The following is a 57,289-nucleotide window of genomic DNA, read 5'->3' on the forward strand; positions in this document are numbered from 1 at the left end:
GAGCTGCTCGCGCAGCGCCGCGATCTCTTGCCTCAGTGCGACGATCGAGTCACTGGTCTCGGCGCGCACCGAGGCCCGCAGGTCCCGCTCCACGACGAGCTCGTGCTCCCGGCGGGCGGAGATCTCCCTCTCGAGCTGCAGTTCGTAGACGGTGTGCAGGTCGCGGACCCGGGCGGCCTCGGTGGCGGCCTGCCGCCGGTACCGGGCGACGAGGAACGCGCCGATGAACGCGGCCCACAGTGCGGAGAGTGTCCCGATGCGCATCCAGACCGGGTTGTCGGAGAAGACCATCACGACCGTGGCGATGATCGCCAGGAGGAGCAGCACCCCCAGGGCGATGTTCGCCAGTCCACGATCGTCGCCTCGCGCGGGGCGAGCTGACCGGGGCTTGTCCATCGCGCCGTCGGAACTCATGCCCCGCATGATACGCGGAGAATCACGGGTCACACGGGTAACCAGCGCGTGTCTGCAGTAACGGGGGCGGGCATGAGAGGACCGGTCCGGCTCGGGCCCCTCAGGCGGGGTCGGCGAGGCCGCCGTTCTCGTCGTCGTCGGGGGGCGTCTCACACGCCGATTCGAGGAAGAGTCCCGCCGCCACCAACACCGCGCCGGACACCAGGACAGCGACTGATGCGGGCAGCTCCGCGCCCGCCACCGCGAGGTCGCCGAGCCGTGACAGGAAGTACAGCGTCAGCCCGGCCCCTGCCCCGGCGCCCGCGGCGCCGAGCACGGCGGAGGCCTGTCCGAGGGCGGCGCTGCGGGCGATGGTGAGCGGGTGCATCTGGCTGCGGTCCTGCCCGACGCCGCCGTCGGAGATCGCGGCGCGGATCCGCAGGGACAGCAGCACGTCGACCACCGCGATCGCCACGAGGGTCACCCAGCCGAAGCCGATCGGGGTCACAGCGCCGAGGAAGGACCCGGTGAGAACGTAGGCGGCCACCGCCGCGACGAGCGCCACCAGGACGAGGGTGGACTTCGCGACACGCGTCATGTCACTCCCCCCGGGCCGCCGGGAGCCAACGGATCGGGCAGCCGGCGCACCGCGGCGACGTCCCCGGGATCGAGCGCGTCGAGACACTCCCGGACCGGCACCCCGTCCAGCCGGGCGGCCGGGTCGATCTCCAGCCACGGGACCATCACGAAGGCCCGCTCGGCCGCGCGGGGGTGCGGCAGCGTGAGCCCCGGGTCGTCGGACGCCACCGGCTCACCGTCCAGCTCGGCGGTCACCACGTCCACGTCGAGGGTCCGCGGACCCCAGCGCACCTCGCGGGTCCGGCCCGCGGCCCTCTCGCGGGCGAAACCCCACTCGAGGACGTCCGTCGGGGAACCGGGATGGTCGACGACGAGGACGGCGTTGAGGAAGTCGTCCTGCTCGACGCCGCCCCACGGCGGGGTGGCGTACACCGACGAGACCGCGCGCAGGATGCCGTCCGCGGCCGCGGCGTCGACGACCCCCCGCAGCAGCGAGAGAGCGTCCCCCTGGTTGCCGCCGATCGACAGCACCGCCCGGCAGCTCACCGCTCTCCCCCCGCGGCGGCGCTCCCGCCCGCGCGCGAGCGGTGGGCCACGACGGCGACGTCGGCGAACTCCGCCGGGATCGGCGCCTGGGGCTTGTGCAGGGTCACCTCCACCGCGTCCGCACCGGGGGCCATCTCCATGATCCCGTCGGCGATCCGCGAGGCGACGGTCTCGATGAGGTCGAGCGATGGTCCGGCCACCACATCACGGGCGAACAGGGCCAGCGCCCCGTAGTCGACGGTGTCGGCCAGGTCGTCGGACGCGGCGGCGGCCGTGAAGTCGGTCCACAGGACGAGGTCGACCAGGAAGTCCTGGCCGTCCCGCTTCTCGTGCTCGAAGACCCCGTGCGTGCCGCGCACCTTCAGGCCCCGCAGTTCGATCCGGTCGAGTTCGCTGCGATCCGCCATCAGTTCACCCCCGCCCGTCCGGCGGCCCACGCGGCGGCCACCCGCACCGCGTCCGCACTGGGGGCCACGTCATGGACCCGGACCGCCCACGCGCCGGCGGCGGCGGAGAGCGACGTGATCGCGGCCGTCGCCGGATCGCGGCCCGCCACCTCGCGCGGCCGGGCGTCCGATCCGGGCAGCAGCGACCCGAGGAATCGTTTGCGGGACGCGGCGACGAGTACCGGGAACCCCAGCTCGATCAGCCGGTCCAGCCCGTGCAGCAGCGCCCAGTTGTCGTCGGCGTCCTTGGCGAAGCCGAGGCCCGGGTCGAGCACGATGTCGGCGGCGTCGACCCCCGCGGCGATCGCGGCGTCGGCGCGGCGGGCCAGGTGGTCGCGCACCGCACCCACGACATCCCCGCCGTAGTCGGATCGGCCTCCCGCGCCGGCGCGGTACTCGTCCGGAGACACCCAGTGCATGAGGATGACGGAGGCGCGGTGCTCGGCCACGACCCTCAACATGTCGGGGTCGGCGAGCCCGCCCGAGACGTCGTTGACGATCGCGGCGCCCTCCTCGAGGGCACGCGACGCCACCCCGGCGCGCATGGTGTCCACCGAGACCGGCGCGAGGCCGGACACCGCACGGACCAGCGGGACGACCCGCTGCTCCTCGTCCGACTCCTCGACGCGGAGGGCGCCGGGCCGGGTGGACTCCCCACCGATGTCGATGAGGTCGGCGCCGTCGGAGACCATGCGTCGGGCGTGCGCGACGGCATCGTGATGCGCGAGGTGGCGCCCACCGTCGGAGAAGGAATCGGCCGTGACGTTGAGGACGCCCATCACCGCGCACCGGTCCGGGCGGGGCAGCAGACCGGGCGCGCTCACGTCCCGCGCAGGAGGCCGAGCGCCTCCGCCCTGGTGGAGGCGTTGGTCCGCATGTTGCCGCGGACGGCCGAGGTGGTGGTGACCGCCCCCGCCTTCTGGATCCCCCGCATCGACATGCACAGGTGCTCGCACTCGATCACCACGAGCACGCCCGAGGGTGCGAGCCTGTCGACCAGCGCGTCGGCGACCTGACTGGTGAGCCGTTCCTGGACCTGGGGCCGCTTGGCGTAGAGATCCACCAGTCTGGCGAGCTTGCTCAGACCGGTGACCGCCCCGGACTGTCCCGGGATGTAGCCGATGTGGGCGACGCCGTGGAAGGGCACCAGGTGGTGTTCGCAGGTCGAGTAGATGGGGATGTCCCGCACCAACACGAGCTCGCGGTGGTCCTCGTCGAAGGTCCTGGACAGCACCTCCGACGGGTCTGTGTACAGCCCGGAGAAGACCTCGCGGTAGGCCCTGGCCACCCGCGCGGGTGTGTCCTGCAGCCCCTCGCGCTCCGGGTCCTCGCCCACGGCGATCAACAGCTCGCGGACCGCGGCCTCGGCGCGCTCGGCATCGAAGACCCGCCCCGTGGGGAGCGACCGGGCATCGGCGGCGGGTATGTGGTCAGGCGTCGTCATTCATTCCTCTTCTCGCACGGAGTCGACCGTGCGGTCAGTCCTCACGTTCCCACGGCGCACGCCAGTCGGCGTCCTTGTCCTCACGGCGGTGCGAACCGCGGTCCACGGCGCCCGGGGTCGACCCGCCGGACGCGTCGCCGTCACCGCCGTCGCCCACCGCCGACCACGCCCGGGTCGGGGCCTCGGACGGCCCCTCGCTCCGACCGGCCCGTTCCGGACCGTCAGCGCTCCCGGATCCTTCCGTGCCCCCGGTGCCGTTGGTGCTCCCGGAGCCGTTGGTGCTCCCGGAGCCGTCGTTCCTCTGCAGGCCCTCGGGCGCGGCCGGCAGGCGGGTGGTCTCGGCCCCGCTCGGCCCCCGGTCACCGCGGTGCGCGGGCTGACGCGGGGGCCAGCCCGGCGCCGACCAGCCCGGGGGCGGCGGCGTGCCGTAGGCCGGGATACCGGTCGGACGCTGCCCGCCGCCGGCGGGCACGCCACGGCCCGAGCCGCCACCGGGCATCCCCACAGGGGCGCCCACGCCGTTGCGGTCACCCCCGTCGTCGCCGGGGCCGTCCGCCTCGCCCGGATCACGGGCGTCCTCGGCGTCGCGGCCGGCCGGGAGGACCGGCATGGCGAACGGATCGGTCACCGGCGGGGGCCACGGCTCGCCACGCTCCTTGGCCAGTTCCCCCGGGGTCTTGATGGGCGGACGGGCCGACGGGATGCGTCCACCGAAGTCGTCGAACTCGGTGATCCGCGGCCGCTTGACCACGTCGGCGAACAGCCTCTCGAGGTCGTCCTGCCGCAGGGTCTCCTTCTCGAGGAGTTCGCCCGCGACCGCGTCGAGGATGTCGCGGTTGGACTCGAGGACCTGCCAGGCCTCGGTGTGGGCGGAGTCGATGATGCGGCGCACCTCGTCGTCGATGATCTTGGCGACCTCCGGCGAGTACTCCCCCGCCGCGGAACCGCCGCGGCCGAGGAACGGGTCCCCGCCCTCGCCGCCGTACTTCACGGCACCGAGCTTCGCGCTCATGCCGTACTCGGCGACCATCGTCCGCGCGATCCGGGTGGCCTGCTCGATATCCGAGCTGGCGCCCGAGGTGGGCTCACCGAAGACGTACTCCTCGGCGGCGCGGCCACCCATCGCCATGACGACGCGGGCGATCATGTCTGCCCGGGTCATCAAGGACTTGTCGTCCTCGGGGACCACCAGTGCGTGACCACCGGTGCGCCCACGCGCGAGGATGGTGACCTTGTGGACGGGCTCGAGGTCCTCCATCGCCCACGCCGCCAGCGCGTGGCCGGACTCGTGGTACGCGGTGACCTTCTTCTCGTGCTCACTGATCACCCGGTGCTTGCGGCGGGGGCCGCCCACCACCCGGTCGGTGGCCTCCTCGAGGATGTCGATGTCGATCTCGTCGCGACCCAGCCGGGCCGCGAGCAGGGCGCCCTCGTTGAGCACGTTGGCCAGGTCCGCGCCCGACATCCCGATCGTGCGCCTGGCCAGCGAGGTCATGTTGACGTTCTCGGCCAGCGGCTTGCCCGCGGAGTGCACGGCGAGGATCGCCTCGCGACCCTTGAGGTCGGGATTGGTCACCGGGACCTGGCGGTCGAAACGCCCCGGCCGCAGTAGCGCCGGATCGAGTACGTCCGGGCGGTTGGTCGCGGCGATCATGATGACGGTCTCGCGGTCGCTGAACCCGTCCATCTCGACCAGCAGCTGGTTGAGCGTCTGCTCACGCTCGTCGTGGCCGCCGCCGGTGCCCGAGCCACGGTGCCGGCCCACCGCGTCGATCTCGTCGACGAACACGATGCAGGGCGCGTTCTGCTTGGCCTTCTCGAACAGGTCACGCACCCGCGAGGCGCCGACACCGACGAACATCTCGACGAAATCCGAACCCGAGATCGAGTAGAACGGCACCCCGGCCTCACCCGCGACCGCGCGGGCCAGCAGGGTCTTGCCCGTTCCGGGCGGGCCGTAGAGCAGCACACCGCGCGGGATCTTGGCGCCGAGACGCTCGTAGCGCGCCGGGTTCTGGAGGAAGTCCTTGATCTCGTTGAGTTCCTCGACCGCCTCGTCCTCGCCCGCGACGTCGGCGAACGTGGTCTGGGGCATGTCCTTGGTGAACTCCACGGCGCGCGACTTGCCCACGCCGAACAGTCCGCCCTTGCCGCCCTGCATGCGGGACATGAAGTAGAACAGCAACCCGAACAGGATGAGCATCGGCAGCAGGAACGACAGCATCTGCGACAGGAAACCCTGCTGGTTGACCGCGGTGTCGTACTTCTCCGGCTCCGCCGCGGCCACCCGGTCGAAGACCTGGTCCGCCGCCCGCTCCGGGTACTTGGCGAGGAGCTTGTCGGTCTCGTCCGCACCGTCCTCCGGGGCGATCGGGGTCTCGAGCGTGAGCCGGAGCTGCTGCTCCCGGTCCTCGATCAGCGCCTCTTTCACGTTCCCCGCGTCGACCTGTGCCAACGCCACCGACGTGTCGACCTCGGCGTAGTCGCGGTCATCTCCTGTGAAGAACGAGAAGCCGACGATCGCCAGGATGATCACGCCCGCGATCGCGACGTTGCGGAAGACGGTATTGCTCTTGCGTTCCATTCGGTCCTCGTGTGGAAGGACGGCCCAGCCGGTCGACGGGCCCGGTCGTGCATCCGACTTCGTCGGTATCGCCCCAGGCTACCCGCCGAGCGGGGCCTCCCACCGTGATGATCGCCATGGGCGGACACCGCCGGGGTCGTACGATCATGGCCGTGACCACCGACCCCCTCTCCGCCGCCGAGACCGCCGAGGCCGTACGCACCGGTGCCGTCGGCGCGCTGGCCACCCTCGACGCGGCTTTCGACCGGGTGGGCGACCTCGACCCCTCGCTGCACGCCTTCACCTCCCTGCTGCGGGCGGACGGCCGCGCGGCCGGGGCCGCCGTCGACGCCGCGAGCCCGGCCGACCGTGCGGCACTGCCCCTGGCCGGGGTACCGCTGGCCGTCAAGAGCACCGTCACCCTGGACAACCCGGTCGTCGCCCCCCTGCTGGCCGCGGGCGCGGTGCCGGTGGGCATCACCGCGGCACCCCAGTTGTGCGCCTGGGGGATGACCGATTCCGACGCCCACGGGATCACCCGCAACCCGCGCGACCTCGCCCTGTCCGCCGGCGGGTCCTCCGGGGGGTCCGCGGCGGCGGTGGCCTCGGGCATGGTCCCGCTCGCGGTGGGCGACGACGGGATGGGGTCCCTGCGCATCCCCGCCGCGGCGTGCGGGATCGTCACCATCAAGCCGGGGCCCGGCGTCGTCCCCACCCGCCTGGCCGGCGACAACTGGGGCGGCCTGGCCGAATCCGGTCCGCTGGCCAGGACCGTCGGCGACGTCGCGCTGGCCCTGTCGGTGATGGCCGGTCGTCCGGAACTCGCGGACGTCGGACCCGTCCCCGGCGGGACGCGTATCGGCATGTCCGTGGCCAGCCCGATCCGGCTGGACCGCGATCTGGTGCGCATCCACGCGCCCTGGACGCGCGCGGCCCGGGAGGCCGCGGAGGTGCTGCGGGGGGCCGACCTCGTCGTCGTCGACACCACCCTGCCCTCCCCCACCGACCCCGTGCTCTATCTTGCGCGCTGGACCACCGGCGTCGCACGGGCGGCGGAGGACGAGAACCTGCCCCTGTCCGCGATGGAGCGACGCACCCGGCACCACGCACTGCTCGGCCGGACGGTCTTCCGTCGCGGCGGCGCGGGAGACGGGGACACCCGCTGGAACCGTGGCGTGGAGACGCTCCGCGCGGAGGTCGAACGGGCGATGGACTCGGCGGGGATCGACGTGTGGCTCACCCCGTCGCTGGCGGACGTGCCACCCGAGGCGACCGACTGGCACCGACGCTCCTGGGGCCGGTCATTGTGGGCGTCGATGAGGTTCTCCCCGTTCACCCCGCTGGCCAACGTGCTCGGTTGGCCCGCCGTGTCCGTCCCGTGCGGCACCACCCACACCCCCCTCGGCCGGGTCCTGCCCACCTCGGTCCAGCTCGTCGGGCGGCCCGGTTCGGAGGCGACACTGCTCGCGCTGGCGGCGGTGATCGAGAGCGGCGGTCGCTGACACTGGCCGGCAGGGGCGGGTCGGCGGGCCGCGTGGCGTCAGTCCTCCGGCAGGTCGGCGAACCTCTTCTTGACGTCCCGGTACCACCCGAGTGACTGCCGCGGCCGCCGCCACCGGCTCTTCATGTCCTCGCGCGCCGGCACGTGGGCGTCGTCGCCGGCCCCGACGCGCTCCTTGAGGTGGGCGTCCTGGGCGTTGATCACCTCGTCCGCGGTGTCACCGCGGTGCGGCAGATCGCAGGGCCCACCCAGGTCCTTGCAGGTCATGGTCTTCATGGGGTCGATCCTCCCTGTCCGGACGACGCCGGAGCGCGTCGCCTCACCCTGATGACGAGCAGGCGGCCGGAAGTGTGACCGCCCCGCTCATCTCGGCTCGCCCTCGCTGCGGCGGCGGATCGCGGCGAGCACGACCGGGTCCGCACGGAAGTCGATGCGGCTGACCACGCCGCCGGCGATCCGGAAGTCGAACGCCACCCGGGCCACGCCGCGATCGAACCAGGCCGCGCCCGGCCGCCCGTGGACGAACACCGGCAACGCCGCGGCGGCGGCCCCGTTGAAGAACTCCGCCACCGCGTCGCGGCCCTCGATGCCGACCGGGGTACCGAGGCCGACCGCGATCGGATCACCGGCCACCACCACGTCCGGCGCGAGGAGACCGAGCAGCCGGGTGAACTCACCGTTGCGTGCGGCGTCGAGGAAGGCGTCGACGACGAGCCAGTCCGCCTTCTCGACGCCGGGACCCGCTACCGCGAGCTTCGCGCGCGCCCTCGACGCCTGTTTGCGAGCCGCGGCCGGTAAGCAGTCCAACACGTCGGCGATCGTGGCGAAGTCGACCGAGAACGAGTCGTGCAGCACGAACGCCACCCGCTCGGCAGGGGCGAGTCGGTCGAGCACGACGTGCAGTGCCGCGCCCATCGACTCCGCGAGGAGCACCTCGTCGGACGGGCCCGGATCCGGTGCCGGACTGTCGACGGGCTCCGTCGGGGGCGGGACGACGGCCTTGAGCCGATCCAGGCAGAGGCGGGTCACGACGGTGGTGAGCCACGCCGGGAGTGAGTCGACCGCCCGGGTGTCGGCCCGCGCCAGCCGGAGCCACGCCTGCTGGACCACGTCCTCCGCCTCCGCCGGGTCACCGAGCACGCGGGCGGCGATCCGGACGAGCCGGGGTCGTTCACTCTCGAATTCGGAGGTCCGGTCCATACCCCTCGCTAGACGCTCGTGTACTGCTGCACGATCCGGCGCTTGACCAGCTTGCCGGTGGGGGTGCGGGGCAGTTCGTCCACGAAGTCCAGGCCCCGCGGGATCTTGAAGTCGGAGATCTTCCCGCGCAGGGCGCCGAGGATCTCGTCGGCGAGGCCGGGGTCGCCCGCACGGTCGGCGGCCGGTACCACCACGGCGTGCACCCTCTCGCCCATCTCCTCGTCCGGGATCCCGATCACGGCGACGTCCTCGACCGCCGGGTGCAGGACCAGGGCGTTCTCGATCTCCTGCGGGTAGATGTTCACCCCGCCCGAGATGATGGTGAACGCCTTGCGGTCGGTGAGGTAGAGGAAGCGGTCCTCGTCGAGGTAGCCCACGTCGCCGAAGGTGGACCAGTTGGGGTGCTCGGGGTGGAAGACGGACGCCGTCTTCTCCGGGTCGCCGTGGTACGAGAACGTGCCCTCGTCCTGCTGCCAGTAGATGGTGCCGATCTCGCCGGTGGGCAGCTCGTTGCCCTCCTCGTCGCAGATGTGCGCGATGCCCTTGAGTCCGTCGCGACCCACCGAACCGGGGCGTTCGAGCGCCTCCTGCGAGTTGATGAACGTGATGCCCATGCCCTCGGTGGCCGAGTAGTACTCGTGGATCACCGGGCCCCACCACTCGATCATCCGCCGCTTGACCTCGGGCGGGCACGGCGCGGCGGCGTGGATCGCGTGGGTCATGCTGGACACGTCGTAACGCGCCCGCGTCTCCTCCGGCAGCTTGAGCATGCGCACGAACATCGTCGGCACCCACTGCGAGTGCGTCACCCGGTACTCCTGGATGAGCCGCAGCGCCTCCTCCGCGTCGAAGCGGTCCATGAGGATCACGGTCCCGCCGACGGAGTTGACCACGCCGCAGAACCGCAGCGGGGCCGCGTGGTACAGCGGTGCCGGGCACAGGTAGACACTGTCGGCGTTGAAGGCGTACAGGAAGCTGAACACCGGCGTGTAGCTGTCCGGCACCTCGTCGATCTGCCCTTCCGGCGGGTCGACGCGCACGCCCTTCGGCCGGCCGGTCGTGCCGGAGGAGTAGAGGAAGTCGTGGCCGCGGGGCTGGTCGGCGGGCGGCTCGGTCGACCTGCCCTCGAGCAGCGTCCGGTAGTCCTCGAACCCCTCCAGCGCGCCGCCGAACACCACGCGGTGCTCCACGCCCGGATGCGCCTTCGGGGAGACGTCGACGTGGTCGGCGACCGGGGCGGAGACGAACAGCGCCCGGGCCCCGCAGTCGCCGATGATGTACGACGACTCGTCCGCAGTGAGGTGGTGGTTGATGGCCGCGATGTACAGGCCGCAGCGCAGCGCCCCCCAGTAGATCTCCAGCATCTCCAGGGTGTTGTCCGAGACCACGGCGATCGTGTCACCGGGACGCAGCCCCCAGTCGTCGGTCAGGAGATGCGCGAGCTGCGCGGAACGCGCCTCGAGCTCGGCGTACGTGATCTGCTCCCCCGTCGCCGGGCGGATGGCCGCGGGCTTGTCGGGGGTGGTGGCGGCGAAGGTTCCTGGAAACATGCTGCCAGGCTAACCGCCGAACGTGATCTGGATCACGAATTAGGCAGACAAGTGTCCAGCAGTCCGTGCGTCAGGAGTACATGCGCGGGTGCAGCCTGCCGATGTACGGCAGATCGCGGTAGCGCTCGGCGAAGTCGAGGCCGTAGCCCACGACGAACTCGTTGGGGATGTCGAACCCGATCTCGAGGATGTCCAGGTCCGCCTTCACCGCGTCGGGCTTGCGCAGCAGGGTGACGATCTCCAGCGACCGCGGGTTGCGGGTGCGCAGGTTGCGCATGAGCCAGGACAGGGTCAGCCCGGAGTCGATGATGTCCTCGACGATGATCACGTCACGGTCGGCGATGTCGCGGTCGAGGTCCTTGAGGATCCGCACCACACCGGACGAACTGGTGGAGGAGCCGTACGAGCTGACGGCCATGAACTCCATCTCGGACGGGATGGGCAGGGCCCGGGCGAAGTCGGAGACGAAGATCGCGGCGCCCTTGAGGACGGCGACCAGCACGACCTCCTTCTCGACGTTCGCGTAGCGCTCGCCGACGGTGGCGGCCATCTCGGCGATCCGCTCGCGGATCGACTCCTCGTCGAGCAGGACCGATTCGATCTCGTCCGCGTACTTGTCCGTGGTCATCTACGTCCCCGCTCCGCTCGCCCGGTCGTTCTCCAGGACCACCTTTCCACGTCGGCGCCGGGCGACCAACCTGGCCGAGGGCCCCGCCCCACCCGCGCCCGCGGGCCCGGTGCCACCGACCGCCACCCCGCCCTGCCCGCGCCAGTCGGTGACGAGCGCGGCCACGGCCGTCAGGTGCGCGTACGTGGGTGAGGTGACTCCCCGCGCCAGCAGCCAGCGGCGCAGGACCCGGGTCAGCACGGCCGTCGACAGGGGTTCCAGCCGGCTCACCTCCAGGGCGCCGTCGTCGCCGACGGGCACGGCCGCCGCGAGACGCTCCAGCTCGTCGTCGTCGACCCCCAGCAGTGACGCGGTGCGCGCCAACCCCTCCGCGACACCGCCACCCAGCACGTCCTCGAGCAGCGGCAGGACCTCGTGCCGCAGGCGCACCCGGGTGAACGCCGGGTCGGTGTTGTGCGGGTCCTCCCAGAACCCCAGGCCGAGGTCGCGGCACGCGGCGCGGGTGTCGGCGGCGCGGACCCCCAGCAGCGGGCGCCCCCACGGTGCGTCCCACGGCGCCATCCCGCGCAGCGAGCGGGCGCCGGAGCCGCGGCCCAGCCCCAGCAGGACGGTCTCGGCCTGGTCGTCGAGGGTGTGGGCGAGCAGCACGGGCCGTCCGCGGCGCGCGGTGTCGAGCGCGGTGTAGCGCGCCGCGCGGGCGGCGGCCTCGGGGCCGGAACCCCTCTGATCCACGACGACGACGAGGACCTCCGCCTCTGCGCCGAGCCCGCGGGCCGCGGCGGCCGCGTCCCGGGCCACGGCGTCCGACCCCTCCTGCAGACCGTGGTCCACCACGAGGGCGGTCACGGCGACGAACTCGACGGCGGCCGCGGCGGTCAGCGCCAGCGAGTCCGCTCCCCCGGACAGGGCCACGCACACCTCGTCGCCGAGTTCGGGGTGGTCGCGGCGGAACGCCCGCAGCGCCGCGCGCACGGTCCAGGCCGGGCCGGTCCAGGCCGGGCCGGGCCGGTCCCCACCGGTCCGGGCGGGGTGCCGGCGAGCGGGGTCAGCGGCAACCACAGGCACTGATCTCGGCGGCGATCCGGTCGAGGACCGGGCGCGCGACGGCGGGGTCGGTGCCGGAGGACAGCAGGGCGAAGCTCATGGTGCGGCCGTCGGTGCTGGTCACCGAGCCCGCCAGGGTGCTCGTCCCGGCGAGGGTGCCGGTCTTGGCGCGCACCCAGCCGGCGCCGGCGGCGGCGGGGCCGGTGAACCGGTCGACCAGCGTCCCCGACCCGGCGGCCACGGGCAGGGTGTCGAGCAGGTCGCGCATCTCGCGGGTCGCGTCGGGTGCGGAGGCGGTGCGCAGGACGTCGGTGAGCACGGCCGCCGAGATGCGGTTGCCGTTGCTCATGCCGGAGCAGTCGTCCAGGCGCACCCCGGACATGTCGAGGCCACGGTCGGTGAGCGTGTCGAGCACGGCGGCGGTCCCGGCGGCGAAGTCGACCGGACCGTCCGGGTCGCGGTCCAGCGCCACCTCGCGGCAGATCGCCTCGGCCAGCACGTTGTCGGAGTGCACGAGCATCGAGCGGAGGCGATCGGTGAGCTCCGCCGACGACACCCTGCCCAGCTCATCGGTCGTCTCCACCGGGTCGGGGGCGACCCGCACGCGCTCCGGGTCCACGCCCAGTTCGCGGGCCAGGGCCCTGCCGGCCGCGAGGGCGGGTTCGGTCGTGCGGGGCGAGTACTCGTCGGCCGGGTCGAGGCGGCCGGAGTCGAGCATCCACGCCTCGATGGGCGCGATGTTGCCGGCCGGGATCTCCGACGGGGGCCAGCCGGGGCCCAGCCGCGGCCCGGTGTACGGGCCCGGGTCCACGACGATGCGCGCCGGGGTGAGCCCGGCATCGCGGACGACGTCGGCGGCCTGTGTGAGCGTGGCCGCGCCGGGGAAGAGCGGACCGGGCTCGGCGCCGCCGGACATGGTGGGGTCGCCGCCGGGGACCACGACGAGCGTGTCCGGCTCGGCGCCGCGGGCGAGGACCGTGTCGACGCGGGTGTCGCCGGGCAGTCTGCTCAGCGCGGCGACCGCGGTGAGCAGCTTGGTCGTGGACGCGGGGACCTTGGCGTCGCGAGGGCGGCGCTCCCACAGGACCTGTCCGGTCGCGTCGTCGACCACGCTGGCGGTGAGGTCGCCGACCGCCGGGGACGCCGCGAGGGGGCCGAGGATCTCCTCGAGGGCGGCGGGGTCCGGCAGGGGCGCCGAGTCGTCCGCCGCGTGCAGTCCGGGGTTCAGTTCCGCCGTGGTCTGCGCGGGGGCGCCGACGACCGCGCGGACGTCGTCCTCCACGTCGGTGAACAGCGCCGCCGCGACGAGCCCCACGACCAGGAGTACGACGACGACGAACACGACCCCCGCCCGCCACACGAGCCCACGCCCGCGCCACACTCCGCGCTCGGTCACTCGTGCCCACCCTCCCGGACGCTGTCGCCTCCACTGTCACCGCCACCGGTCGCCACCGGCGGCTGCCGACGCTACCCTCGCCTGCCGTGCGTCGGACCCACGCTAGCGGCCCGCGTGACGGCGGCCACCCCCGGCGCCGGGGCCGCCTACTAGAATCGGCCCGGATTGTCCGGGAGAGCCGTCCCGGGTCCGGAGAATGACGATTTGTGAGGTAGCCCGTGACCGTCGAAGTGACCATCGAGATCCCCAAGGGTTCGCGTAACAAGTACGAGATCCACCACGAGACCGGCAAGATCTATCTCGACCGTTTCCTCTTCACCTCGATGGGCTACCCGGCCGACTACGGCTACATCGACAAGACCCTCGCCGACGACGGTGACCCCTGTGACGCCCTGGTCCTGCTCGACGAGTCCGTCTTCCCCGGCGTGATCGTCAAGTCGCGCGTCGTGGGCGTCTACACCATGTCCGACGAGGCCGGTGGCGACGACAAGCTGCTGTGCGTCCCCGCCCTGGACCCGCGCTGGGAGCACATCCAGGACGTCGACGATGTCCCGGACTTCGAGCTCAAGGCGATCGAGCACTTCTTCCTGCACTACAAGGACCTCGAGCCGGGCAAGCACGTCACCCCGGGCGAGTGGCGGGACAAGGCCCATGGCGAGAAGCTCATCGCCGAGGGCCTCGAGAACTTCACCGAGCACCCCGAGGAGAAGGCCGAGCCCTTCCGCGGCTGACACCGCCTGGCCCGGCGCCAGGCCCGGCACGCCGAGAAGAGCATTTCGCTCGTATCGCCCGAGTAGCGAGGTGCGAAACACTCTTCTCGGCGGACGGGGCGCGCGGCCGGCGGTCGGCGGTCGGCGGGGCGCGGTCAGCGGCCGGTGTACCTCGCCTCGCGCTTCTCCAGCGTCGAGCCGATGGCCTCCATCATGTCCGCCGAGGCCAGGAAGCCGGCGTTCCACGTGGCGACGTAGCGGTTGGACTCGTAGATCGGCCCCTCGATCGCCCGGTTGAGGACCTCGCGGGTGCCGCGGACCACCAGCGGCGGGTTGTCCGCGATCTCGGCGGCCGTGGCGTGGGCCGAGTCCAGCACCCCGGCGGCGTCGTCGGCGACGTGCGTGACCAGCCCGTAGCGCAGCGCGGTCTCCGCGTCGATGTCGCGCCCGGTCAGCGCCAGCTCACGGGTCAGCCCGGAGCCGATGATGTACGGCAGTCGCCCGAGCGAGCCCATGTCGGCGACGATGCCCACCTTGACCTCCCGGACCGAGTAGCTGGAGTCCGCCGAACCGTGGCGGACGTCGCAGGCCGAGATGAGGTCCATGCCACCGCCGATGCAGCGGCCCTGGATCGCGGCGACGGTGGGCGTCCTGGCCGACGCGACCGCGTCGACGGCCTGACGCATGTTCTCCACGAAGTCCAGGATGCGCTCGTTACGCGAGGCGTCCGGGGTCTTGTCCTCGGGCAGGAACTCCATGAACTGCGGCATCATCGCCATCAGGTCCAGGCCGTACGTGAAATTGCGGCCCTCGCCGGCGAGCACGACGGCGCGGACCTCGGGGTCGGCGTCGAGCTCGGCCATCACGCGGGGCATCTCGGCCCAGAAGTCCGGGCCCATCGCGTTGTTGCGCCCCGGGCCGATCAACGTCACCTGTGCGACGTGCGGGTGACGGGCACCCTTCTCGATGCGGACGGAAGCGTACTCGCCGGGAGCGGCTGAGGTGTCTGGAGTGCTCATGGCCCCAGCCTGCCACGGGCCCCTCAGGCGCGGGCTCGCGAGGCACGGGAATCGGGCATGACGAACCACAGGATCACGTAGATGAGCAGCTGCGGACCCGGCAGCAGGATCGAGGCCACGAACAGGAGGCGGACCAACGCCGGGTCCAGCCCGAAGTAGTCGGCGAGCCCACCGCACACGCCGCCGATCCAGCGGTCCTCCGACCGCATCAGTCGCTTGGGCCCGGAATCTGGGGAGTAGGTCATGACGTCACACCTCGTCGTCGTCGGGAAAGGGGGATCGGGGACCTCTCCCCGGTGACCTCCACTCTCCTCCCCGAGCACCCGCTCCGCATCGGGGAAAGACCCGATTCTCAGACCCTGATCCGGCGTCGGGGTGCGGTCCGCCCGGTTCAGGTGTGGAACTCGCCGCAGTCCACCGTGAGGGTCTGGCCCGTGACCGCGGAGGCGGCGTCGGAGAGCAGGAACAGCACCGGGTCGACGATCTCGCGCTCGGAGGGCAGGCGCCGCAGATCCATCTTCTCTGCGGTGTGGGCGTAGACGTCGTCGACCGTGCCGCCGTACTTGGTGGCCAGGTGCTCGAAGTACGCCTTGAGCGTCTCGCCGTAGATGTACCCGGGCGCCACGGTGTTGACGCGGATGCCCCGCGGGCCGAGCTCGGTGGCCAGGGAATGGCCCAGCGCGACGAGGGCGGTCTTGGCGATCTTGTAGCCCGCGTAGCGCTCGCGGGAGTGGTGGATCACCGCTGAGGCCATCATGACGACGGACGCGCTGGCGGGGGCCGCGCCTGTGGCGGAGTCGGCGGCGGCAGCGGAGCCGGCTGCGGTGCCGGTGGCGGGAGCGGCGCCGGCCTCGAGCAGCGGGGTGAACTCCTGCGTGGTGCGCAGGGCGCCGAGCACCGACAGGTCGATCCCGCGGGAGATCTGGTCGTGGTCTGTCTGCGCGAGCGGCTTCATGCTGGGCACCGCGAACGCGCTGTAGACCAGACCGTGCACCGCATCGGTGTGACCCTCCACCGTCTCCCGCAACGCTCGCACCGACTCCGGGTCGGTGGCGTCCACGGCCGCGGCGATCGCGCTTCCGCCAGCCGCACGGACCTCCTCGGCGATCTCGACGACCCGCGACTCCGTGCGGGCGGCGACGACCACCGTCGCCCCCTGTGCGGCGGCCTGCAGGGCGAGCGTGCGGCCGAATCCCGGACCCGCTCCCACGATCACGATGGTCTTGTTGCTGAGGTTCTCTGTCATCCGCCTCACTTAACCAGCCCCGGGTGACCGCGGCGGGCAGTTCACCTACGCGGGATACGATCCGCGGGTGGCCACCATTCCCGCGCAGTATCTTCGCAGCTCACACGCCGCGGAACCCCGGACACTCCTCGACGTGTTCGACGCCGCGGCGACCCGCCACCCGAACGCGCCGTGCATCGACGACGGCACCCGCGTCCTGAGCTACGACGAGGTGGCGCGGACGATCCACACCTCCGCCCGGTGGATGCACGACCAGGGCGTCGTCGCCGGCGACCGGGTCGGCATCCACATGCCCTCGGGCTCCGCGGACCTCTACCTGGCAATCCTCAGCACCCTCGCCGCCGGCGCGGCGTACGTGCCCGTCGACGTGGACGACCCCGCCGAGCGCGCCGATCTGGTGTTCGGTCAGGCGCAGGTCGCGGCCGTCTACACCGCCGACGGCATGCTCGTCACCGATCCCGGCCGCACCACCGCACCCTCGCGACACCGCGGCCCGACGGTGGACGACGACTGCTGGATCATCTTCACCTCCGGGACCACCGGCCTGCCCAAGGGTGTGGCCGTGACGCATCGCAGCGCCGCGGCGTTCGTCGACGCCGAGTCCCGGCTCTTCCTCACCGGCGCGCCGCTGGGCCCCGGCGACCGGGTGCTGGCGGGGCTGTCCGTGGCGTTCGACGCCTCCTGCGAGGAGATGTGGCTGGCCTGGGCCCACGGGGCGTGCCTCGTACCCGCGCCGCGCTCGGTCGTCAAGTCCGGCCTCGACCTCGGCCCGTGGTTGCGGGATCGGCGGATCACCGTCATCTCCACGGTGCCGACCCTCGCCTCGATGTGGCCCGATTCGATGCTCGCCGGTATCCGGATGGTGATCCTCGGCGGCGAGGCCTGCCCTCCGGAATTGGCCGAACGCCTGGTCGGTGACGGTCGCGAGGTGTGGAACACCTACGGCCCCACCGAGGCGACCGTCGTCGCCTGCGCGGTCCGGCTGGACGGCGTCGGTGAGGTGTCGATCGGGCTGCCGCTGGACGGCTGGGACCTCGCGGTGGTCGATGCGGCGGGCGATCCGGTGGGCTACGGGGAGTCCGGCGAGCTGGTGATCGGCGGAGTCGGCCTGGCGCGATACCTGGACCCCGAGAAGGACGCCGAGAAGTACGGGCCCATGCAGACCCTGGGCTGGGAGCGCGCCTACCGCTCCGGCGACGTGGTCCGACTCGAGGCCGACGGCCTGTACTTCAACGGCCGCGTCGACGACCAGGTCAAGATCGGCGGCCGCCGCCTCGAGCTGGGGGAGGTCGACACCGCCGTGTCCGCCCTGCCCGGGGTGAGCGCCGGCGCCGCCGCCGTGAAGAAGACCGACGCCGGCCAACCGGTGCTCGTCGCGTACCTGGTGGCCGAGCAGCCCGACCAGTTCGACCTGCCCGGCGCGGCCGGCCTCCTGCGCGAGCACCTGCCCGCCGGCGTGGTCCCGCGCCTGGCCCTGGTCGACGAGCTGCCGACCCGCACCTCCGGCAAGGTCGACCGCGCCGCCCTGCCGTGGCCGCTGGCCCAGACGTCGGCCGCCGAGTCGGAACTCGACGGCATCGAGGCGTGGGTCGCCGAACTGTGGTCGGCCGCCCTCGGGGCCGACGTCTCCGGGGTCGACGAGGACTTCTTCGCCCTCGGGGGCGGTTCGCTCGCCGCCGCGCACGTGGTGGCCCGCGTCCGGGAACGCTTCCCCGCGGTGACCGTCGGCGACATCTACGACCGCTCGCGCCTGGGCGACTTCGCCGGGTACCTCGACGAACTCGAACCGGAAGCCGAGGTCGAACCGCGGTACGTCCGACCCGTCGGCCGCGGCGCGCAGCTCCTGCAGGTGCTCGCCACGATCCCGCTGCTCACGCTGACCGGCTTGCAGTGGCTCACCTGGGTGGGTATCGCCAACAACGTCGCCGTCGGCCTCGGGCTGCCCTGGGCGCGGCCGGTGTCGTGGTGGGTGCTCGGGATCATGGTGGTTCTGCTCCTGCTGCCCGCCGGCCGCATGCTGGTCACCGCCGGCCTGTGCCGGGTGCTCACCGCCGGCGTGGCGCCGGGGACGTACCCACGGGCGGGGTCGGTGCACCTGCGGATCTGGGCCGCCGAGCGGTTGGTCGAGGTCTCCGGGGTCGCCAACCTCGAGGGTGCCGGGTGGCTCACCCCCTTCGCCCGGTTGCTGGGGGCGCAGATCGGACACGGTGTGGACATGCACACCCTCCCACCGGTCACCGGCCTGCTCCGGGTGGGCGACGGGGCCTCGATCGAACCCGAGGTGGACCTGGCCGGGTACTGGATCGACGGCGACCTCGTGCACGTGGGCTCCGTGGAGATCGGCGAGAACGCGGTGGTGGGCGCCCGGTCCACCCTGCTGCCCGGCGCGGTGGTGGGCCGCGGGGCCCACGTGGAGATCGGGTCCGCGGTGGTCGGCACGGTCAAGGCCGGTAAGCGCTACGCAGGCTCGCCCGCGCTCAAGCGCGGCAAGCGTGGATCGAGTTGGCCGGCCGAGCCCGCGCCCCACAACCGGCTCTGGAGCCTGGTCTACCAGTTCTCCGCCGTCGCGCTCGGTGCGATGCCGCTGGCGGCCCTGCTCGCCGGCCTCGCGCTGGTGGCCTGGGGAGCCCGCGGCGCGGGCAGCCCGGGCGAGATGGCCCTGCTCGCCGCACTGTGGTCGGTCCCCGCCACCCTCCTCGCGCTCGCACTCTTCGCCGCGGCCACCCTCGGGGCGGTGAGGCTGCTGTCGATCGGCCTGGACCCCGGCTTCCACCCGGTCCACTCGCGGATCGCCTGGCAGGCCTGGTGCAGCGAACGCCTCATGGACGCCGCCCGGAACTGGCTCTACCCGCTCTACGCCTCCATGCTCACCCCGGTCTGGCTGCGCATGCTGGGAGCCAGGATCGGCAAGGACGTCGAGGCCTCGACCGTGCTGCTCATCCCCGCGCTCACCACCGTCCGCGACGGGGCATTCCTCGCCGACGACACCATGGTCGCGCCGTACGAACTGGGCTCCGGATGGATGCGTCTGGAGCACGCCCAGGTCGGCAAGCGCGCCTTCCTCGGCAACTCCGGGATCGCCTCCGCCGGGCGGAAGGTGCCCGCGCGCGGCCTGGTCGCCGTGCTCTCGTCCGCCCCGCAGAAGGCCAAGAAGGGCACCTCGTGGCTGGGGTCGCCGCCGCAGAAACTCCCTCGCGCCGTCGCCGACACCGACGACGTCCGCACCTACCAGCCGCCGCGACGCCTCAAGGTCGCCCGGGCGGCGTGGGAGACCCTGCGACTGGTCCCCGTCTGGATGTCGTTCCTGCTGCTGGTGAGCGTCCTGGTGGTGATGCAGGAGATCCACCTGGAGTGGGGCTTCGGCGTGGCGGCACTGACCTCCGGGCTGATCCTGGCGTACGCCGGCCTGGTCGCCCTGGTGGTCGCCGCCCTGGCCAAGTGGATCCTCGTGGGCCGGATCCGCGCGGGCGAGCAGCCGCTGTGGTCGTCGTTCGTGTGGCGCAACGAGGTCGCCGACTCGTTCATCGAGTTGCTCGCCGCGCCGTGGATGGCCCGGCCCGCGTCGGGCACCCCGGTGATGAACGCGATGCTGCGCCTGCTGGGCTCACGGATCGGCCGAGGCGTGTGGTGCGAGTCGTACTGGCTGCCCGAGGCGGACCTGGTCTCCCTCGGCGACGGCGCCACCATCAACCGCGGCTGCGTGGTCCAGACCCACCTGTTCCACGACCGCATCATGCAGATCGACCGGGTGACGATCGAGGCCGGCGCCACGCTGGGGTGCCACTGCGTCGCGCTGCCGGCGTCGTCGATCGGCGACGGCTCGACCGTCGGCCCGGCCTCGCTGGTGATGCGCGGTGACCGCATCCCGCCCGGCACCCGCTGGCAGGGCAATCCGATCGCGCCCTGGCGGGGCTGAGCCGGTAGGCGGGTCAGCCGCCGGCGATGGCTCGCAGCGCCGCCAGGTGGGACGCGTAGGCCTTGCGTCCGTCGCGGGTGAGCGACAACCACGTCCGCGGCCGTTTGCCGACGTACCCCTTGCTGACCTTGACGTATCCGGCTTTCTCCAGCACCGATGCCTGCTTGGACAGTGTCGAGTCGGTGACCTCGACCGCGTCGCGGATGGTGGCGAAATCCGCGTAGTCGACGCCGGCCAGGGCCGCGACGATGGAGAAGCGGACGGGCGCGTGGATGACCTCGTCCAACCGGTGGCGAGCGTGCCCTCCCGATCCGCCGCCCGCCCCCGGGGCGGGCCCCCCCGATGCAGCCGGGGTGCTCGTCGTCGTCTCGCCGCCCGTCGCCTCGCTGCTCATCTTCTCGCCGCTCAACTTCTCTCCGCTCACCGCTCGGGTCCCCGCCGGTCGATGATCGCGGCGGCCACCAGGCCGGGCAGGGCGACGAACAGAACCCCGAGGAGGTACCACCAGGCGGTGAGCCCGATCGTGGTGCGGATGACGTTGAGGCCGGTGACGACGACGAGGATCATCACCCCCGATCCCGCGACGCCCCACGTGTAGGTCCGTCCCGATCCGCGGGGGCCCGCCTTGATCGCGCGTCGCTGCCAGAAGATCGCCACGAAGAGCAACAGCACGTACGGCACGAGCGCCCAGTTGGAGAACATGATCGCGACTGTCCCGATCCCCATCAGAAGCGAGATGGCCGCGGCGAACGCGGCGAACAGGCGGGCGTCGTGCCGGGAGCTGACCGGTGGGCGCCCCTCGGCCTCGGCGAGCATGCGGGCGGCCTCCGCTCGATCGACCTCGCCGGTGCTGGAATTCTGCGGGTCCATGGGTCTGCCTTCCGTCGGTGCCCGGGGGAGTTTCCGCCGCGGAGTGATATTGAGACTAGACAAGTACTTTCCAGTTTGGCAACTACTTTCTCGGGATCGGCCACGTCTCGCGTCGAGACGGGTGCCGCCCGCCCCGGGTCCTCTAGACTCGCGCAGGTCATGGAATTGAAGGCAGTGAAGTCAGACCTCGTCGCCAGGATCGCGTCCCCACGCACGCCGTCGGGCGCCGACCCGGTCGACCCCTACCTGCCCGGCGCGGGCAACCACGGATATCGCGTCACGCGCTACGAGCTGGACCTGAGCTACAAGGTGAGCCCCAACAACCTCCGTGGCGAGGCGGTGATCACCGCGACCGCCACCGAGCCGCTGGAGACGATCCGGCTCGACCTCTCCCCGCACCTGACCGTGTCCAAGGTCCTCCTCGACGGCGGCCGCGTCGCCCGCTACACCCGGCCCCGCGGCAAGCTCTCGATCACCCCCGCCGAACCACTCGCCGTGGGATCCGCGTTCACCCTGACCATCCGCTACTCCGGCAACCCGAAGCCGATCCGTGGGCCGTGGGGCGAGGTGGGCTGGGAGGAACTGACCGACGGGGTCCTCGTCGCGGGCCAGCCCAACGGCGCCGCCAGCTGGTTCCCCTGCGACGACCACCCCTCGGCGAAGGCCCCGTTCCGCATCCGGCTCACCACCGACTCGCCGTACCGCGCCGTCGTCACCGGCACGCTGGTCGGCAAGAAGCGCAGTGGCAGCACGACCGCCTGGGACTTCGACCTCCCGCACCCCACCTCGACCTACCTGGTCACCGTCAACCTCGGTCAGTACGACCACCTCGAGGCCACCGACGGGCCGGTGCCGTTCCACGCCTTCGTCCCCGCCGACCTCAAGCGGGGATTCCGGGAGGCCTTCGCCCGGCAACTCGAGATGATCACCGTGTTCTCCGATCTCTTCGGCCCGTACCCGTTCGACAGCTACAAGGTCGTGGTGACCGACGACGAACTCGAGATCCCGCTAGAGGCGATGGGCATGTCGACGTTCGGACGCAACACGTGTGAGGCCGCGGGCCGGCCGGACTCGGACGAGCGACTCATCGCGCACGAGCTGGCCCACCAGTGGTTCGGCAACGCCGTCACCATCGCCGAGTGGAAGCACATCTGGCTGCACGAGGGGTTCGCCTGCTACGCCGAATGGCTCTGGACCGAGTTCTCCGGCGGCGCCGACGCCGGAAGTCACGCCCTGCGCTACTACTCCAAGCTGCAGAACTCCCCGCAGGACCTCCTCCTGTCCGACCCCGGACCCGAGGACATGTTCGACGACCGTGTCTACAAGCGCGGCGCCCTGACCCTGCACGCCCTGCGCCTGACGATCGGCGACGACCGCTTCTTCGATCTCCTCCGCACGTGGGTCGCGACGTACTCCGGCAGGACCGTCACCACCGACGACTTCCTCCACATGGCCGCCGACCACTCCCCCGTCGACCTGCGGCCGCTGTGGAACGCCTGGCTGTTCTCCGAGCCCCTGCCGCCGACCCTCGGTATGCCCGATGACGACACCGGCAGCCACTGAGCCGACACCCACCACCGGCCGGTCGGCCGCGGGCGGGATGCGGGCACTGACGCTGGCGACCCTGTTCGCCGCGGCCTCCGGGTACCTGGTGATGCTCGTCGCCGGCCGCGCACTCGGCCCGGCAGACTATCCGTTGTTCGCCACCTACTGGGGAGCGTTCTTCGCCCTCGGCGGCGTCGCCAACGGGCTGATGCAGGAAGTCACCCGCGCCGTCCGCTCGGCCCGCGGGGGTGGGACCGGCACGGTCGGCGCGCGGCCGCCGCGGTCGGCCGTCCGGTTGCTGCCGGCCGGGCTCACGCTGGGCCTGGTCCTCGCGGCCGCGGTGGCCGTGAGCGCACCGGCCTGGCCCGCGCTGGGCCTGCCCACGTTCTCCGGCGTCGGCGTCGCCATCATGGCGTTCGGCATCCTCGGCTTCACCCTCCAGGCCGCCACCGCGGGCGCCCTGTCGGGAACCGAACGCTGGGGCCTGTACGCGGTCCTGCTCACCGTCGACGCGGCGCTGCGCCTGGCCGTGGCGGGCGTCGCGTGGTGGCTCGGCGACGCCGGTCTCGGATTCGCCGTGGCCACGGTCGCAGGCGCCGTCACGTGGGCGCTGCTCATCGCCCTGTCCCCCGCCACCCGCGACGCGCTGGCCTCCGCCGTCGACGCCGGTCGCCGGCGCTTCTGGCGCAACACCGGGGCAGCCATGCTCGCCTCCGCCGGCACCTCGGCCTTGGTGACCGGGTTCCCGCTGTTCGTCACCGCCACCGTCCGCGCGGACGATCCGGCGCCACTCGTCGGCGCGGTGATCCTCGCCATCACCCTGACCCGCGCGCCGTTGCTCGTGCCGCTCACCAGTTTCCAGAGCGCGATCATCGTCTACTTCGTCCAGCGCCGCGCCCGCGGACCGCGGTCGCTGGCCGCCCCGCTCGGCCTGGTGACGGCGGTGGGGATCGTGGGAGCGGGGGCCGCGTGGCTGGTCGGCCCGTGGCTGATCCGCGTGTTGTTCGGAGGCGACTTCGAACTGCCCGGTGCGGTACTGGCCGCCCTCACCGCCGCGTCCGTGGGCACCGCCGCCCTGATGGTGACGGGCAACGCGGCGCTGGCCTTCGACCGCCACCTGCTCTACAACGCCGGGTGGTGGGTCGCGGTCGTCGCCGCGGCGGCGCTTCTCGTCGCCGTGCCCGGACCACTCGACGTGCGCGCCGCGATCGCGCTCCTCGCCGGCCCCGGCATCGGGGTCGCGGTCCACGTCACCGGCTTGGCCGTGACCGCGCGCCACCCGGAAACCGACGCATGACCGACGTCCGTCTGCTCGCCCGCCGGGGCGGCGAACTCCTCGCCGCCCTCCTGGTCGCGGCCGTGGTCGGTGCCCTCACGTTCACGGGAGTCGACGCGCTGCCGTTCGTCGAACCCAGCTGGCTGCCCGAGACCTTCGGCGCGACCCTCGCCGCGGGGGTCGTCATCCTCGCCGGGTGGCTGTTGCTGCGCAGGGCCACTGGCGGCCGGGCCCTGTGGCTGCTCGGAACCGCCGGGCCGGCCTTCCTGGCCTCCTCCCACCTCGGACTGCTGCTGAACGGCACGCCGCACTACCTGTTCGGCCTCGGCGGCGACCAGCTCAACCGCGTCGCCTACGTCACCCGCTTCGCCGACTCCCCCGCCCTCGCCGACCCCTTCTACGCCGACGCCGCGCCCTTCTACCCGCCACAGTGGTTCTGGGTGGGCGGGCAGCTGTCCCGGATCACGGGCATCGACGGCTGGGAGTTCTACAAGCCGTACGCCATCGTCACCATGGCCATCGCCGGCGCGATCGCGTTCGTGGCCTGGCGATGGCTCGTCCCCGCGCGGCTTGCCGTCGTGTTCGGTCTCGTCACCTCGGTCATCGGCGGGCACACCAACGCCTACGAGCCCTACTCGTGGATCCTCATCTGCCTGCTCCCGCAGGTCGTCGTGGCGACGTTCCTCCTCTGCGCACGGGTGGCCGCCGCAGCCGGATCCCGGACGAGCCGCGGACCCACGTGGCCGCTGGTCGCGACGACCGGCCTGTACCTCGGCTGGGCTGCGCTGGGCTACACCCTCATCGCGGGTGTCGCGGCGCTGCTGGTGGGCCTCGTCGTCGTCATCCATTCCTGGCGATACCGCACCGATCGTGCGGTGGTCCTCGCCCTGCTCGGCCGCCTGGCCGCCATGGCGGCGATCTCCGCGGCGATCGCACTGTTGTTCTGGCACCGATTCCTGCTGGCCGCCCTCGGCGGCGCGGACACCGAACCCTCGGTGGCCAACGACTTCGCGCCCGAGATCGCCTCGCGGTGGCCGCTGCCGATGCTCGAGGTGTCCGCCGTCGGGCTCCTGTGCCTGATCGGCGTGGTGTGGCTGGTCGTCACCGTCTGGCCCGACGGAGCCGGCCGGGCCTCCGAGCGCGCGGCGGCGACGTTGCGAACGCGGATCGGCACCGAGCACGACACGGACCACGTCGCCGACACCGACGCCGACGGCCCTCTCCCCCCGGCCGATCGACGGCTCGTCCTCGCACAGGCCCTGGGCCTCACGGCGGTGACCGTCCTCGGGTGGTACGTGCTCTCGGGGCTGCGGGCGGTCACCGGCAGCACGCTGCTGCCGTTCCGGATGATCCCGATCATCACCCTCGTCCTCGCCCTGGCGGGCGTGGTCGGCGCGCTGACGCTGGCCCGGTGGGCCGTGCGGACCTCTCCCGACCGGTCCCGTGGCCGCGTCACCGCCGCGGCGGTGGTGGTCGCGGGCCTCGCTGCCGTCCAGATGGTGCAGCACGTCTCCGGGGAGGATGCGGAGTTCGCCGCCGAAGCCCGCGGGTTCCCCGCGGTGCCCCGCGACGAGCTGGACGCTGTGGACGACATGACCGGCGACCGGGCACCCTCGGACCTCGTCCTGCTGACCTCGGATCCGACCCTCTACGCCTACCGGCCGTACTTCTCGTTCCAGGCGCCGGCCCAGGCGTACGCCACGCCGGCCGGCCGGTACGAGGAGCGCCTCGACGAGATCCGGAGCTGGGCGGACACCGAGACCCCCGGAGAGCTGACCGCCGCACTTGAGAGGAGCGAGTTCCGCAGCCCCGACGTTCTGGTCCTCACCCGCGAGGGGTCCCGCCGCTGGGTTTTCCCCGCGATCGTCAACCAGATGCCCCGGGTCCAGAACAACGCGCGCGAGGAGATCGTCTTCCGGCCGCGGCAGTTCGACGATCCCGCCCGCTTCGACGTCCGCGAAGTCGGGGAACGGATGGTGATCGTGCGACGCTGAGGCCCCGGCGGGCGCGCCGGGGAGCACGGGCCCACCCGGGCCCCGGCAGCAGAGAGTCGCTATGCCCTCCGCAGCGAGGCCTGCGCCGGGAACGGCACGACGATCTCGCGGCCCACGTCCTCCACCGCGTCGGTGAGCGCGGTGGTCAGCACGATGCGGTCGTCGTAGACGTGGGCGATGCGGACCTCGGTGTCACGCCCGTCGTCGTGGACGACGTACCGGTCCATGAGGAAGCGCAGGCCGACACCGTCGAGCGCGGCCTCCGCCTCGTGCCACTCGTCGACCGGGCTCATCGGCCGGCCCAGCCTGTCGATCGGCACGAGGGCCGGCTCGGCGACCGTCATGTCGATCCAGCCGACCACCTCGCCGTCGTCGCGACGGTGCGGGATCCACGTCTCGGGGATCACGCGCCACGCTCCTCGTCAGAACTTGCGGAACGTGTGCCCGAGCAGCTTCTTGCCGCCCTCGGTCAGCTTGCCGGCCCTGGCCGCGGTCGGGATCAGCGACAGCGCGTTGAGCCGCGAGGTGACGTGCAGGCGCGCGGCCCGCTCGGCGCTCTTCCAGCCGCGGGCGGCGAACGCGTCGGCCTCACCGGCGAAGAAGCGGGCCTCCTCGTCGAACCGCCGACCGTCGAGGGCGCGGACCGACGAGTCCGACGCCGAGTGCCGGCGGTAGAGGAACGCCAGCGTGGGGTCGTAGATCATGTGGCCGCCCCCGGTGATGACGTCGACCAGCAGCGCGAGGTCCTGCACCACGTCCAGACCCTCACGGAACCCGATCCGCTTGACCCACTCGGAGTTCCACGCCAGCGACGGGAAGTAGGTCCAGTTGCCGTGCATGAGCGAGGTCATGAGCTTCTCGCCGTGCAGCACGGTGCGGCCCTGCGCCTTGGGCTGGGTGAACGCCTTCACCGAGTCGGACAGCCCCCGGACGGGCGCGCCGTGCTCGTCGATGACGCTGACCCCCACCTCCATAACGGCGGCGTCCGGCACGGCGGCGAACCCGTCCGCCACGACCTGCAGGTAGTTGGGCAGCATGATGTCGTCGGCGCCCATCACCACGACGACCGGCGCGGTGACCATCCCGAGACACTTGCGGTAGTTGCCGTTCGCGCCGAGGTTGGTCTCGTTCTTCTCGTAGGTCACCCGCTCGTCGCGCGCGGTGATCTCGCCCATGTAGCGGGCCGGCTCCGGATCCGGGTAACCGTCGTCCACCACGACCAACCGGAAATCGCGGTAGCTCTGTGCCAGGACACTGTCCACGGCCTTCTTGAAGTGGTCGACGTCCCCGTAGTAGGGGAGCATCACGTCGATGGCCATCAGGGGAACCGCCGTCCTTCTCGTCACCGGATTGTCCGTCCGGTCGCATAGTATCGACCTCCGATGAGCAGTGACAGTGAGCAGCACCCAGGCGGCGACTCAGCGGGCCGGAACGAGGACGTCCGAAACCACGACGTGTGGCTGATCGTCCCCTGCTTCAACGAGGGCGCCGTGATCGAGGAGGTGCTCCGTTCGGCGCGTGGGACGTTCCCCAACATCGTGGCGGTGGACGACGGGTCGGCGGACAATTCGGCCGCGGCGATCCACCGCGCGGGTGCGCACCTGGTCCGCCATCCGGTGAACCTGGGCCAGGGCGCGGCCATCCAGACCGGTGTGGAGTACGCCCGCGCCCAGCCGGGGGCCCGGTACTTCGTCACCTTCGACGCCGACGGGCAGCACCAGGTCAAGGACGTGCTGGCCATGGTGGAGCGGGTGCGCTCCGAGCCGGTGGACATCGTGGTGGGCACGCGTTTCGGTCGCCCCCGCCGCGACGACGACCAGGTGCCGCTGATCAAGCGCCTCGTGTTGCGGACCGTGGTGCTGCTGAGTCCGCGCAACCGGCGGCTGGGTCTGACCGACGCCCACAACGGTCTGCGCGTGTTCAACCGTCGCGTCGCGGAGGACCTCAACCTGCGGATGAACGGGATGAGCCACGCCAGCGAGTTCGTGGAGCTCATGGACAGTCGCGGCTGGCGGGTGGCCGAGCAGCCGGTCGACATCCTGTACACCGAGTACTCGATGTCCAAGGGCCAGTCGCTGCTCAACGGCATCAACATCCTCTCCGACGGGTTCGTGGGAAAGAGGCTGCCCCGATGATCAAGGTCCTGCTCCTGCTGGCCGGCGCCGCGCTGGTCGTGTTCTTCCTGGCCAACCGCCGCAAGGCGCGCGCGAAGGCCGGGGTGAAGATCGGCTTCGTGCTGTTCGTCGTGTTCATGGTCTACGCCGTGATCCGGCCCGATGACCTCACCGTGGTCGCCAACGCGCTCGGGGTCCAGCGCGGCACCGACCTGGTGCTGTACGCGCTGGTCATGGGCTTCGCGTTCGTGACGGTGTCCACCTATGTGCGTTTCCGCGAGCAGGAACTGCGGTACTCGCGCCTGGCGCGGACGATCGCGTTACAGAACGCAGTGCGGCCCGATGACAAGGTCGACGCGGTGGTCATGAAGCCGGCCCCGGACGACGACGACCCGATGCGGTCCTGACCGCAGCCGTGGACGAGGGCGCGAACGAGGACGTCCGCGGCGAGGCCGCGCGCCTGCGACGCCGCCTCGGGGTGGCGCGCGGACGACTCGACGCGGTCCTCCATGCCGGTGACCAGCCCGGAACGGGCGAGGTGGGTGACGCCGCCGGTGGGGACACCGGCGCGCGCGGGGGTCTCGCCCGGATCGACGACGACGACGAGGTCCGCGCCCTCCTGCGCCCCGCCTCCGATCGGATCGCGCGCCTGCTCGCGCTGACCGACGGTCTCGCGGAGGGCACGCTGTCCGAGGCGGCTGTCCGGGACGCGGCCCGGGCCGTCGCCGACACCCAGCCGTTCCGGCGGCCGCGGTGACCGGCGCACTGCCGGAGACCCCGCCGCCGGTCCGGGTAATCCGGTTACTCGAGCTGGCCGCCGGCCTCGTCTCGGCGCGGGACGCCCTGGCGACCGCGCGCGACGCGCTCCTCACCTCCACGACCCGCTCCCCCGCCCTGGACGCGCTGGCCGACGCCGTCGGCGGCGAGGCCCGCGGCCTGACCGAGATCCTGGCGGGCGTGTACCGGCTGGTCGAGCTCGCCGAGGACTCCTGGGACGACCTCGACGGGCCGGACCCGCTTCCCGAGCCCGGGCGCGCGGCCCTGAGGGCGACGCTGGACCGGGCAGCGGACAACGCGCTGGCCGACCTGGCCAGGCTCGCCGGGGTCGCGGCGGGTGGGCCAGACGTGGCGGGCGGGCCGGACGTCGCGGGCGGGCCGGACGTCGCGGGCGGGCCGGGCGGAACCGGCGGGCTCGACACCGCCGCGACCGTCGCGGCCTGGGACCCGGGCCCGGCCGGACCCGAACCTGCCGACCCGTCCGATGTGTATGCGACGGTCGAGCACATGCCCGTCGCCGACCGGCGACTCCTCGCGCTGGCCGAGACCGAGGCCGTGGGCGGGACGTACGGCGTGCCCTGGCCGGTGCGGGCCCGCGCCAACGCGGTGGCCGTGCGCGCCGCGCTCCACCGCGAACAGCTGGCGGGTACGCCGTGGAGTCCGCGCATCGGGCGTCTGGAGACGATGGCGCGGCGTGATGCTCGTCGTCGTCGTCGTTCCTTCCCGGCGTTCTCACCGCGCCGCGGTGGGCGGATGATCGAGGTGGTGGGCGAGCTCGGCCCGGACATCGAGGCGGTGGCGGTGTACGTGCCCGGCACCGGCACCAACCTGGACATGTCCCACGTCAACACCGACGTCGCGGTGGACCTCGTCGAGTCCGGCGGCGGGCGACTGTCCGTGGTGACGTTTCTCGACGGCGAGTTCCCGCAGGACATCATGGCCGATGCCGGCGATCCCCGGTTCGCCGACGCCATGGCGCCGCGCCTGGTCCGCTTCTGTCGTGAGGTGGACCGGGTCATGGAGATCGAATGCCCCGGTGCGGCACTGACCGTGGTGGGGCACTCGTACGGCGGGCGGATCGTGGGCACCGCCGAACGGCTCGGCCTGCGCGCCGACCGGGTGATCTACGCCGAGTCGCCCGATCTCGGGGTGGGCGTCGCGGGGCCGTCGGACTGGCGCGCCCCCGGACCGGTACGCAGGTACTCCCTCACCGCACCGGGCGACCCCGTGGAACTACTGCAGATCCGGTTCGGCCTACGACAGCGCGGGTCGCACTCCGACCTGGGCGGCGGCGCCGTCCGACTCGACACCGGCTACTTCGCCGACGGCACGCCCGTCTACGGCACGCGCGGTCACGGCGGCGTGTTCGACCGGGACTGCGGGGCGTTCCGGGCGATGCTCGCCGTGATGCTCGGCGGGCAGGTGCCCCTGTGGCGTGAACGGCGGATCCGGGCGCGCCACACCGGCGTGGACCGCGGTCAGGAGGGGCGCGTCCTGCCCGTCCTGCGCCGACATGCCGTGGGCCTGTTGCTCCGTCGCGATCAGGACCCCTACGGCGAGGCGGCCGTGCTCTGGGAGGGGCCCGAGCGACTGACGACGGTTCCACCGGCGACGCGCGCGGCGAGGGAAGAGGTTGGCGTTCCCACGGACGCTGTCTGATACCGGGGCCCATGGCTTCGCTCGACACCCGGTTCACCCCGCCGTCTCTCACCACCGTGGGGATGGGCGCCCTGGGCGTCCTGTCGGTCGGGTTGATCTCCGCCGGCCTCTGGTACGACTCCCACCGCAGCGCCGAGGCCGTCGAGCGGGCCCGCGCGCAGGTCGAATCCGCGCAGACCACCGGGCCCACCGCCGAGCCGATCGCGAGCACCTCCTCGGAGACCAGCACCGAGTCGAGCACCGAGGACCCCACCAGCGAGGAGTCGACCGAGGCGAGCACCGAGGCGCCCGAGGAGACCGAGCCCGCCGACGATCGGGCCGAACAGGCGGTCGCCCCGGTGGCCCCCGTGACCAGTGTGCCGACCGCGGCGCCGGTTCCGCGGGCCGCCGCCGTCCAGCCGGTCCGTCAGGCGCCGGTTGTCCCGGTCGCGCCCGCGGCCCCCGCCCCGGTGGCGCCCGCTGCGCCGGCGGAGGGCGACGGTGTCACCGGTGGCGGAGCCGAGGGCGGCACCGCGGGTGACGCCACGGGTGACGCCACGGGCGGCGCGGACGACGCCGGTCAGGGCGGGGGGGAGCTCGAGGTCACCGCACCCGACGGTGCCCGGCCCGCGCCCGGATTCCCGGACCTGCTCCGCCCGTTCCTGCCCCGGCCCAACTTCGCCCCGCAGCCGGACGCCGTCGGCGCCGCGGCCGTGGGCGCCGACGCGGTCGGAGCCGCCGACGCAGCTGAGGTGGACGGCGATGCGGGTGAGGACGGCACCGCTGACGCTGCCGGCGCGGACGGCGACGCGGGCGCCGACACCGACTAGCGCGTCAGTCGCGGAAGTAGTCGACCGTCCGGGCGACGCCCTCACGGATCGTCACCCGCGGCGTCCAGCCGAGCACCTCGGCGGCGCGCTCGGCGTCGAGGGCCGAACGGGCGACATCCCCCAGGCGGGCGGGGGCGTACTCGGGATCGTCAGCGGCCCCCGCGGCCTCGGCGACCAGGGTGTGCAGCCCACGGTCGGTGGTCTCCACGCCGGTGCCCACGTTGAAGCGCAGCCCCGCCGCGGCCGGGACCTCGGCGGCGCGGACGAAGGCGTCCACCACGTCGTCGACGAACACATAGTCGCGCGTGTTGCCTCCGTCGCCGAACACGCGCGTGGGCTGACCGGCCAGCAGGCGCTGGGAGAAGATCGCCACCACCCCGGCCTCGCCGTGCGGGTCCTGCCGCGGCCCGTACACGTTCGCCGGCGCCACGCCCGCCCACTCGATCCCGTACAGGCGCGAGAACATCTCCAGGTAGATCTCACCGGCCACCTTGCCGGCGGCGTACGGGCTCAGCGGGTCCACCGGTCGGGTCTCCGCGACGGGCAGCTCGGTCACGGGCCCGTAGATGGACCCGCCTGAGGAGGTGAAGACGATCCTGCGCACCCCGACCTTGCGGGCCGCCTCGGCCAGCCGGACGGTGCCGACGACGTTGACCTGGGCGTCGTGGACCGGATCCTCCACCGACAGCCGCACGTCGATCTGCGCGGCCAGGTGGAAGATGACCTCGGGCCGGGCGGCGGCCACCACGTCCTCGATGGCGGGGTCGGTCAGGTCGAGCTCGCGGAACTCGAACCGGTCACCGGTCTCACGGGCCGCCGCGAGGTTCTCGAGCCGACCGCGGGACAGGTTGTCCACCACGGTCACGTCATGGCCCTCACCGAGCAGCCTGTCCACCAGGGTCGACCCGATGAACCCGGCCCCTCCCGTCACCAACGCTCGCATGTGCTGCCCTCCCCTCGTCTGCGACGACACCGCCGCGGCTCCCTCACCTTCAGGCCCGTGCACAGGATACGACCGTGGGACCGGTGGCGAGGTCACTCCGGCCCGTATGTCCCGGTCGCCCGGGTGAGCGGGGACCGCCGCTCGGGCGGGAACGGGGAGTCCTCCACTATCTGCGCCAGTTCGGCGTCGGTGAACGCGCCCCGCACCGCGTAGATCCGCACCTGCGACTCGGCGTACACCTTGGCCAGGCCGGGCGTGCCGTCGAGGCGCAACAGGTGCTCGTTGGGCTTCTGGAACCCCCAGTAGTTGGGCGGGCTCACGTACACGTACGTCACACCGAGATCCGCCAACGCGCGGTCAACTCGCGGGTTCACCCCGGCCTCGTCCATCCGGGAGAACAGATAGGTGGTCAGCGGGGCCGTCGCACCGGGTTGCAGGTAGTGCCGCGAGGTCGAGGGCAACCCGTCAGTGGCGTACATCCAGCCCGAGCCCTCGTCGGGATTGGTGTAGATGAGACCCGAGTAGGCCTGCGGCTGCTCGGACAACCAGCGGAAGGCGCGCAGGTCGTGCTCGTCGACCATGCGGTTCCACCGCTGGTTCACCCCGGCCGCGACCGCGTACTCGGGCGAGGCCTGCACCACCCAGGACCCCACCCCCACCAGGGCGGCCAGCGCCACGGCCACCCGGGCGAGCCGGACGCCGCCACCGTCCGGGTCGGTGAGGGGATCGACGAGCCTGCCCAACCATCCCGCCAGCGCCTGGACGGTCGCCCCGACGCCCACACCCACCGCCGCGGCCACGACCACGGCCAGCACCACCCCGATCCGGCGGGGGTCGTTGTAGTAGATGCTGCCGATCCCGCGGAGCACACCGCCGGTCCAGTTGCCGAACACGCTCATCGAGTTGACGCACACCACCAGCAGCCCGCCCCACAGCAGCAGCGGCCAGAACACCTTGCGGCGCAGCATCACCACCAGGCCCAGCGCGGCCAGGGACAGCAGCACCCACCGCACGCCCCAGTCCTCGACGTGGCGCACCTGCAGTGCTACCGCCTTGCCCCAGGTGGCGGCGCGGTCGGCGTCGATCTGGAACTCGAAGGCCGAGATGTCGTCGGCCTCCTCGGACACCGTGAGCACCTGCGGCAACAGGGTGAGCACCCCGGCCAGCCCGATACCGGCCAACACCACGAAGTCGCGCACGCGACCGCGGACCGGCCGCCACAGCCCGTCGAACAGCCACCAGAACAGCACGAACACGGCCGCGGTGACCATGGCCGACGGATGGACGCCGCCGATACCGACCAGTCCGAGCGCGGCGGCGGGGATGAGCCGCCGATCGGCCAGGGCCGCCACCACGACCGCGGCCCCCAGACCGGCCATACCGTTGGCCACGGCCGACGGGGTGGCGGCCACCATCACCTCGACGAACGGCAGCCCCGGGAACAGCGGGGTGGCCATCGCGGCCACGGCCGCCGAGGTGGCCACCACGGGCCGGGAGAACCGGCGGTGGGTGATCAGCCACGCCAACGCCGCCACGCCCAGCGGGAACACGAGCGCGACGCTGCCGATCTGCACGAGGTTGTACGTCTCGACGGCGCCGATCCCGCGCAGGCCCATGACCAGGGCGGCGATCGAGTGCCACGTGCTCGGGTAGTAGAGCGTCGCGCCGTTCTCCGGGTAACGCAGCTCCCCGGCGAGGTCGGGCGACGCCACGCCGAGGTCATGGATGAAGCGGATGTAGTTGGCGTGCCAGTGGGCGTCCCAGCCCTGGAAGATGTTCGCCGTGCCGCCGGGGGTCGCCGAGAGTTCCGTGAGGATCATCTGGCCGATCAGCCAGGCGCTCGTCAGGATCGCCGCGCCCGGCAGCAGCCACCACCACGAGCGCCGCCCGGGCCGGCCGTCCACCCGGCCGGGGCGCTCGACCCCGGCGGTCCCGCGAACCCTGCGGAGTCGGCCGACCCGACCGGTTCGGCGGCGCCGGCGACGGCGTCGCCCGTCCGCCGGCGTGGCGTCGCGGCCTCGTCGTCGTCGTCGTCGCCACACCCATGTCGCCCCGGTGATCAGCAGCCCCACCACGCCGACCACCGCGGCGGTCGCGGCCGTGGCGACCACGTAGGCGCCGAGCGACCACGGCACCCCGACCCGGCCGTAGACGTAGCCGGCGATCGCGGCGATCCCGAACGAGACCGGGATCGACGTGCCCAGCGCGAGACGCAGGGGCAGTTGCGCGGCGGCGCCCACGATCGCGCCGGGCACCACCAGGAGCGCGGTGAGGGTCATCATGACCAACGCGATGTCGATGACCCGCCTCCGTTCCTAGTCCTATCCGTGCCCGTGTCCCTCTCGGCGTCCGTGGGCCCGCCGTCCGACCCGCCCATTATGGTCCACCGGGCCGTGGAACCTCAGCGCGGCACGAGTACGCCGACCGGTCCGCTGCCCACGCACAGCTGGGAGGCGCCCCCGCCCGGGGAGACGGTCAGGCCCGTCCCCCCGCCCTCGAGGCGGACGTACACCGTCCCCGGCCCGGCCTGGACGGGGGCCGTCACCTCGTCGCCGTCGTCGAGGCGGACCGCGACGTGACCGTCCGCGTCCGCGAGGAGGTGGAGCCGGACCACCCAGTCGCGCCCGATCAGCGGACCGTCCAGGGCTATCCGGGCGCCGTCCGGGCCGACCCGGTGGCCGCACCCGGGCACCGGCCCCTGCGGGATGGTGCGGCCCGGGACCACGTCGGCGGGATGCAGCGCCCCGTGCGCGTCGATCGCCACCGGGTCGCGGGTCCACGCCCCCACCGCCGGGACCCCCGGCACCCCGGCGAGCAGCGCGGACAGCCGGTTGGCGGGCGTCGTCAGGGGCAGCAGCACCTCGAGCGGGACCTCCTTGTCGAGCAGGGGCTCGGACCGCTCGCGCAGTGCGGTCAACAGCGGCTCGGTGTAGTCGCGGGACGGCTGCTCGGACCACACCTGGCGGTACGAGACGGTCGAGACGGCGGAGGAGGCGAGCAGCGCGACCAGGCCGAGCGCGCCCGCCATCGGCAACCAGGTCCCCGCGCGGCCGATCCGCGGTGCGGGGTCCCCCTCGGGCGCGGCGCGCTCCTCGGGCGCGGCGTCCTGCCGGCGCGGTGCGGCGATCGCCAGAGCGGTGGCCGCCGCCAGCACCACCGGCAGTTCGGAGTGGTACCGGAGGGTCTGCACGATCTCCGTCGCGGTGTCCGGCCCCGTGCGCCCCACCGCGACCAGGACCACCGTCACCAGCGGGTACAACGCCGCGGCCGCCCAGATCGCACCGGTGCGCCGCCGGGTGAGGAGGGACCACGCCAGGACCGCCGCGACAGCCAGGGCGCCCACGACCACGGCGAGCGTCGACGGGTCGGCCATCGGGGGCCCCGGGTGCCAGCGCTCCCAGCTCCACGGCCCCCCGCCCAGCGTCGGCACCACCGCCAGCCGGTAGGTGTGGTCCACCAGGTCGACGAATCCGGGCCCCGGGCTCCCGGCGCCGGTGCCGGTGGCGGTGCCGGTGGCGGTGGCGGTGCCGGTGTCGGTGGCGGTGCCGGTGTCGGTGGCGTCCCCGACCCCGGTCCCGGCCGGGAACCCGGCCGACGACCCCCCGCCCAGACGGCCGACGACGACGAGGAACACCACCCCCCACACCACGACGATCGCGGCCAGTGCCGACCAGGCCCAGCGGGTCCGACGCCACAGGGTCCGCAGCTCACCGCGTGTTCCACCGCCCGTCCACCACGACGCCAGCAGCACCACGGCGGCCACCACCGGGATGATGAGGGCCTTCTCCACGAACAGCAGGCCCAGGGCCGTGGCCACGGTCGCGCCCACGGCGTGGCGTCGGCGGCCCGACCGGGCGAGCAGGACCATCGACGCCACCGTCCACGCCATCGCGGCGGCGAGCGGCAGCGCGTTGAGGGCGGCCGCCCACCACGTGGCCGACGGCAGGCCGAGCGGGATCGCGAGCGTGGCCACGAGTGGGACCAGCAGGATCGCCCGGCCCGCCAGCAGGACCCACAGCATCCGGGCGAGGGCGGCACCCGCGACCAGCTGGAGCAGGACGATCTGCACCAGCGGCACGCGGAAGTCCAGCGGCGCGACGTGCGCCGCGACCCAGGTCAGGGCCATCGCGCCGGGCATGAGGTGGCCGTCGTGGTCCGCGAACAGGAACGCGGGGTCCGGCAGCGGGTGCGCGGCTGCCCTGCCGTGGAGGAGGAGATCGTCCCAGTAGAACCAGCCCGCCGCGGCGACCCAGGTGCGCACCGCCGTGGCCGCCACCACCACCAGCGCGCAGGCCGCCAGGACGAGCCGTCCGCGATCCGTCGGCCGGGCCCGCGCGGGAACGTCGGGCGTGCCCGGGGTGCGGTCGTCGGGCGTGCCCGGGGCGGGTCGGCGGCTGGACGTGGCGGGGGGCATCGCGGGCCACGCTAGTCGGCCCGGCGGGAGCGCACGTGCCCTCCCCTGAGTGGCAGGGCGCTCGGGAACGATGGCCGCTACGCCTGCGCCCCCGCAGACCCGCATCGCCGCATCGCCGCATCGCCGCGCAGCCGCTCCCGCGCCTGGCGTCTCGCTCGCGCGGCTGTACGCCCGGGCCACAGCCGCACGTCAACATGGCGTCTCGCCTGCCCCGAAGCGGGTGCGAGACGCCACCCCGGGGAGCGGCTGCGATGCAGGTGTACGGGCGCCACGACCATCATGGGCACAGTCGCGCCCGCGGATGCGTTCGCGCCTGCGACGATGCTCGGCCGCGGGCGGGGATGTCGGAGGCCCTCGATAAGGTGCCCCGCATGAGTTCCGGAACCCTGCGTGCAATCGGTGCCGTCGTCCTCGGGGTGGCGGTGCTGGCCGGGATCGGCTGGTGCGCCGAGCCCGAGGAGGGCGCTCCGGGCACGGTCGGCACTCCCCCGACGTCGGCGGTCGACCCGGAGGGGAACACCTCGCCGTCGTCGCCGGTGGAGCCCCCGCCCGTCGACGCGCAGCCGGCGCCCCCCGCCGAGCCCGCGCCCCCGGTCGACCCCGACGCCGGCGAGCCCGGAGATCCCCTGGTCGCGGCAGCCCGCGGGGCCCTCCCGCAACTCGAGGTCAAGGGCCGGGCACCCAAGACGGGCTACGACCGCGACCTGTTCGGGCAGTCGTGGACCGACGACGTGTCCGTGGAGTTCGGACGCAACGGCTGCGACACTCGCAACGACATCCTCCAGCGCGACCTGCAGGACATCGTCTTCCGGCCCGGCACGCGGGACTGCGTGGTCCTCACCGGCGTCCTGGAGGGGCCGTACACCGGGGAGCGGATTGACTTCGTCCGCGGGCAGGACACGTCATCGGAGGTTCAGATCGACCACGTGGTGGCGATGTCGGACGCGTGGCAGAAGGGCGCACAGCAACTCACCGAGGAGCAGCGGCGTGACTTCGCCAACGACCCGCTCAACCTGTTGGCCGTGGCAGGGTGGGCGAATCAGCAGAAGGGCGACGGCGACACCGCCACCTGGCTGCCGCCCCGTCGCGAGTTCCGGTGCTCGTACGTCTCGCGCCAGGTGCTGGTCAAGGACCGGTACGGCCTGTGGGTGACGCAAGCCGAGCGCGACGCGATGGACCGCGTCCTGGCCGGCTGCTGAACCCGCCGCGGCGCACCGCGACCGGGCAGGGCGCACCGCAGCCGGGCAGGGCGCACCGCGACCGGGCAGGGCGCACCGCGGCCGGGTCAGAAGTCGAAGAAGCCGCCGCCGTCGCCGCCGAACAGGCCGCCGTCGAAGAAGCCCCCGCCGCCGTCTCCCCCGCCGTCGCCGCCGAAGAGGCCGCCGTCGAAGAAGCCGCCGCCGTCTCCTCCTCCGTCCCCACCGTCGCCGCCCATGAGTCCGCCGTCGAAGAACCCCTCGCCGCCGTCGCCGCCGCCCATGTCACTGACGTCGGCGCCGCCCTCGCCGACCCCGGACGCGAAGTCCTCACCGGAGTACCCGATGCCCGACATGCCGGCGAACATCATGTTGAACATCATCATCGAGCCCATCATCCACACGCCCGTGGTGAGGGCCGACGCCCACCAGGGCTCCGAGTACCAGCCGGCCGGGACCGGTCGACCGGCCACGACACCGCCCGGGTAGTAGTGCGGGGTCTCGTCGCTCGGATCGGTCGCGGCCTTCATGGTCCGGCCCTCGACGTCGACCTCGCGGTCCTCCGTCACACGGCCGGCGCGGTCCTGTCCGGGGGTCTTGGGCAGCTCAGGGCCCGGGTCCAGGCCCATCGCCGAGCGCGCGGCGCGTACGTAGTACAGGCCCTCCAGCGCGGTGTCCTTGGCCAGCTGCGCCTGCACCGGGGTGCGGGCGTTCTCCAACTCGGAGACCGCCGCGGTGTAGCGCTCCGACGCGTCGGCCATGGCCTGCTTGGACGCCTCGTCGGTGCCGTCCAGGTTGAACACCTGGCCCCCGAGACGCTCGACCCACCGGGCCGCCTCGGCCCGGTGGTCCGCGAGGTTGTGATTGTGCTGCGCCTCCAGCTGGGTCTGGCCCTTGTTCTGACTGCGGGAGACCACAGCGACGGCCACCGCGATCACTGCGGCGATGAGGAGGAATTCCACGACACGACCTTTCTCGGTACTGGTGTCGAGGGTACCGAGATCGCGGCCCGTGGCGCGCGGTGCGGCGGGGTCAGCGGTCCCGCGAGGGCCCGGGGTGCGCCCGGGTCACGCGGTCGAGCCACGCCGCCGCCGCACCGTCGATCGGGGTGCCCTCGACGACCATCGGCCACGCCCCGTCCATCCCGCCGGCCACGGCCGCGTCGGCGAGCAGGGACTCCCAGAACGTGGCCGAGCCGAACTCCCCGCGCCACTGCAGGGCGGGCAGGGTCAGGCGGTGCAGGGTGTGCTCGTGGGTCGTGCCCATCGCGCCGTGGACCTGGTGGGCGTTGCGGACGGCCACCGCCAGGGCCTGCGAGACCACGCTGCGCGCCACGGCCACCCGGAATCCGGACAGCGGCCCGCCGAGGTCGGTGGTGAGGGCGTCCGCGACGGCCTGGTCGACCGCCGCGCGCGCGAGAACCGTCTCCGCGGCGATGTCGACGACGAGGTTCTGCACCGACTGGAACCGGGACAGTGGCCGGCCGAACTGATTCCGCTGGGTCGTGTGCGCGACGGCCGAGTCGAGCATCCCCTCGGCCGCGCCCACGCACTGCACCGCCCTGGCCAGTGCTCCCCGCAGGACGGCGGCCTCGACAGCGGCGGTGTCGACCGCGGTCCACGTCGTGTCCTCCGGCGGGCTCACGTCGGCCAGCGGGACCGCGGACACCCCGCGGACGGCCTCGACGCCGGTTCGGCCTGTCGGCACCTCGGCGAGCTCGTACCCGCCGGCCCGGCGCCCGCCCACCTCGTCGTCGTCTCCTCCGGCCCGTCGGACGAACAGGACCGTGTCGGTGCCACCCGCCCAGGCCACGCGCCGCGCGAGGCCGTCGGGGCCGATTACCGCGAGGGTCGCCGTCGCCGTGGTGGCGTCCTCGAGCGCGGCGGCGCGACGAAGGGGCCCGACGACGAGGTCGGTCTCGGCGTAGGGGACGGCCACCCCCGCGACCGCGGACAGGCGGAGCAGAGCAGCCGCCTCCGTCCAACCGGCGCCGCTCCCGCCGCCGGCCTCGGGGGCGGTGAGCCGGGCGAGCCCCACCTCGACCAGGCTCTGCCACACCGCAGTCGGGTCGGGTTCCACGTCGGCGCCGTTGTGCACGGCGAGGACGTCGCCCATCATCGTGAGCAGGTCCTCGTCGACACCCGGGTCGGCGGTCGCGGCGTGCTGGTCGGCCTGGTCCGCAGACGCGGCGTGCTGGTCGGTGGCGTCGCTCATCGCATCCCCAGTGCTCGCGCGATCACGCCGCGCAGGATCTCGTTGGTCCCGCCGCGGAGCGTGAAACCGGGGCGTTGGTGGAGTCCCGCCCGCAGCAGGTCCGTCAGTTCGGCCGCAGCCGGGTCGTCACCGGCCGCGAACTCGTCGCCGAGGCCCGCGGAGACCGCATCCACGAGATCGCCCTCGGTGGTGGTGCCCAACAGTTTGACCAGCGCGGCGGCGGTGTCCGCGGGCTCGCCCCGCTGGAGGGACCCGGCGATGTTCTGGCTGAGCGCGTGCAGACCGGCCATCCGGGCCACGGACCGACCGAGGTCGGCGCGCGGGGGCAGTGCCCCCGCGGCGACCGCCCCGATCTCGGCGGCGAACACCCGGAAGGAGGACAGGAACCGCTCGGGACCACTCCTCTCGAAGGCCAACTCCGAGTTGACCTGCTCCCAACCGTGGCCGAGGGTGCCGAAGACCATCGAGTCGGGCACGAACACCTCATCGAGGACGACCTCGTTGAAGTGGTGATCGCCCGAGAGCGACACGATCGGGCGGATGGTGACGCCCTCGCTGCGCAGATCGACGATGAACTGGCTCAGACCCGCGTGGCGGTTCGACGTGTCCAGCGGCTCGGTGCGGCACAGGGCGATGAAGGCCTCGGCGTGCTGCGCCCCGGACGTCCACACCTTGGTCCCGGTGATCGACCAGCCACCGTCGACCCGGACGCCCTTCGTCCGCACGCTCGCGAGATCGGACCCCGAGTCCGGCTCGCTCATCCCGATGCCGAAGCAGCACTCGCCCGCGGCGATCCGCGGCAGGTACTCGCGCTTCTGTTCCTCGGTCCCGTACCGCAGCAGTGACGGCGCGATCTGACGGTCGGCGACCCACTGCGCCGCGACGGGCGCGCCCACGGAAAGCAGTTCCTCGGTCACGACGAAGCGTTCGAGGAAGGTGCGCCCGCGGCCTCCGTACTCGGTGGGGATCGTCATCCCCACCCAGCCGCGCTCGGCCAACCGGCGGGTGAAGTCCTCGTCCCACCTCGTCAGCCACGTGTCGATCCACGGGGTGAGGCGGCCTGCGGCGATCTCGCCGGCGAGAAAGTCCCGCACCTCGGCCCGCAGGGTGGTCATCTCCTCCGACGCCAGGGTGGTCGGTGGGGCGATTCGTGACGACATCGGACCCGCTAGCGACCGGTGTAGGTGCCGGGGCGCTTCTCACCGAACGCGGCGAGAGCCTCGCGGTGATCCTCGGTGTGATGGGCGAGCGCCTGCATCGTCGCCGAGAGCTCGAGCAGCGACTCCAGCGACTGGTGCTGGGATTCGCGCAGGAGGCGCTTGGCCATCCGCACCGCGTGCGGCGGGTTCTTGGCCACCCGGGCCGCCAGCTCGCGGGCGGCGTCCATCAGCCCCTCGTGCTCGACCACCCGGTTGATCAGGCCCCACTCGGCGGCCTGCTCGGCCGTGACCCGGTCCCCGGTCAGGGCCATCTCGGCGGCTCTCGCCGGGCCGATCGCCTTGGTGAGCAGCCAGGCACCCCCGTCGCCGGGGATGATGCCCAGCTGGACGAAGCTCTCCGCGAACCACGCCTTGGTGGACGCGACCCGCAGGTCACACATCACGGCGAGGTCGCACCCCGCTCCCACCGCCGGCCCGTTGACCGCGGCGACCACCGGCACCTCGCAGTGGTACAGCGCGCGCGGGATGCGCTGGATGCCCTGGCGGTACCCGTCGCGGAGCTCGTACGGGCTACCGCCGAACATGCCGGCCCGGTCCACCATGTCCTTGACGTTGCCGCCCGCGGAGAACGCCGATCCCGCCCCGGTGAGCACGACCGCCCGCACATCGTGGTCCGCGTTGACCACCGCCACCCGCTCACAGATCGCGTCGACGATGGCCGGATCCGAGATGGGGTTACGGACGTCGGGCAGGTTGAGCGTCCACGTCTCGATGTGGTCGGCTCGCTCGACGAGCAGGGGCGTTGAGGCCATGAGGCTTCTTCCTGGGTAGCGGGATCGGCGTTGTCGTTCGGACGGTCCAATGTCGGACCATCTCGATCGGTACCCGACTGTATCCAGTGGCCCCGGTCGCCGTCGCCGTTCGCCGACGCCTCCCCTCCGCTCGGCGCCGCGGCCGGGAGACGACGAACCCCCGCCTCTGAGTACCGGAGACGGGGGTTCGTGGAGTTTCTGGTGGAGCCGCGTGTCGGAATCGAACCGACGACCTTTTCATTACGAGTGAAATGCTCTACCGACTGAGCTAACGCGGCGAGCCCTTGTGGGGCGTCGCAACTATATCCGACCGACCCCCGCCGCCGGAAAACGACCCGCCCCCGCCCGGCCGTCAGCCCAGCGCGGCGCGGATCGCGCCCACCATGGCGGACACCGCGAACTTGGGTTTGACGTTGACCTCGATCGCCGCCCGGCACTCCTGGATCGCCTCGATCGCGCGGAGGATCGCCGCGGCCGGGTAATGCCCGCCGAGCCTCGCCGCCTCCTCCGCCTTGTCCGGATGGACCGGGTCGACCTCGCGGGCGCCGAGCGCCGACATGAGAGCATCCCGGTAGAACCCCGCCAGGTCGACCAGCGCGAGGTCCAGTGAGTCGCGGGTGGACCGGGTCCGTCGCGACTTCTGGGCCTTCTCGAGCTCCTTGACCGCGCCCGTCGCGCCCCGCCCGGCCGACGCGGTGCCCTTGCCGGTGCCGCCCGCGCCCAGCGCGGTGCGCAGCTCCTCGACCTCGCGCTCGTCGGATTCACTGTTGCGGGCCAACGCCTCCTGCTCCGCGGCGCTGACGAGCCGGTCCGCGAGAGGGAACGCCCGGCCGGGATTGTGCATGACCATGGGCAGCTGGAGGACGACATCCCGCCGCTCCCGGGTCGCCTCGTCGGTCGCCAGCCACCGGGCACGACCCACGTGGCCCGAGGAGACCGACGCCGCCCACCGGGCCAGATCGGGGTCTATCGGGTCCCCGCCGGCGAGCAGCGCACGCTCGACCGCCGCCGCGTCCGGCTGACGCAGCGCGACGTTCCGCGAGCGCGAACGCAGGGTCACCATGATGTCCATCGGGTCGGTGGTCGGCGAGCACAGAAGGAACACGGTCCGACTGGGCGGCTCCTCCACCACCTTGAGCAGGGCGTTCCCGGACTGCTCGGTGAGTCTGTCCGCCTCCTCGACCACCACGATCTGCCAGCGCCCGGTGCCGGGGCGGCTCGCCGCGCGGTGGATGGTCTCCTTGACGTCCTTGAGCAGGATGTTGACGCCCTGCGGGGCGAGCAGGTGCACGTCCGCGTGGGTGCCGGCCAGCACCGTGTGGCATGCCCGGCACTCCCCGCAGCCCACCACGTCCGGGTCCTCGCACTGCAGGGCGGCGGCGAACGCCATGGCCGCCACGCTGCGGCCGCTACCCGGCGGACCGGTGAACAGCCAGGCGTGGACCATCCGGGCGTCCGAGGCATCCCACCCCTGCCCCGGCACGCGGGCACGAGCGGCCGTGGCGGCAGCCGTCAGCTCCGCCACGACGTCGGCCTGTCCGGCCAACCGATCGAACACCCCGGGCATGGCCCCCACCTTATCCCCGCCCACCGACACACCTGCGTTCCCGGCATCACCGGCGCGAACTAGGCTTGGGCCGATGGAACGATGGGTCAGGTTGTTCAGGTGGCTGTGGGCCACCCCCTGGCCCGTCTATGCCCTGACGATGGTGCAGGCGAACATCATCGGCGCGGTCTTCGTGTTCTCGTTCCTGCGCTTCGTCCTGCCGATGGACCGGTTCCTCGACCTCGACCAGTTCCGCTTCCTCAACCAGTACCTGTTCATCGGCTATCTCGTGTTGGCCTTCGTCGGCGGCGTCATCGCCTCGACGCTGCTCCTCCTGCCCGTGCTGCGGGTCGACCGGTCGGGGGCGGACTTCGACGGCGCCATCCGCCGGCGCACCCTGCGCCTGCCGTTCCACCAGGCGCTCATCTCCGGGGCCATGTGGGTGACCGGGACGCTGCTGTTCGTCGCCGTCAACGTGGGCCACTCCCCCAGGTTGGCGCTCATCGTGGCGGTGACCAGCCTGCTCGGCGGCAGCACCACCTGCCTGATCTCCTACCTCCAGGCCGAGCGCATCATGCGACCCATCACGGTCCGCGCCCTGTCCAGGGGGGTGCCGGAGAGCCGCCATGTCCCCGGCGTGCGTCGCCGCATCTTCCTCGGCTGGTCACTGACCACGGTCATCCCCATCGCGGGCATCCTGCTCATCCTCACCGGACACTGGTTCGGCCTGTTCGGCGACGACCCCGGTCTGATCCTCGTCGCCCTCGCGGTACTGGCGAGCGTCGCCGTGATCGCCGGTGCGATCGGCATGGGGCTGGTCTCGGACTCGATCGCCGACCCGGTGCGCGAGATGCAGGCGGGCGTCAGTCGCGTCAAGCAGGGCGACCTGGAGACCCGCGTGACGATCTATGACAGTTCGGAGATCGGCCAGCTCGCCCAGGGGTTCAACGAGATGGTCACCGGCCTGCAGGAACGTGAGGCCATCCAGGACCTCTTCGGTCGCTACGTGGGCGAGGACGTCGCACGCAATGCGCTCGAGCGGGGCACCGAACTGGGCGGGCAGGAACGCCAGGTCGCGGTGCTGTTCGTCGACCTCACCGGCTCGACGGAGTTCGCGGCGGCCCACGAGCCGGCCGAGGTGGTCTCCGTGCTCAACGACTTCTTCCGGATCGCCGTCGAGTCCGTCGACACCAACGGCGGGTACATCAATAAGTTCCAGGGCGACGCCCTGCTCGCGGTCTTCGGGGCGCCGCTGGAGGTGGACAACGAGGCTGGCCGTGCGCTGCGGGCCGCGCGTGCACTGCAGAGCCGACTCGCCGACCTGGCCCCGCTCACGGCGGGGATCGGCGTCTCCTACGGCACCGTCATCGCCGGACACATCGGCCATGCCAAGCGGTTCGAGTACACGGTCATCGGCGATCCGGTCAACGAGGCCGCCCGCCTCACCACGCTGGCCAAGATGGAGCAGGGACACGTTCTGGCGTCGGCGGCCACGATCCACCGGGCCGACGCACCCGAGGCGGCCCGGTGGGTGCTGGGCCGCAGCGTCGAACTGCGCGGCCGGGGCATCATGACCCAGCTCGCCCGACCCCTGCGCCCCACCCTCGCGGACCGGTGGCAGGCCGGCTCCGTGGCGCTGCGCCCGGCCGACGACCCGGCGCGCTGACCGCGGGCCTCAGCGGCGCGACGCCGCCGTCTTCTTCGCCGGCGACTTGCGGGCCGGAGCCTTCTTCGCGGGCGCCTTCTTCGGCGGCGACTTTGCGCGCCGCTCCGAGAGCAACTCGGAGGCGCGGGCGTCGGTGAGGCTCTCCACGGTGTCGCCCTTGCGCAGGGAGGCGTTGGACTCGCCGTCGGTCACGTACGGGCCGAAGCGACCGTCCTTGACCAACATCTGCTTGCCCGAGACCTCATCGACCCCCATCTCACGCAGCGCCTTGGGGGCGGCGGCCTGCCGGCCCCGACGCTTGGGCTCGGAGTAGATCTTCACCGCGTCCTCGAGCGTCACCGTGAACACCGCGTCCTCGGACTCCAGGGTCCGGGAGTCGGTGCCCTTCTTGAGGTACGGCCCGTAGCGACCGAGCTGGGCGGTGATCTCCTCACCGCTGGTGGGGTCGACGCCCACCACGCGCGGCAGCGACAGGAGCTTGAGCGCGTCCTCCAGCGTCACCGTCGCCGGCTCCATGGACTGCATCAACGACCCGGTCCGGGGCTTCGGCCCGGTGGGACTGTCGGCCTCCTTCTTCGCCCGGCGGGTCACGGCGGCCTTGGCCTTGGTCGCGGCCTTCTTGGCCTCGGCCCTGGCGTCGTCGTCCTTGGCGGCGGCGATCGCGGCGTCGCGCTCGGCGTCGATCCGCTTCTTCTCCGCATCCGCGTCGGCGAGCACCTTCTTGGCCCAGACCGCCTTCTCGGCGTCGGTGGCCTCGGGGAGCTTCTCGGTGACGTAGGGGCCGTAGCGCCCGTCCTTGACGACGATCTCGTGTCCGGTCTCGGGGTCCACGCCCAGCGGGCGGCCGTCCTGAGGGGTCGAGAAGAGCTTCTCGGCCACCTCGAGTGTGAGCTCGTCCGGGCTCATCCCCTCGGGCAGGTTGGCACGCTGGGACTCCTCGGCGCCGTCCTCGCCGGCGACCATGCGCTCGAGATACGGACCGTAGCGACCGACCCGGACGTGCACCGGGCGGCCCTCGGAGTCGTCGAACACCCGGATCGAGTTGATGCTGCGGGCGTCGATCGCCTCGAGGTTGACGTCGACGAGGTTCTTCAACCCCACGGCGTAGTTGGCCTTGTCCTCGTCGCCCGAGCCCTCGGTGGCACCGAAGTAGAAGCGCCGCAGCCAGTCGTCCCGGTTCTCGCGGCCCTCGGCGATCGCGTCGAGTTCGTCCTCCATCAGCGAGGTGAAGTCGTAGTCGACGAGCCGGCCGAAGTTCTGCTCCAACAGTCCGACCACGGCGAACGCGACCCAGCTGGGGACCAGCGCGTTGCCGCGGACGTAGACGTATCCCCGGTCCTGGATGGTGCGGATGATGCTGGCGTAGGTCGACGGGCGGCCGATGCCCATCTCCTCCATCGCCTTGACCAGGCTCGCCTCGGTGTAGCGGGCGGGTGGGCTGGTGGTGTGCCCGTCGGGGACCAGGTCGGTGCCGGTGAGCTGCTGTCCCTCGTCGAGGCGGGGCAGGCGCCGCTCGGCGTCGTCCGCCATCTGCTTCTCCGAGCCCTCGGCCGGGTCATCGGTCGCCTCGACGTAGGCCTTGAGGAAGCCGGGGAACGTGATGGTGCGGCCCGAGGCGGCGAAGGTGGCGCGCTCGTAGCCGGAGGCGTTGTCGCCGGCGTCACCGCTGATGCGGATGCTGACGGTCGTGCCGCGCGCGTCGGCCATCTGGGAGGCGACCGTGCGCTGCCAGATGAGCTCGTAGAGCCGGTATTCCTCGGCGTCGAGGGCACTGTGGAGCTGCCCGGGGGTGGCGAAGGTCTCGCCGGCGGGCCGGATGGCCTCGTGGGCCTCCTGCGAGTTCTTGACCTTCCGGGTGTACTGCCTGGGCGTGGGTGAGACGTAGTCGCTGCCGTACAGCTCCGTGGCCTGTGCGCGGGCGGCCGCGATGCCGCCCTCGGACAGGGTCGTGGAGTCGGTACGCATGTAGGTGATGTAGCCGTTCTCGTACAGTCGCTGCGCGATCCGCATGGTGCGCTCGGACGTGTACCGCAGCTTGCGGCCGGCCTCCTGCTGGAGGGTGGAGGTCATGAACGGCGCGTAGGGCCGCCGTGTGTACGGCTTGGACTCGACGGAGTCGACGACGAAGTCGGCGCCGGTCAGCGCGTCGGCCAGCGCCCGGGCCGCCGGTTCGGCGAGGACGACGGAGTCCTTGGCCGCGCCGGTGGTCTTCAGACGCCCGTCCTGGCCGAAGTCGCGGCCCTGCGCGACCCGGGCGCCGTCGACGGCGGAGAGGCGGGCGGTGAAGCTGCGGGGTTCACCGGCGTCCCCGCCGGCGGATCCCTGCGTGGCCAGGGTCGCGGTGATGTCCCAGTAGTCCGCGGCGACGAACGCCATGCGCTCGCGCTCACGCTCGACGATCACCCGGGTGGCCACCGACTGCACGCGGCCGGCGGACAGTCGCGGCATGACCTTCTTCCACAGCACCGGGGAGACCTCGTAGCCGTAGAGACGGTCGAGGATCCGGCGGGTCTCCTGGGCGTCGACGAGGTCGGTGTCGAGCTCGCGCGTGTTCTCGGCGGCGGCGAGGATGGCGGGCTTGGTGATCTCGTGGAACACCATCCGCTTGACCGGGACCTTGGGTTTGAGGACCTCGAGCAGGTGCCAGGCGATCGCCTCGCCCTCACGGTCGGGGTCTGTCGCCAGCAGGAGCTGGTCCACGCCGGCGAGTTCCTTCTTGAGCTCGGCGACCTTCTTCTTCTTGTCGGCGCTGACGACGTAGATGGGTTCGAAGTCGTCGTCCGGGTTCACCCCGAGCCGCGCCCACGGCTCCTTCTTGTACTTGGCCGGGATGTCGGCCGCGCCCTTGGGCAGGTCGCGGATGTGTCCGACCGACGCCTCGACCACGTAGTCGGACCCCAGGTAGGGCTGGATCTTGCGTGCCTTGGTGGCGGACTCGACGATCACCAGGCTCCGCTTGCCGCCCGATGCTGCCTTCTTGCTCGCCACTGGAGTGCTCCCAACCTGCGCTGATTCCGTCGTCGACGCCCTTCACCGACCACCGGTCCCGGCTACGGTACGCGTGCCGGGGCCCTTCTATAGGAATTCATACCAGGCGGGATGCCCTCCACGAGAACCGTCGAGTCACCCCTCCGGCACCCACGGTGGGCTTCCCGGCGCGGGGCGCGGGGTGTCCAGATACCGCCCGGGTTCCGCCTGACCGGTCTCGAGATACCGCAGGACGATCTCGTCGACCGCCTCGTTGCCGGTGTCGAAATGGCAGTGCACGGTGCCCCGGATCCGGACGAGTGTGCCTCCCGTCGCGTCGGCGGTGGCCGGACCGAACATGCCCGGAGTGTTGGGGTCGTGGTCGGCCTGGAGGATCAGGGGCGGCGCGGCCATCTCGCGTGCCTCGATGCGCGGCGGGACCGCGGAGGGCGGGTAGAGGCAGTATCGGGTCTGCTCGGTCAACGCCCACACGTCCTCGCCGGTGCTACCCGCCGGGTCGCTGCTGCCGATCAGGGCCGGGGCCGCCAGGTTCGTCCGGGGCGGCGCGGTCTCGTTGCAGTTGATGATCTTCAGGTAGGTGGCCTGGTCGGACGTCACCGGGAGCCGGCCGGTGCGCTCCTCGGCCTCCTCCTCGATCCGCTCGTCCAGCTCCTCCGGTGTCTCGACGTCGGGCGCCGTGCCGTGCACCTTCGCCGAGATCGCCCAGGCGATGTCGGGCCAGGCGTCGGGGGACCGGCTGTAGAAGTCGAGGACCCGGAAGTAGCCCACGGCGTCGTCCGGCGTCGAGTCGAACCCGCCGGTGGACGCGACGGCGGCGTTCTCCGCCCGCACCGACCCGGTGTTGAGGGCGTCGAGGGAGCCCGCCGCCAGCGATCCGGTGGGAACCGACCCCGGGGCGTCATCGCCCGGCACGGCGGGGGGCGGAAGGAACCGGCCCGCGGCCGCCCCCTCCGACAGGTCGAGCTCGTGGATCCGCCGGTACACCTTCAGGGCGGTGTCCCCCAACGCGTAGACGTCGTCGTACTCGGCGATCCACGCGAGGACGTAGTCGCGCGCCCGGTGCCGATTCTCCGCCTGCCGCTGGTGGAACTCGTACCACCACGTCTCGGACGGTCCGACCGAGGAGTCCAGCACCATCCGGTCGAGGCTCTGCGGGAACAGGGTCTGGTACATCATCCCGATCGCGGTGCCGTAGGAGTACCCGAGGAAGGAGATGCGCTCCAGGCCCATGCGTTCGCGGACCACCTCGTGGTCGCGCACGACGTTCTCCGTGGTGATGGACCGCACGAACTCCGGGTCGGTGGCCATGCACCGCGCGGCCTGCTCGTTGAGGTCGTCGTCGTCGTCGGGGTCGGAACGGTCCGGGGCCTCCACCTCCGGCCCGGGGAGACACTCGAGCGCGCTCGATCCCGCCAGGCCCCGGGGCTGCACGATCACCAGATCGTGGGTGCGACGGATCTCGTCGACGGCGGAGTCGTCGTCCCTGTCGAGTGCGGTGTACCAGAGGGTGCGGGCGTCGCCTCCCGGCCCGCCGGGGTTGGAGAACAGTGCCCCCTGACGATCGCCCGTGGCGGTGATCCTGCGGACCTCGATCCCCACGGTGCGACCGTCGGGGTCGGCGTGGTCGACGGGGACCGTGACGGAGGCACACAGGACGTCGGGGCGGGGCAGGCGGTGGAGGACGTCGGCCGCCGACTCCGCGGGGCACGGGGTCCAGGTCACGACGTCAACCCCGGTCAGGGTGGAGGTGGGTGCGGGCGTGGCCGGGGCGACGGGTGGTAGTACGACGACGACGAGGGCTGCGGTCGCGGACGCGACCAGGCGTCGTGAGAAGTGGGGCATGATGACGAGTTTTTCATCTCCGCTGCGTTCCGGCGGGTTTTCCTGCGGGGGGACCGCCCGACTGGCAGCAATAGACAGATCGGTCTAGGGTGAGGGAAGAAGCCACGTCGCCGAACTGGAACCTGTTACAGTCCCGGTCACACGGTCGTGGCCGCGGGCTGCGCCGGAATCGGCGTACCGTCGAGGGCTGAACGGGAGCCGCGACAAGCCTCGATTCATCACGACTTTCTGGAGGTCAGCACCGGTGGGCAACTCGTCCAAGACCAAGCTGGACAAGGTGGTCATCCGCATCGCGGGTGACTCGGGCGACGGCATGCAGCTCGCCGGTGACCAGTTCACCTCCGAGGCCGCCGCCTTCGGCAACGACCTGGCGACGCAGCCCAACTACCCCGCCGAGATCCGGGCCCCACAGGGCACGATCCACGGGGTCTCGAGCTTCCAGATCCAGATCGCGGACTACGACATCCTCACCGCCGGTGACCGTCCCGACGTGCTGGTGGCGATGAACCCGGCGGCGCTCAAGGCGAACATCGAGGACCTGCCCTCCGGCGGAATCCTCATCGTCAACTCCGACGAGTTCACCAAGCGCAACCTCACCAAGGTCGGGTACGAGTCCAATCCGCTCGGGTCGCCGGCCTTCGAGGCGTTCCAGGTGCACGAGGTCGCGATGAGCACCCTGACGATCGGTGCCGTCGAGTCGGTCGACCTCGGCAAGAAGGACGCCGAGCGCTGCAAGAACATGTTCGCCCTGGGGCTGCTCACGTGGATGTACGGGCGCACGGTCGACTCGATCGAGAACTTCCTCAAGGACAAGTTCGGCAAGAAGCCGACCATTCTCGAGGCCAACATCCTCGCCCTGCACGCGGGCTGGAACTACGGCGAGACCACCGAGGCCTTCGCCTCGGAGTACGAGATCGCCCCGGCCAAGCTGCCCGAGGGCCGCTACCGTCAGGTCACCGGCAACACGGCGATGGCCTACGGCCTGGTCACCGCGGGCCGGTCCGCCGACATGCCCGTCTTCCTGGGCACCTACCCCATCACCCCGGCCTCGGACATCCTGCACGAGCTGAGCAAGCTCAAGCAGTTCGACGTCACGACCTTCCAGGCCGAGGACGAGATCGCCGGCGTCGCCGCGGCACTGGGCGCCTCCTACGGCGGGACCCTCGGTGTCACGTCCACCTCCGGTCCGGGTCTGGCCCTCAAGTCCGAGGCCATCGGCCTGGCCGTGATGACCGAGCTGCCGCTGGTGGTCATCGACGTCCAGCGTGGCGGCCCCTCGACGGGCCTGCCGACCAAGACCGAGCAGTCCGACCTGTTGCAGGCCCTGTTCGGCCGCAACGGCGAGTCCCCCGTCGCGGTGATCGCCCCGCAGTCCCCCGCGGACTGCTTCGAGATCGCCCGCGAGGCGGCCCGGATCGCGGTCACCTACCGGACCCCGGTCATCGTGCTGTCCGACGGCGCGATCGCCAACGGCTCCGAGCCGTGGCTGCTGCCCGACGTCGCCGCCCTGCCGGCGATCGAGAAGAACCTCGCCACGGCACCCGAGGCCGAGGGCGAGGGCGACGACGGCAAGCCCGCCTCCGAGTACCTCCCCTACGCCCGTGACCCGGAAACCCTGGCGCGCGACTGGGCCATCCCGGGCGAGCCCGGCCTCGAGCACCGCATCGGCGGACTGGAAAAGGCCAACGGCACCGGCAACATCTCCTACACCGCCGACAACCACGACCTCATGACCCGGACCAGGGCCCTAAAGATCGCGCTCATCGACGTGCCCGACCTCGAGGTCGACGACCCGTCCGGTGAGGCCGACGTGCTGGTGGTGGGCTGGGGTTCGTCCTACGGGCCCATCGGCGAGGCCGTACGTCGCGCCCGCGCGAACGGCCACCGCGTGGCCCGTGCCCACGTGCGTCACCTCAACCCGCTGCCGCACAACATCGGTGAGGTGCTCGAGCGGTACCGCCGGATCCTCGTCCCGGAGATGAACCTGGGACAGCTCGCCATGCTGCTCAAGGCCCGCTTCCCCGCCGACATCCAGCCCATCACCAAGGTGCACGGTATGGCGTTCTCGGCCGAGGAGCTGCAGACCGCCATCGAGTCCGAGTTCGCCGGCCGCCTCACCCACACCGAGCACGACAAGTACCGCCTGGCGCTCGACGGGGTCATCACCACCACCGGCGAGCCCGCGGCCCGCAACCGGCGGATCGGGCACACCGCCACCGGCACCACCACCGCCAACCGAACCCGCTGACCTGCGAGCGAGGAGAGGAACCCCATGACCACCACCGAATCCGGCCTCGTCGGCAGCGCACTGCCGCTCGACGCGTTGGCGTCCGTGCCCAAGACGGATGCTCCGCAGAAGCCCAAGGACTACACCTCCGACCAGGAGGTGCGCTGGTGCCCCGGCTGTGGCGACTACGTCATCCTGGCCACCATCCGCGCCCTGTTGCCCAAGCTCGGGCTCAAGCGGGAGAACATCACCTTCATTTCCGGCATCGGCTGCTCGAGCCGTTTCCCGTACTACCTCGAGACGTACGGGATGCACTCGATCCACGGCCGCGCCCCGGCCATCGCGACCGGCCTGGCCACCGCACGCCCCGACCAGTCGGTCTGGGTCGTCACCGGTGACGGCGATGCCATGTCCATCGGCGGCAACCACCTGATCCACACGCTGCGCCGTAACGTGAACCTGAACATCCTCATGTTCAACAACCGGATCTACGGGCTGACCAAGGGCCAGTACTCGCCCACCTCCGAGCCCGGCAAGGTCACCAAGTCCAGCCCGATGGGGTCGCTGGACCACCCGTTCAACACCCTGTCGCTGGCGATCGGCGCCCAGGGCACCTTCATCGCCCGCGCCCTGGATTCGGACCGCAAGGGCCTGACCGAGGTCCTCGACGCGGCCGCACGCCACCGCGGCACGAGCTTCGTGGAGATCCTGCAGGACTGCCCGATCTTCAACGACGGTTCCTTCGACCTGCTCCGCAAGGAGGACGCCGGCGACCACCTGATCCCGGTGCGCCACGGCGAGAAGATCATCTTCGGTGACGACGGCCAGCACTGCGTCGTGCGCCGCGGTTTCTCCCTCGCGGTGGCCGCGACCGCCGACGTGGACGAGGCCGACATCGTCGTCCACGACGCCCACGCCGACGACCCGACCTACGCCCACGCCCTGGCCAACCTGTCCAGCCAGGACCTCGAGTACACGGTCACCGGCATCATCCGGCAGGTCCGCCGCGACACCTACGACGACCTCGCCCGCGGCCAGGTCGCCGCCGCCAAGGAGACCTCACCCACGGACCTGCAGGCGCTGCTCGACGGCAGCAACACCTGGACCGTCGGCTAGGGCCGAAGGCACCACCCGCGCCGCGTCAGCGGCGTCGGAACCAGCCGCCCGGGGGGGCGGTCACCGGCTCAGATGCGCCTGGTGACCGTCCCCGTGATGCGTCCTCGGGCGTCCCACGTGCGCTCGACCACGTCGGCCACGCCGTGCTGGTCGACGCGCACGGCGGTGGTCGACCGGGTGCCGTACCGCCGGCCGATGCGGACGAACCTCGACGACAGCCGCCACTCGTGCGTCAGCGGCACGCCCGTGCGCGGCATCGTCCACGGTGTCGCCGGGCGACGATCGGCCAACACGTCCAGCAGCGCCCCGGACCAGTCCGGGCCTGTCATGACGTCGGTGCCCATGAGCGCTCTGACGTCGTGGACCGCGCCCACCACCTTCGGCCAGGGGGTGTCCAACGAGGCGTTCGACAGCCCGTGGACGCCGGTGCCGAGCGCCACCGGGCCGCGGGTGGAGCGGTTGGACGCCCACCACATCCGGTCGAGGTCGCCGGCCAGGAGGTTGACGCCCCCGTAGCGATCGAGGTCGTCGACGACGTGGTGGGCGAACTCCGCGACGGGCACCGGCCCGGTGAGCGCGTCGATGGGCAGCTCGCCGCGGGAGGCGGCTGCGGGGAGCACGGGTCCGGGCTCGCGCACGTTGGTCACCGCCGAGAACCGTCCGCCCGGGGCCACCGCGAGCCAGGTCCCGCCCGCGGTGACGTCCCGGCCGGCGACGATGCCCTCGGCGCCACCGGCGTCGGCGGTCCACTCGTGCAACGGCTCGGTGGGCCGGCTCAGGACCTCGTCCCGGTTGGCCACCACGATCAGCGGGTAGTGAGGGTGGACCCGACGGGCGACGACCAGCATGCACATACCCCCACGGTACTTCGGGCGGCGTCCGCGCAGCGCAGGGCCGACGTCCGGCGCAGCGCGGGGCCGACGTCCGGCGCAGCGCAGGTCCGACATCCGGCGTGACGGCGCCGGCTGTGAGGTCCGGCTAGCCGGGCCAGTGCTGCGGCGGAACCCCGGCGGGCGCGGGCCCGATGCTCTGCGCCAGACGCGTGCGGGCTCGGGCCGTCCCGAGCCGCAGCAGCGGCCCGCCACCCTTGGAGCCGACGTAGGTGGTCCGGATCCCGACGCGGTCCAGCGCCGCGCGCAGGGCGTCCCGTCGAGGCGCATGGTGCTCCATCGCGGCGTCGATGCCCAACTCGACCGCTCCCCCGTCGGTGACGTGGCCGGCGGTGAGCACCCAGACGCGCAGCGCCCCGGCGGAGGGCGTCCACCCCTCGGGCACCGCGGTGACCGCGCCCCGCCGCCAGCGGCGCACCACCGGTACCAGGGCCGGGGTCCGCGCGGTCGACACCGTGCAGCGGCCGTCCGGGCCCGACTCGCCGTCCGGTCCCGCCTCCGAGCGGACCGGATCGAGCCCCGCCTCCGCCAGGAGGGACTCCAGCGCGTCCGCCCGCCAGGCCGCGTCGAGGACCACCGAGACCTGCGCGAGCTCGCCCGCGAGGGTGGACTGACCCCGGGCGGCCAGTGCGCCCTCCATGTCCGAGGGCTCGGGGACGTGGCCGTCCGCGGCGAAGAACGACAGCTGCGTCACGGACCAGAGCCTACGGTCGACCCCCGACACATCGCGAGGCCCCCACCGCGCGTGCGGTGGGGGCCTCGCCGAGATCGAGCGGAGCGCCTCAGATGGCGCGGACCTCCTGGGCCTGCGGCCCCTTCTGGCCCTCGCCGACCTCGAACTCGACGCGCTGGTTCTCCTCGAGCGACTTGAAGCCCGAGCCCTCGATGGAGGAGTAGTGGACGAAGAGGTCGGCCGAACCGTCCTCAGGGGCGATGAACCCGTAGCCCTTCTCCGCGTTGAACCACTTGACGGTGCCCTGTGCCATTTTTGATGTGTTCCTTTTCCGTACTGCCAGGTGCGACTCGCGGGATGGCCACGCGTGTCGGGCCGGCGCCCCCGACCACGGGGTTCCCGTGGACGATGATGACGACCGGGTCCAGTACATCACGACCGCGGCGCGAGGAGAACAGATCCGGGGCAGGCCGATCCGGCGCACGGGGTGATCAGCCCTCTACGGTCGAGGGGTGACGACCTACGGACGCGAACTCCTCGGCCACCTGCTCGAGCAGCTGCCGGCCGGGGCGTCGCCGCTCACGCACGCCGTCGACCTGCCGGCGCGCGAGGCACGGCACGCCGACTGGCCGGCCTGGGCGCACCCCGGTCTGGTGGACGAGCTGCGTGGCCGCGGGGTCGAGCGCCCGTGGGCTCACCAGGTGGCCACCGCCGAGCACGCACACGCGGGCCGCAACGTGGTGGTCGCGACGGGGACGGCGTCCGGCAAGTCCCTCGGCTACCAGCTGCCCGCACTCAGCGCGCTCGCCGCGGACCGCAACGCCTGCGTGCTCTACCTGGCCCCGACCAAGGCACTCGGGCAGGACCAGCTGTCGTCCGTCATCTCGCTGGTGGACGCCGTGCCCGAGCTCTCCCACGTGGCACCTGCGTCCTACGACGGCGACACCCCGACCGACGCCCGGCCGTGGATCCGGGAGAATTCCCGGTGGATCGTCACCAATCCCGACATGCTCCACCTGTCACTTCTCGGCCGGGCCCGCCAGTGGACACGGATCCTGCGGGGGCTCCGCTTCGTCGTCGTCGACGAGTGTCACTCCTACCGGGGGGTGTTCGGCTCCAACGTCGCCCTCGTCCTGCGCCGGCTCGACCGTCTCGCGCGGGCGCTCGGCGCCGCACCGACCTACATCCTGGCCTCCGCCACCACCTCCGACGCCGGCGTCGCCGCGACCACGCTGGTCGGGCGCGAGTGCGTGGAGGTCACCGAGGACGCCTCCCCGCAGGGCGGACGGACCGTCGCACTGTGGGAACCACCGCTGATGGAGGGCCTGTCCGGGGAGCACGGCGCGCCGGTCCGGCGGCCCGCCCCGGTCGAGGCCTCCACCCTCATGGCCTCCCTCGTCGCGGAGGGCGCGCGGACCCTGACCTTCGTCCGGTCGCGGGCCGGAGCCGAGTCGACCGCGTTGCGGGCCCGCGAGCGGCTCGCCTCCGAACACGGGGAACGCGGCCGCGAGCTGGCCGGACGGATCGCCGCCTACCGCGCCGGCTACCTCGCCGACGACCGCCGCGAACTCGAACGCGACCTCGCCGACGGCGAGTTGGTGGGCGTGGCCTCGACCTCGGCGCTCGAACTGGGCGTGGACATCTCCGGGCTCGACGCCGTGGTCAGCGCCGGCTTCCCGGGCACGATCGCCTCGTTCTGGCAGCAGGCCGGACGCGCCGGACGCCGAGGACAGGGCGCCCTGGTGATGCTGGTCGCGCGCGACGACCCGCTCGACACCTACCTCGTCCACCATCCCGAGGCGCTACTGGGCCGCCCCGTCGAGGCCACCGTCACCGACCCGCGCAACCCCGTCCTGCTGGCCGGGCAACTGAGGTGCGCCGTGAGCGAGCGGCCCATGTCGCACGACGAGGCCCGCGCGTGGGGCGCGACCGACGTGCTGGAACGGCTCGCCGCCGACGGACTGGTGCGGCGCCGACCGGCCGGCTGGTACCCGGCCGCCGACGACCACACCCCGCACGCCGAGGTCGATATCCGCGGCACCGGCGGGGCGGAGGTGGTGATCGTCGACGCCGTGGACGGCCGCATGCTCGGCACGATCGACTCCGTCCGGGCCCGCTCCCAGGTCCACCCGGGAGCGCTGTACCTGCACCAGGGCGAGTCGTTCGTGGTGGACGAGCTGAACCTGGAGGACGGCCTGGCACTGTGCCACCCCGAGGTGCCGGAGTGGACGACCAGCGCACGTGAGCAGGTGTCGATCGACCTCGTCGAGACCCTGGAGTCGGTACCCGCCGGTCCCGTCACCCTCTCGCTGGCCGACGTGGAGGTGACCACCCGCGTGACCGGCTACCAGCGGCGGCTGCGTGGCGGCGAGATCCT

The 57,289-nt window shown here is 72.4% G+C and carries 49 protein-coding genes and 1 tRNA gene (2 of these 50 cut by a window edge); 16 read left to right on the forward strand and 34 right to left on the reverse strand.

Features of this window, described 5'->3' with window-relative positions:
• The 7 genes from AC3DEV_RS03680 to ftsH all read right to left on the reverse strand — a co-directional run.
• Positions 1-414: the beginning of a DUF6779 domain-containing protein gene (locus AC3DEV_RS03680; RefSeq protein WP_488371325.1), read on the reverse strand. Its footprint begins 831 nt before the window's first position; only the first 414 of its 1,245 coding nucleotides appear in the window; its start codon is at positions 412-414; its stop codon lies beyond the left edge, outside the window.
• 100 nt (positions 415-514) lie between these two features.
• Positions 515-991 carry a DUF3180 domain-containing protein gene (locus AC3DEV_RS03685; RefSeq protein WP_096906109.1) on the reverse strand — a complete coding sequence of 159 codons (477 nt, stop codon included), beginning with the start codon at positions 989-991 and terminating at the stop codon, positions 515-517.
• Positions 988-1,518: a 2-amino-4-hydroxy-6-hydroxymethyldihydropteridine diphosphokinase gene (gene folK / locus AC3DEV_RS03690; protein WP_067711575.1), complete on the reverse strand. Its 531-nt coding sequence runs from the start codon at positions 1,516-1,518 to the stop codon at positions 988-990. The genes AC3DEV_RS03685 and folK overlap by 4 nt, the downstream gene beginning before the upstream one ends.
• Complete coding sequence (gene folB / locus AC3DEV_RS03695; RefSeq protein ID WP_256820009.1) at positions 1,515-1,925, reverse strand: dihydroneopterin aldolase; 411 nt, start codon at positions 1,923-1,925, stop codon at positions 1,515-1,517. The genes folK and folB overlap by 4 nt, the downstream gene beginning before the upstream one ends.
• Positions 1,925-2,743: a dihydropteroate synthase gene (folP, locus tag AC3DEV_RS03700; protein ID WP_488371489.1), complete on the reverse strand. Its 819-nt coding sequence runs from the start codon at positions 2,741-2,743 to the stop codon at positions 1,925-1,927. Before folP ends, folB begins: the two co-directional genes overlap by 1 nt.
• A 41-nt stretch (positions 2,744-2,784) precedes the next feature.
• Positions 2,785-3,408, reverse strand: coding sequence for a GTP cyclohydrolase I FolE (gene folE, locus AC3DEV_RS03705; RefSeq protein WP_067711572.1), 624 nt, complete (start codon positions 3,406-3,408; stop codon positions 2,785-2,787).
• Positions 3,409-3,442: 34 nt separating this feature from the next.
• Positions 3,443-5,992 (reverse strand): ATP-dependent zinc metalloprotease FtsH, encoded by a 2,550-nt coding sequence (ftsH, locus tag AC3DEV_RS03710; protein WP_256820007.1) that lies wholly within the window; start codon positions 5,990-5,992, stop codon positions 3,443-3,445.
• Between the two features lie 146 nt (positions 5,993-6,138).
• Here ftsH and AC3DEV_RS03715 point away from each other — a divergent pair, with 146 nt between their 5' ends.
• On the forward strand, positions 6,139-7,473 hold the full coding sequence (locus AC3DEV_RS03715; RefSeq protein WP_488371326.1) for an amidase: 1,335 nt from the start codon (positions 6,139-6,141) through the stop codon (positions 7,471-7,473).
• Positions 7,474-7,511: 38 nt separating this feature from the next.
• Here the strand turns inward: AC3DEV_RS03715 and AC3DEV_RS03720 are convergent, their stop codons facing one another.
• From AC3DEV_RS03720 to dacB, 6 genes are all read right to left on the reverse strand, one after another.
• Positions 7,512-7,748, reverse strand: a complete 237-nt coding sequence (locus AC3DEV_RS03720; RefSeq protein WP_067711567.1) for a DUF1059 domain-containing protein — start codon at positions 7,746-7,748, stop codon at positions 7,512-7,514.
• A gap of 87 nt (positions 7,749-7,835) precedes the next feature.
• Positions 7,836-8,672 (reverse strand): sigma-70 family RNA polymerase sigma factor, encoded by an 837-nt coding sequence (locus AC3DEV_RS03725; RefSeq protein ID WP_488371327.1) that lies wholly within the window; start codon positions 8,670-8,672, stop codon positions 7,836-7,838.
• Positions 8,673-8,680: 8 nt separating this feature from the next.
• Positions 8,681-10,222, reverse strand: a complete 1,542-nt coding sequence (locus AC3DEV_RS03730) for an acyl-CoA synthetase (protein WP_488371328.1) — start codon at positions 10,220-10,222, stop codon at positions 8,681-8,683.
• 70 nt (positions 10,223-10,292) lie between these two features.
• Positions 10,293-10,850, reverse strand: coding sequence for a hypoxanthine phosphoribosyltransferase (hpt, locus tag AC3DEV_RS03735; protein ID WP_096906114.1), 558 nt, complete (start codon positions 10,848-10,850; stop codon positions 10,293-10,295).
• Positions 10,851-11,822, reverse strand: coding sequence for a tRNA lysidine(34) synthetase TilS (gene tilS, locus AC3DEV_RS03740; protein ID WP_488371490.1), 972 nt, complete (start codon positions 11,820-11,822; stop codon positions 10,851-10,853).
• 73 nt (positions 11,823-11,895) lie between these two features.
• On the reverse strand, positions 11,896-13,290 hold the full coding sequence (dacB, locus tag AC3DEV_RS03745) for a D-alanyl-D-alanine carboxypeptidase/D-alanyl-D-alanine endopeptidase (protein WP_488371329.1): 1,395 nt from the start codon (positions 13,288-13,290) through the stop codon (positions 11,896-11,898).
• A gap of 218 nt (positions 13,291-13,508) precedes the next feature.
• Here dacB and AC3DEV_RS03750 point away from each other — a divergent pair, with 218 nt between their 5' ends.
• Positions 13,509-14,021, forward strand: coding sequence for an inorganic diphosphatase (locus AC3DEV_RS03750; protein ID WP_067711556.1), 513 nt, complete (start codon positions 13,509-13,511; stop codon positions 14,019-14,021).
• A 134-nt stretch (positions 14,022-14,155) separates the two neighbouring features.
• Here AC3DEV_RS03750 and AC3DEV_RS03755 read toward each other — a convergent pair whose 3' ends face one another.
• The 3 genes from AC3DEV_RS03755 to AC3DEV_RS03765 all read right to left on the reverse strand — a co-directional run bounded on the left by AC3DEV_RS03755 (position 14,156) and on the right by AC3DEV_RS03765 (position 16,265).
• Positions 14,156-15,019, reverse strand: coding sequence for a crotonase/enoyl-CoA hydratase family protein (locus tag AC3DEV_RS03755; RefSeq protein ID WP_325768449.1), 864 nt, complete (start codon positions 15,017-15,019; stop codon positions 14,156-14,158).
• A gap of 23 nt (positions 15,020-15,042) precedes the next feature.
• Complete coding sequence (locus AC3DEV_RS03760; RefSeq protein ID WP_096906116.1) at positions 15,043-15,264, reverse strand: PspC domain-containing protein; 222 nt, start codon at positions 15,262-15,264, stop codon at positions 15,043-15,045.
• 146 nt (positions 15,265-15,410) lie between these two features.
• Positions 15,411-16,265, reverse strand: coding sequence for an SDR family oxidoreductase (locus tag AC3DEV_RS03765; protein ID WP_132062746.1), 855 nt, complete (start codon positions 16,263-16,265; stop codon positions 15,411-15,413).
• Between the two features lie 67 nt (positions 16,266-16,332).
• On the opposite strand from AC3DEV_RS03765, the gene AC3DEV_RS03770 reads away from it, so the two are divergent.
• Positions 16,333-20,181: a Pls/PosA family non-ribosomal peptide synthetase gene (locus AC3DEV_RS03770; protein ID WP_488371330.1), complete on the forward strand. Its 3,849-nt coding sequence runs from the start codon at positions 16,333-16,335 to the stop codon at positions 20,179-20,181.
• Between the two features lie 13 nt (positions 20,182-20,194).
• Here AC3DEV_RS03770 and AC3DEV_RS03775 read toward each other — a convergent pair whose 3' ends face one another.
• Together AC3DEV_RS03775 and AC3DEV_RS03780 are read right to left on the reverse strand one after the other, a co-directional pair.
• Positions 20,195-20,605, reverse strand: coding sequence for a winged helix-turn-helix domain-containing protein (locus AC3DEV_RS03775; protein WP_488371331.1), 411 nt, complete (start codon positions 20,603-20,605; stop codon positions 20,195-20,197).
• Positions 20,602-21,051 carry a hypothetical protein gene (locus AC3DEV_RS03780; protein ID WP_067711544.1) on the reverse strand — a complete coding sequence of 150 codons (450 nt, stop codon included), beginning with the start codon at positions 21,049-21,051 and terminating at the stop codon, positions 20,602-20,604. Before AC3DEV_RS03780 ends, AC3DEV_RS03775 begins: the two co-directional genes overlap by 4 nt.
• A gap of 159 nt (positions 21,052-21,210) precedes the next feature.
• Here AC3DEV_RS03780 and AC3DEV_RS03785 point away from each other — a divergent pair, with 159 nt between their 5' ends.
• Genes AC3DEV_RS03785 through AC3DEV_RS03795 form a run of 3 tightly spaced genes read left to right on the forward strand, consistent with a single transcriptional unit; the run spans position 21,211 to position 25,866 of the window.
• A complete protein-coding gene (locus tag AC3DEV_RS03785; protein ID WP_488371332.1) occupies positions 21,211-22,614 on the forward strand; it encodes a M1 family metallopeptidase in 1,404 nt (467 codons plus the stop codon).
• Positions 22,592-23,893 carry a polysaccharide biosynthesis protein gene (locus tag AC3DEV_RS03790; RefSeq protein WP_253003139.1) on the forward strand — a complete coding sequence of 434 codons (1,302 nt, stop codon included), beginning with the start codon at positions 22,592-22,594 and terminating at the stop codon, positions 23,891-23,893. The genes AC3DEV_RS03785 and AC3DEV_RS03790 overlap by 23 nt, the downstream gene beginning before the upstream one ends.
• A complete protein-coding gene (locus AC3DEV_RS03795) occupies positions 23,890-25,866 on the forward strand; it encodes an arabinofuranosyltransferase (protein WP_488371333.1) in 1,977 nt (658 codons plus the stop codon). Before AC3DEV_RS03790 ends, AC3DEV_RS03795 begins: the two co-directional genes overlap by 4 nt.
• Positions 25,867-25,925: 59 nt before the next feature.
• On the opposite strand, the gene AC3DEV_RS03800 is transcribed toward AC3DEV_RS03795, so the two are convergent.
• Both AC3DEV_RS03800 and AC3DEV_RS03805 read right to left on the reverse strand, forming a co-directional pair.
• Positions 25,926-26,273 carry a hypothetical protein gene (locus AC3DEV_RS03800; RefSeq protein ID WP_185951146.1) on the reverse strand — a complete coding sequence of 116 codons (348 nt, stop codon included), beginning with the start codon at positions 26,271-26,273 and terminating at the stop codon, positions 25,926-25,928.
• 15 nt (positions 26,274-26,288) lie between these two features.
• The gene (locus AC3DEV_RS03805; protein WP_119192901.1) at positions 26,289-27,185 is read right to left on the reverse strand and encodes a glycosyltransferase family 2 protein; all 897 of its coding nucleotides are present in this window, start codon (positions 27,183-27,185) and stop codon (positions 26,289-26,291) included.
• Positions 27,186-27,248: 63 nt separating this feature from the next.
• On the opposite strand from AC3DEV_RS03805, the gene AC3DEV_RS03810 reads away from it, so the two are divergent.
• The 5 genes from AC3DEV_RS03810 to AC3DEV_RS03830 are packed head-to-tail and all read left to right on the forward strand — an operon-like array spanning position 27,249 to position 31,225.
• Positions 27,249-28,001 (forward strand): glycosyltransferase family 2 protein, encoded by a 753-nt coding sequence (locus AC3DEV_RS03810; RefSeq protein WP_488371334.1) that lies wholly within the window; start codon positions 27,249-27,251, stop codon positions 27,999-28,001.
• Positions 27,998-28,387, forward strand: coding sequence for a DUF2304 domain-containing protein (locus AC3DEV_RS03815; RefSeq protein ID WP_069389183.1), 390 nt, complete (start codon positions 27,998-28,000; stop codon positions 28,385-28,387). The genes AC3DEV_RS03810 and AC3DEV_RS03815 overlap by 4 nt, the downstream gene beginning before the upstream one ends.
• An 8-nt stretch (positions 28,388-28,395) precedes the next feature.
• Positions 28,396-28,737 (forward strand): hypothetical protein, encoded by a 342-nt coding sequence (locus AC3DEV_RS03820; RefSeq protein WP_488371336.1) that lies wholly within the window; start codon positions 28,396-28,398, stop codon positions 28,735-28,737.
• Positions 28,734-30,416, forward strand: coding sequence for an alpha/beta hydrolase (locus AC3DEV_RS03825; RefSeq protein WP_488371337.1), 1,683 nt, complete (start codon positions 28,734-28,736; stop codon positions 30,414-30,416). Before AC3DEV_RS03820 ends, AC3DEV_RS03825 begins: the two co-directional genes overlap by 4 nt.
• Before the next feature lie 11 nt (positions 30,417-30,427).
• The gene (locus AC3DEV_RS03830) at positions 30,428-31,225 is read left to right on the forward strand and encodes a hypothetical protein (RefSeq protein WP_488371338.1); all 798 of its coding nucleotides are present in this window, start codon (positions 30,428-30,430) and stop codon (positions 31,223-31,225) included.
• Positions 31,226-31,229: 4 nt separating this feature from the next.
• Here AC3DEV_RS03830 and AC3DEV_RS03835 read toward each other — a convergent pair whose 3' ends face one another.
• The 3 genes from AC3DEV_RS03835 to AC3DEV_RS03845 form a co-directional block, all read right to left on the reverse strand.
• Positions 31,230-32,168, reverse strand: a complete 939-nt coding sequence (locus AC3DEV_RS03835) for an SDR family NAD(P)-dependent oxidoreductase (protein WP_488371339.1) — start codon at positions 32,166-32,168, stop codon at positions 31,230-31,232.
• Positions 32,169-32,260: 92 nt separating this feature from the next.
• Entirely contained in the window at positions 32,261-34,450 is a 2,190-nt protein-coding gene (locus AC3DEV_RS03840; protein ID WP_488371340.1) for a DUF6541 family protein, read from the reverse strand.
• Positions 34,451-34,569: 119 nt separating this feature from the next.
• On the reverse strand, positions 34,570-36,582 hold the full coding sequence (locus tag AC3DEV_RS03845) for a hypothetical protein (protein ID WP_488371341.1): 2,013 nt from the start codon (positions 36,580-36,582) through the stop codon (positions 34,570-34,572).
• Between the two features lie 371 nt (positions 36,583-36,953).
• On the opposite strand from AC3DEV_RS03845, the gene AC3DEV_RS03850 reads away from it, so the two are divergent.
• Positions 36,954-37,781: an HNH endonuclease family protein gene (locus tag AC3DEV_RS03850; protein WP_488371342.1), complete on the forward strand. Its 828-nt coding sequence runs from the start codon at positions 36,954-36,956 to the stop codon at positions 37,779-37,781.
• An 86-nt stretch (positions 37,782-37,867) separates the two neighbouring features.
• Here the strand turns inward: AC3DEV_RS03850 and AC3DEV_RS03855 are convergent, their stop codons facing one another.
• From AC3DEV_RS03855 to AC3DEV_RS03880, 6 genes are all read right to left on the reverse strand, one after another.
• Entirely contained in the window at positions 37,868-38,740 is an 873-nt protein-coding gene (locus AC3DEV_RS03855; RefSeq protein WP_488371343.1) for a DUF1542 domain-containing protein, read from the reverse strand.
• A gap of 70 nt (positions 38,741-38,810) precedes the next feature.
• Positions 38,811-39,992 (reverse strand): acyl-CoA dehydrogenase family protein, encoded by a 1,182-nt coding sequence (locus AC3DEV_RS03860; protein WP_488371344.1) that lies wholly within the window; start codon positions 39,990-39,992, stop codon positions 38,811-38,813.
• Entirely contained in the window at positions 39,989-41,152 is a 1,164-nt protein-coding gene (locus AC3DEV_RS03865; RefSeq protein WP_488371345.1) for an acyl-CoA dehydrogenase family protein, read from the reverse strand. Before AC3DEV_RS03865 ends, AC3DEV_RS03860 begins: the two co-directional genes overlap by 4 nt.
• Before the next feature lie 8 nt (positions 41,153-41,160).
• A complete protein-coding gene (locus AC3DEV_RS03870) occupies positions 41,161-41,964 on the reverse strand; it encodes a crotonase/enoyl-CoA hydratase family protein (RefSeq protein ID WP_488371346.1) in 804 nt (267 codons plus the stop codon).
• Positions 41,965-42,166: 202 nt separating this feature from the next.
• Positions 42,167-42,242: transfer RNA gene (locus AC3DEV_RS03875), tRNA-Thr, on the reverse strand.
• A 74-nt stretch (positions 42,243-42,316) separates the two neighbouring features.
• Entirely contained in the window at positions 42,317-43,531 is a 1,215-nt protein-coding gene (locus AC3DEV_RS03880; protein ID WP_154829107.1) for a DNA polymerase III subunit delta', read from the reverse strand.
• 73 nt (positions 43,532-43,604) lie between these two features.
• Here AC3DEV_RS03880 and AC3DEV_RS03885 point away from each other — a divergent pair, with 73 nt between their 5' ends.
• Complete coding sequence (locus tag AC3DEV_RS03885; protein WP_067711467.1) at positions 43,605-45,176, forward strand: adenylate/guanylate cyclase domain-containing protein; 1,572 nt, start codon at positions 43,605-43,607, stop codon at positions 45,174-45,176.
• Between the two features lie 9 nt (positions 45,177-45,185).
• Here AC3DEV_RS03885 and topA read toward each other — a convergent pair whose 3' ends face one another.
• Entirely contained in the window at positions 45,186-48,164 is a 2,979-nt protein-coding gene (gene topA, locus AC3DEV_RS03890; protein WP_488371347.1) for a type I DNA topoisomerase, read from the reverse strand.
• A 135-nt stretch (positions 48,165-48,299) separates the two neighbouring features.
• Complete coding sequence (locus tag AC3DEV_RS03895) at positions 48,300-50,006, reverse strand: alpha/beta fold hydrolase (protein WP_488371348.1); 1,707 nt, start codon at positions 50,004-50,006, stop codon at positions 48,300-48,302.
• Positions 50,007-50,250: 244 nt separating this feature from the next.
• On the opposite strand from AC3DEV_RS03895, the gene AC3DEV_RS03900 reads away from it, so the two are divergent.
• On the forward strand, positions 50,251-52,254 hold the full coding sequence (locus AC3DEV_RS03900; RefSeq protein ID WP_488371349.1) for a 2-oxoacid:acceptor oxidoreductase subunit alpha: 2,004 nt from the start codon (positions 50,251-50,253) through the stop codon (positions 52,252-52,254).
• A 24-nt stretch (positions 52,255-52,278) separates the two neighbouring features.
• A complete protein-coding gene (locus AC3DEV_RS03905; protein ID WP_069388588.1) occupies positions 52,279-53,349 on the forward strand; it encodes a 2-oxoacid:ferredoxin oxidoreductase subunit beta in 1,071 nt (356 codons plus the stop codon).
• A 68-nt stretch (positions 53,350-53,417) separates the two neighbouring features.
• Here the strand turns inward: AC3DEV_RS03905 and AC3DEV_RS03910 are convergent, their stop codons facing one another.
• The 3 genes from AC3DEV_RS03910 to AC3DEV_RS03920 all read right to left on the reverse strand — a co-directional run bounded on the left by AC3DEV_RS03910 (position 53,418) and on the right by AC3DEV_RS03920 (position 55,225).
• Positions 53,418-54,203 (reverse strand): NRDE family protein, encoded by a 786-nt coding sequence (locus tag AC3DEV_RS03910; protein ID WP_067711449.1) that lies wholly within the window; start codon positions 54,201-54,203, stop codon positions 53,418-53,420.
• 124 nt (positions 54,204-54,327) lie between these two features.
• The gene (locus AC3DEV_RS03915; RefSeq protein ID WP_488371350.1) at positions 54,328-54,933 is read right to left on the reverse strand and encodes a hypothetical protein; all 606 of its coding nucleotides are present in this window, start codon (positions 54,931-54,933) and stop codon (positions 54,328-54,330) included.
• Between the two features lie 88 nt (positions 54,934-55,021).
• On the reverse strand, positions 55,022-55,225 hold the full coding sequence (locus AC3DEV_RS03920) for a cold-shock protein (protein ID WP_067711447.1): 204 nt from the start codon (positions 55,223-55,225) through the stop codon (positions 55,022-55,024).
• 199 nt (positions 55,226-55,424) lie between these two features.
• Between AC3DEV_RS03920 and AC3DEV_RS03925 the strand changes: the two genes are divergently transcribed.
• A protein-coding gene (locus AC3DEV_RS03925) for a DEAD/DEAH box helicase (RefSeq protein ID WP_488371351.1) crosses the window boundary here: on the forward strand, positions 55,425-57,289 show its 5' portion. The gene runs 508 nt beyond the window's last position; only the first 1,865 of its 2,373 coding nucleotides appear in the window; its start codon is at positions 55,425-55,427; its stop codon lies beyond the right edge, outside the window.

Source organism: Dietzia sp. IBK-p2-15D, from assembly GCF_057773105.1.

Bases quoted from the DNA above. Each gene is read 5' to 3' on its own strand.
- folB (WP_256820009.1), bottom strand. From the start codon at position 1,925: ATGGCGGATCGCAGCGAACTCGACCGGATCGAACTGCGGGGCCTGAAG.
- AC3DEV_RS03760 (WP_096906116.1), bottom strand. From the start codon at position 15,264: ATGACCTACTCCCCAGATTCCGGGCCCAAGCGACTGATGCGGTCGGAG.
- AC3DEV_RS03805 (WP_119192901.1), bottom strand. From the start codon at position 27,185: ATGGCCATCGACGTGATGCTCCCCTACTACGGGGACGTCGACCACTTC.
- AC3DEV_RS03790 (WP_253003139.1), top strand. From the start codon at position 22,592: ATGACGACACCGGCAGCCACTGAGCCGACACCCACCACCGGCCGGTCG.
- AC3DEV_RS03885 (WP_067711467.1), top strand. From the start codon at position 43,605: ATGGAACGATGGGTCAGGTTGTTCAGGTGGCTGTGGGCCACCCCCTGG.
- hpt (WP_096906114.1), bottom strand. From the start codon at position 10,850: ATGACCACGGACAAGTACGCGGACGAGATCGAATCGGTCCTGCTCGAC.
- AC3DEV_RS03780 (WP_067711544.1), bottom strand. From the start codon at position 21,051: ATGGACCCGCAGAATTCCAGCACCGGCGAGGTCGATCGAGCGGAGGCC.
- ftsH (WP_256820007.1), bottom strand. From the start codon at position 5,992: ATGGAACGCAAGAGCAATACCGTCTTCCGCAACGTCGCGATCGCGGGC.
- AC3DEV_RS03870 (WP_488371346.1), bottom strand. From the start codon at position 41,964: ATGGCCTCAACGCCCCTGCTCGTCGAGCGAGCCGACCACATCGAGACG.
- AC3DEV_RS03765 (WP_132062746.1), bottom strand. From the start codon at position 16,265: ATGACAGAGAACCTCAGCAACAAGACCATCGTGATCGTGGGAGCGGGT.
- AC3DEV_RS03910 (WP_067711449.1), bottom strand. From the start codon at position 54,203: ATGTGCATGCTGGTCGTCGCCCGTCGGGTCCACCCTCACTACCCGCTG.
- AC3DEV_RS03730 (WP_488371328.1), bottom strand. From the start codon at position 10,222: ATGTTTCCAGGAACCTTCGCCGCCACCACCCCCGACAAGCCCGCGGCC.
- AC3DEV_RS03810 (WP_488371334.1), top strand. From the start codon at position 27,249: ATGAGCAGTGACAGTGAGCAGCACCCAGGCGGCGACTCAGCGGGCCGG.
- AC3DEV_RS03795 (WP_488371333.1), top strand. From the start codon at position 23,890: ATGACCGACGTCCGTCTGCTCGCCCGCCGGGGCGGCGAACTCCTCGCC.
- AC3DEV_RS03895 (WP_488371348.1), bottom strand. From the start codon at position 50,006: ATGCCCCACTTCTCACGACGCCTGGTCGCGTCCGCGACCGCAGCCCTC.
- AC3DEV_RS03725 (WP_488371327.1), bottom strand. From the start codon at position 8,672: ATGGACCGGACCTCCGAATTCGAGAGTGAACGACCCCGGCTCGTCCGG.
- AC3DEV_RS03920 (WP_067711447.1), bottom strand. From the start codon at position 55,225: ATGGCACAGGGCACCGTCAAGTGGTTCAACGCGGAGAAGGGCTACGGG.
- AC3DEV_RS03865 (WP_488371345.1), bottom strand. From the start codon at position 41,152: ATGTCGTCACGAATCGCCCCACCGACCACCCTGGCGTCGGAGGAGATG.
- AC3DEV_RS03785 (WP_488371332.1), top strand. From the start codon at position 21,211: ATGGAATTGAAGGCAGTGAAGTCAGACCTCGTCGCCAGGATCGCGTCC.
- AC3DEV_RS03685 (WP_096906109.1), bottom strand. From the start codon at position 991: ATGACGCGTGTCGCGAAGTCCACCCTCGTCCTGGTGGCGCTCGTCGCG.
- AC3DEV_RS03905 (WP_069388588.1), top strand. From the start codon at position 52,279: ATGACCACCACCGAATCCGGCCTCGTCGGCAGCGCACTGCCGCTCGAC.
- AC3DEV_RS03845 (WP_488371341.1), bottom strand. From the start codon at position 36,582: ATGCCCCCCGCCACGTCCAGCCGCCGACCCGCCCCGGGCACGCCCGAC.
- AC3DEV_RS03715 (WP_488371326.1), top strand. From the start codon at position 6,139: ATGGCCGTGACCACCGACCCCCTCTCCGCCGCCGAGACCGCCGAGGCC.
- AC3DEV_RS03830 (WP_488371338.1), top strand. From the start codon at position 30,428: ATGGCTTCGCTCGACACCCGGTTCACCCCGCCGTCTCTCACCACCGTG.
- AC3DEV_RS03835 (WP_488371339.1), bottom strand. From the start codon at position 32,168: ATGCGAGCGTTGGTGACGGGAGGGGCCGGGTTCATCGGGTCGACCCTG.
- AC3DEV_RS03720 (WP_067711567.1), bottom strand. From the start codon at position 7,748: ATGAAGACCATGACCTGCAAGGACCTGGGTGGGCCCTGCGATCTGCCG.
- folE (WP_067711572.1), bottom strand. From the start codon at position 3,408: ATGACGACGCCTGACCACATACCCGCCGCCGATGCCCGGTCGCTCCCC.
- AC3DEV_RS03755 (WP_325768449.1), bottom strand. From the start codon at position 15,019: ATGAGCACTCCAGACACCTCAGCCGCTCCCGGCGAGTACGCTTCCGTC.
- AC3DEV_RS03840 (WP_488371340.1), bottom strand. From the start codon at position 34,450: ATGATGACCCTCACCGCGCTCCTGGTGGTGCCCGGCGCGATCGTGGGC.
- folP (WP_488371489.1), bottom strand. From the start codon at position 2,743: ATGGGCGTCCTCAACGTCACGGCCGATTCCTTCTCCGACGGTGGGCGC.
- AC3DEV_RS03850 (WP_488371342.1), top strand. From the start codon at position 36,954: ATGAGTTCCGGAACCCTGCGTGCAATCGGTGCCGTCGTCCTCGGGGTG.
- AC3DEV_RS03880 (WP_154829107.1), bottom strand. From the start codon at position 43,531: ATGCCCGGGGTGTTCGATCGGTTGGCCGGACAGGCCGACGTCGTGGCG.
- AC3DEV_RS03860 (WP_488371344.1), bottom strand. From the start codon at position 39,992: ATGAGCGACGCCACCGACCAGCACGCCGCGTCTGCGGACCAGGCCGAC.
- AC3DEV_RS03815 (WP_069389183.1), top strand. From the start codon at position 27,998: ATGATCAAGGTCCTGCTCCTGCTGGCCGGCGCCGCGCTGGTCGTGTTC.